This window comes from Allosalinactinospora lopnorensis (assembly GCF_000981225.1).
GTDB lineage: Bacteria > Actinomycetota > Actinomycetes > Streptosporangiales > Streptosporangiaceae > Allosalinactinospora > Allosalinactinospora lopnorensis.
Genome location: NZ_LAJC01000042.1, coordinates 1 through 48,746, shown reverse-complemented (window position 1 = coordinate 48,746; position 48,746 = coordinate 1). Strand labels below are relative to the sequence as shown.

35 protein-coding genes, 1 other RNA gene and 4 pseudogenes are annotated in these 48,746 nt (G+C 69.2%); 27 read left to right on the top strand and 13 right to left on the bottom strand.

Going from position 1 to position 48,746, the window contains the following annotated elements:
- Both VS93_RS16105 and hpf read left to right on the top strand, forming a co-directional pair.
- Positions 1 to 295: ComF family protein (locus VS93_RS16105; protein WP_046470741.1), on the top strand; the 295-nt coding region annotated here is incomplete at its 5' end.
- 731 nt (positions 296 to 1,026) lie between these two features.
- The gene (gene hpf, locus VS93_RS16100; RefSeq protein WP_046470740.1) at positions 1,027 to 1,704 is read left to right on the top strand and encodes a ribosome hibernation-promoting factor, HPF/YfiA family; all 678 of its coding nucleotides are present in this window, start codon (positions 1,027 to 1,029) and stop codon (positions 1,702 to 1,704) included.
- A gap of 87 nt (positions 1,705 to 1,791) precedes the next feature.
- Here the strand turns inward: hpf and VS93_RS16095 are convergent, their stop codons facing one another.
- Complete coding sequence (locus VS93_RS16095) at positions 1,792 to 2,127, bottom strand: hypothetical protein (protein WP_046470739.1); 336 nt, start codon at positions 2,125 to 2,127, stop codon at positions 1,792 to 1,794.
- Between the two features lie 220 nt (positions 2,128 to 2,347).
- On the opposite strand from VS93_RS16095, the pseudogene secA reads away from it, so the two are divergent.
- Positions 2,348 to 5,253 (top strand): annotated as a pseudogene (secA, locus tag VS93_RS16090) (preprotein translocase subunit SecA).
- Positions 5,254 to 5,322: 69 nt separating this feature from the next.
- On the opposite strand, the gene VS93_RS16085 reads toward secA, so the two are convergent.
- Positions 5,323 to 6,744, bottom strand: a complete 1,422-nt coding sequence (locus VS93_RS16085; protein ID WP_046470738.1) for a PTS transporter subunit EIIC — start codon at positions 6,742 to 6,744, stop codon at positions 5,323 to 5,325.
- Between the two features lie 74 nt (positions 6,745 to 6,818).
- Positions 6,819 to 7,553 carry a GntR family transcriptional regulator gene (locus VS93_RS16080; protein ID WP_046470737.1) on the bottom strand — a complete coding sequence of 245 codons (735 nt, stop codon included), beginning with the start codon at positions 7,551 to 7,553 and terminating at the stop codon, positions 6,819 to 6,821.
- Positions 7,554 to 7,727: 174 nt separating this feature from the next.
- Between VS93_RS16080 and VS93_RS16075 the strand changes: the two genes are divergently transcribed.
- The 7 genes from VS93_RS16075 to VS93_RS16045 all read left to right on the top strand — a co-directional run bounded on the left by VS93_RS16075 (position 7,728) and on the right by VS93_RS16045 (position 14,083).
- Positions 7,728 to 8,771: an SIS domain-containing protein gene (locus VS93_RS16075; protein WP_046470736.1), complete on the top strand. Its 1,044-nt coding sequence runs from the start codon at positions 7,728 to 7,730 to the stop codon at positions 8,769 to 8,771.
- A gap of 130 nt (positions 8,772 to 8,901) precedes the next feature.
- Positions 8,902 to 9,138, top strand: coding sequence for a glucose PTS transporter subunit EIIB (locus tag VS93_RS16070; RefSeq protein WP_046470735.1), 237 nt, complete (start codon positions 8,902 to 8,904; stop codon positions 9,136 to 9,138).
- 55 nt (positions 9,139 to 9,193) lie between these two features.
- Positions 9,194 to 9,640, top strand: a complete 447-nt coding sequence (locus VS93_RS16065; protein ID WP_046470734.1) for a PTS sugar transporter subunit IIA — start codon at positions 9,194 to 9,196, stop codon at positions 9,638 to 9,640.
- Entirely contained in the window at positions 9,631 to 10,311 is a 681-nt protein-coding gene (locus VS93_RS16060) for an HAD family hydrolase (protein ID WP_046470733.1), read from the top strand. The genes VS93_RS16065 and VS93_RS16060 overlap by 10 nt, the downstream gene beginning before the upstream one ends.
- 15 nt (positions 10,312 to 10,326) lie before the next feature.
- Positions 10,327 to 10,584: an HPr family phosphocarrier protein gene (locus VS93_RS16055; RefSeq protein WP_046470732.1), complete on the top strand. Its 258-nt coding sequence runs from the start codon at positions 10,327 to 10,329 to the stop codon at positions 10,582 to 10,584.
- Positions 10,585 to 10,603: 19 nt separating this feature from the next.
- Positions 10,604 to 12,277: a phosphoenolpyruvate--protein phosphotransferase gene (gene ptsP / locus VS93_RS16050; protein ID WP_046470748.1), complete on the top strand. Its 1,674-nt coding sequence runs from the start codon at positions 10,604 to 10,606 to the stop codon at positions 12,275 to 12,277.
- 156 nt (positions 12,278 to 12,433) lie between these two features.
- A complete protein-coding gene (locus VS93_RS16045; protein WP_046470747.1) occupies positions 12,434 to 14,083 on the top strand; it encodes a glycoside hydrolase family 3 protein in 1,650 nt (549 codons plus the stop codon).
- Positions 14,084 to 14,225: 142 nt separating this feature from the next.
- On the opposite strand, the gene VS93_RS16040 is transcribed toward VS93_RS16045, so the two are convergent.
- Together VS93_RS16040 and VS93_RS16035 are read right to left on the bottom strand one after the other, a co-directional pair.
- Positions 14,226 to 14,687, bottom strand: a complete 462-nt coding sequence (locus VS93_RS16040) for a PPOX class F420-dependent oxidoreductase (protein WP_046470731.1) — start codon at positions 14,685 to 14,687, stop codon at positions 14,226 to 14,228.
- A gap of 72 nt (positions 14,688 to 14,759) precedes the next feature.
- Positions 14,760 to 15,974 carry an acyl-CoA dehydrogenase family protein gene (locus tag VS93_RS16035; RefSeq protein WP_046470730.1) on the bottom strand — a complete coding sequence of 405 codons (1,215 nt, stop codon included), beginning with the start codon at positions 15,972 to 15,974 and terminating at the stop codon, positions 14,760 to 14,762.
- Between the two features lie 188 nt (positions 15,975 to 16,162).
- On the opposite strand from VS93_RS16035, the gene VS93_RS16030 reads away from it, so the two are divergent.
- From VS93_RS16030 to ssrA, 11 genes and pseudogenes are all read left to right on the top strand, one after another.
- Positions 16,163 to 16,828, top strand: coding sequence for an HAD family hydrolase (locus tag VS93_RS16030; protein ID WP_046470729.1), 666 nt, complete (start codon positions 16,163 to 16,165; stop codon positions 16,826 to 16,828).
- Between the two features lie 88 nt (positions 16,829 to 16,916).
- A complete protein-coding gene (locus VS93_RS16025) occupies positions 16,917 to 17,375 on the top strand; it encodes a DUF6912 family protein (protein WP_046470728.1) in 459 nt (152 codons plus the stop codon).
- Between the two features lie 129 nt (positions 17,376 to 17,504).
- Positions 17,505 to 19,132: pseudogene (pruA, locus tag VS93_RS16020) on the top strand (L-glutamate gamma-semialdehyde dehydrogenase).
- 53 nt (positions 19,133 to 19,185) lie between these two features.
- A complete protein-coding gene (locus VS93_RS16015; protein WP_046470727.1) occupies positions 19,186 to 19,968 on the top strand; it encodes an HAD family hydrolase in 783 nt (260 codons plus the stop codon).
- Positions 19,969 to 20,422: 454 nt separating this feature from the next.
- Complete coding sequence (locus VS93_RS16010; RefSeq protein ID WP_046470726.1) at positions 20,423 to 25,294, top strand: NAD-glutamate dehydrogenase; 4,872 nt, start codon at positions 20,423 to 20,425, stop codon at positions 25,292 to 25,294.
- 83 nt (positions 25,295 to 25,377) lie between these two features.
- Positions 25,378 to 26,489, top strand: a protein-coding gene (gene prfB, locus VS93_RS16005; protein ID WP_156184874.1) for a peptide chain release factor 2 whose coding sequence is annotated in 2 segments (ribosomal slippage) — positions 25,378 to 26,176 and positions 26,176 to 26,489 — 1,113 coding nt in all. Because the reading frame shifts where the segments join, the coding sequence is not laid out codon by codon here.
- Between the two features lie 305 nt (positions 26,490 to 26,794).
- A pseudogene (gene ftsE, locus VS93_RS16000) lies at positions 26,795 to 27,483 on the top strand (cell division ATP-binding protein FtsE).
- 78 nt (positions 27,484 to 27,561) lie between these two features.
- On the top strand, positions 27,562 to 28,470 hold the full coding sequence (gene ftsX, locus VS93_RS15995) for a permease-like cell division protein FtsX (protein WP_173434315.1): 909 nt from the start codon (positions 27,562 to 27,564) through the stop codon (positions 28,468 to 28,470).
- A 55-nt stretch (positions 28,471 to 28,525) separates the two neighbouring features.
- Complete coding sequence (smpB, locus tag VS93_RS15990; protein ID WP_046470724.1) at positions 28,526 to 28,990, top strand: SsrA-binding protein SmpB; 465 nt, start codon at positions 28,526 to 28,528, stop codon at positions 28,988 to 28,990.
- Between the two features lie 18 nt (positions 28,991 to 29,008).
- Positions 29,009 to 31,015 (top strand): penicillin-binding transpeptidase domain-containing protein, encoded by a 2,007-nt coding sequence (locus tag VS93_RS15985; RefSeq protein WP_046470723.1) that lies wholly within the window; start codon positions 29,009 to 29,011, stop codon positions 31,013 to 31,015.
- A 483-nt stretch (positions 31,016 to 31,498) separates the two neighbouring features.
- Positions 31,499 to 31,872: a transfer-messenger RNA gene (gene ssrA / locus VS93_RS28245) on the top strand.
- A 189-nt stretch (positions 31,873 to 32,061) separates the two neighbouring features.
- On the opposite strand, the gene VS93_RS15980 is transcribed toward ssrA, so the two are convergent.
- The 4 genes from VS93_RS15980 to nagA form a co-directional block, all read right to left on the bottom strand.
- A complete protein-coding gene (locus tag VS93_RS15980) occupies positions 32,062 to 32,376 on the bottom strand; it encodes a hypothetical protein (protein ID WP_046470722.1) in 315 nt (104 codons plus the stop codon).
- 101 nt (positions 32,377 to 32,477) lie between these two features.
- On the bottom strand, positions 32,478 to 35,228 hold the full coding sequence (locus tag VS93_RS15975; protein WP_046470721.1) for a glycosyltransferase: 2,751 nt from the start codon (positions 35,226 to 35,228) through the stop codon (positions 32,478 to 32,480).
- 2 nt (positions 35,229 to 35,230) lie between these two features.
- Positions 35,231 to 36,103 carry a hypothetical protein gene (locus VS93_RS15970; RefSeq protein WP_156184873.1) on the bottom strand — a complete coding sequence of 291 codons (873 nt, stop codon included), beginning with the start codon at positions 36,101 to 36,103 and terminating at the stop codon, positions 35,231 to 35,233.
- Between the two features lie 396 nt (positions 36,104 to 36,499).
- Complete coding sequence (gene nagA / locus VS93_RS15965) at positions 36,500 to 37,678, bottom strand: N-acetylglucosamine-6-phosphate deacetylase (protein WP_046470719.1); 1,179 nt, start codon at positions 37,676 to 37,678, stop codon at positions 36,500 to 36,502.
- A gap of 525 nt (positions 37,679 to 38,203) precedes the next feature.
- On the opposite strand from nagA, the gene VS93_RS15955 reads away from it, so the two are divergent.
- The gene (locus tag VS93_RS15955) at positions 38,204 to 38,746 is read left to right on the top strand and encodes an NADPH-dependent FMN reductase (protein ID WP_046470745.1); all 543 of its coding nucleotides are present in this window, start codon (positions 38,204 to 38,206) and stop codon (positions 38,744 to 38,746) included.
- Here VS93_RS15955 and VS93_RS15950 read toward each other — a convergent pair.
- A complete protein-coding gene (locus VS93_RS15950) occupies positions 38,734 to 39,675 on the bottom strand; it encodes a hypothetical protein (RefSeq protein ID WP_046470718.1) in 942 nt (313 codons plus the stop codon). The two genes, VS93_RS15955 and VS93_RS15950, sit on opposite strands and share 13 nt — an antisense overlap.
- Before the next feature lie 233 nt (positions 39,676 to 39,908).
- On the opposite strand from VS93_RS15950, the gene VS93_RS15945 reads away from it, so the two are divergent.
- The 3 genes from VS93_RS15945 to VS93_RS15935 all read left to right on the top strand — a co-directional run bounded on the left by VS93_RS15945 (position 39,909) and on the right by VS93_RS15935 (position 44,827).
- The gene (locus VS93_RS15945) at positions 39,909 to 42,146 is read left to right on the top strand and encodes an acyl-CoA dehydrogenase (RefSeq protein ID WP_046470717.1); all 2,238 of its coding nucleotides are present in this window, start codon (positions 39,909 to 39,911) and stop codon (positions 42,144 to 42,146) included.
- Complete coding sequence (locus VS93_RS15940) at positions 42,143 to 43,744, top strand: SGNH/GDSL hydrolase family protein (RefSeq protein ID WP_236700578.1); 1,602 nt, start codon at positions 42,143 to 42,145, stop codon at positions 43,742 to 43,744. Before VS93_RS15945 ends, VS93_RS15940 begins: the two co-directional genes overlap by 4 nt.
- Positions 43,745 to 43,843: 99 nt before the next feature.
- Positions 43,844 to 44,827, top strand: coding sequence for an FkbM family methyltransferase (locus tag VS93_RS15935; protein ID WP_046470716.1), 984 nt, complete (start codon positions 43,844 to 43,846; stop codon positions 44,825 to 44,827).
- 73 nt (positions 44,828 to 44,900) lie between these two features.
- Here VS93_RS15935 and VS93_RS15930 read toward each other — a convergent pair whose 3' ends face one another.
- Positions 44,901 to 45,170 (bottom strand): DUF397 domain-containing protein, encoded by a 270-nt coding sequence (locus tag VS93_RS15930; protein WP_046470715.1) that lies wholly within the window; start codon positions 45,168 to 45,170, stop codon positions 44,901 to 44,903.
- A 7-nt stretch (positions 45,171 to 45,177) separates the two neighbouring features.
- The gene (locus tag VS93_RS15925) at positions 45,178 to 46,029 is read right to left on the bottom strand and encodes a helix-turn-helix domain-containing protein (protein ID WP_046470743.1); all 852 of its coding nucleotides are present in this window, start codon (positions 46,027 to 46,029) and stop codon (positions 45,178 to 45,180) included.
- A gap of 381 nt (positions 46,030 to 46,410) precedes the next feature.
- On the opposite strand from VS93_RS15925, the gene VS93_RS29785 reads away from it, so the two are divergent.
- A complete protein-coding gene (locus tag VS93_RS29785) occupies positions 46,411 to 46,785 on the top strand; it encodes an ATP-binding protein (RefSeq protein ID WP_046470714.1) in 375 nt (124 codons plus the stop codon).
- Between the two features lie 258 nt (positions 46,786 to 47,043).
- Here the strand turns inward: VS93_RS29785 and VS93_RS15915 are convergent, their stop codons facing one another.
- Complete coding sequence (locus tag VS93_RS15915) at positions 47,044 to 47,757, bottom strand: hypothetical protein (protein WP_156184871.1); 714 nt, start codon at positions 47,755 to 47,757, stop codon at positions 47,044 to 47,046.
- Positions 47,758 to 48,067: 310 nt separating this feature from the next.
- Here VS93_RS15915 and VS93_RS29250 point away from each other — a divergent pair.
- Positions 48,068 to 48,746 (top strand): annotated as a pseudogene (locus tag VS93_RS29250) (hypothetical protein); the annotation flags it as partial.

Below are 48,746 nucleotides of genomic sequence, written 5' to 3'. Positions count from 1 at the left end.
CCCTCGCCGCCGCCCGGAGCACGGCGGCGCCACCCGTCCGGGGCGGGTCCTCCCGGCCCTCTGCCATCGCCGCCATGTCGCCGACCAGGCCGGGCTGGACCGCGAGCGGCGCCGCGCGAATCTGGCGGGGGCGCTGGCGCTACGTTCGCGGGTGGGCCCGGCCCTTCACGGGGAGAGCATCGTCGTCATCGACGACGTGGTGACAACGGGAGCGACACTCGCCGAGGCGACCCGAGTGCTGCGTAATGCCGGGGCAACGGTCGCGGGTGCCGCTGTGCTCACCGAGCGCGGGTGACCCCTGAGTGCGCGGGGCCGGTGTCAAACGGTTCGCGGCGGAGCGCCAAGAACCTTTTACCTCACCGCCATCTCTTTCCGTTTTTCTCCCGGATTCGGTGTTCTCTGGGAGAAGCCGGGCGTTTCGGCTGGAGGTAGTGGACACGTAGTACCTGACATCTGCGGATTCTCGGGTTAGCGTTCAGGGCATGGCACCCGTCCGGGTCCGTGGTTGCGCTGGACATCGCGTCCCCGTGGGGGCGCCTGTCCGGCAAGCCGATGCCAGCCGCAGGCGAAACGGCCCACGTAAGGCGACTTTTCGTCGACCGATCACGGTGCGGCTTAGAGGTAAGACCTGCCTCGCGGGGGGACCCGATGTCCTCCCGAACCGGGAGAAGGGCAGTAGTCGCACTCAAGCGCGGCAAACCCCTCAGCAGGCGGATGTGGGGACGAAGACCAGGTCGGCCGGACGGGTGCACATTCGTTTCCGGCCCCCGCCGTCTCGAGCCGGCCGCCCCCGATGTCCTCCCAGGAGCCGATGGCGGCGACTAACGGCTGATCAGGGTGGCTACTCGGCTTCAGCGGGGTGAATACTACCGGTACTGCGGGTATACGGGATTCCACACCTGAGGAGTGAACCCGCGGTGACAGAGAGGAGGAACGGGAGCGTTCGCCCACCCGCGCAGCGTGTGGGGCAATAGCTAGAGAGCCGGGTCATCGTACGGCGATGGCCCCGCGACAATAGGGGGTCTTGTGGACATCATCGTCAAAGGTCGGCGCACCGGTGTCAGCGACAAGTTCCGGCAGCATGTCGAGAACAAGCTGAGCAAGCTCTCCAAGTGGGAGAAAAAGGGGATGAGCGTCGATGTGGAGGTGTCCAAGGAGCGCAACCCGAAGCTGGCGGAGCACCGCGAGCGGGTTGAGCTGACCATCCACTCGAGCGGCCCGGTGATTCGCAGCGAGGCGTCCGCCGATGACCGCTACACCGCTCTCGACCTGTCAATCGACCGTATCGAGGCCCGACTGCGCAAGACCGCCGACCGGCGGAAGGTGCACAAGGGCAACCGCGCCCCCGTCTCGGTGGCGGCCGCCACCGCGGAGCTCGCCAGTGACGGCCCTGAGGCCGGACTGGGCTCCGTAACCGTTCCCCTACCCTCCCAGCAGGCCGGAGAACCCGAGGACGTCGACGGCATCGCCTTGGACCACCAGTTCTCCGACGAACTCCTGGAACTGGACACCCAGGGCGGCGCCCCCGTCGTCGTCCGGGAGAAGATCCACTACGCGAAACCCATGACCATCGACCAGGCTCTGATGGAGATGGAGCTTGTCGGTCACGATTTCTATCTCTTCCACGACGAGGACCGCGACGCCCCGAGCGTGGTCTACCGCAGAAAAGCGTTCAACTACGGAGTCATCCGGCTGATGGACTGAGCGGGCCGCGTGACGCGGTTTCCTCCCCGAGGACCCCACGGCGCGGTGCGAACGGCCACGCGCCGCGCCGTGCGGTGCGGCCTGTGCTCACCGGTCGTCGCCGGACTCCTGCCGCTTGATCTTGTGCAAGGGCGTGCTGTGTGCCTCCTCGGTCCCGACATGGGGGGCGTCCAGGACCACGTCGGTGAAGATATCGGTGACGAAGCACAGCACCCCGCCCACGAGCATCAGCAGCACACCGATCCCCATAAGCCACCATGCCGGCCCCAACACGAGGGAAAGGCCGCCCAGGGCGAACCCGACGGCGAGGAAGGCGACGGCCACCCACGAACCGAACCGGCCCCGATGACCGCTGGTCGGTGCCCACGCCCCGCCTTCTTGCTGGTAGCCGCGGATGTGAGACTCGGAGCGGTTGTCGGCCATGGGCGGAACTCCCCCTTTTATGCAGTGGGTTTTTCCGAGGGCTTGGTTTCGACCTAACCTCGCCCCTGTGCGGTTAAACCCAGCGGCCTCCGCGACCACGGAGCGTCATGAGGCCGAGCGGGATCGTCAAGGCAATATGGTCGCCTACGATGGGATGCTGGGGGCCAAGGATCCGTCCGCCTCCGCACGCGGGCCACGAGCTGCGAGGAGCGCATAGGAAGTGCCAGGCATACTCGATAAGGTCCTCCGCGCAGGAGAGGGCAAGATCCAGCGCAAGCTGAAAAGGCTGAAGGACCAGATCAACTCGATCGAGGACGACTACGTCGATCTGAGCGACGCGGAGCTGCGCCAACTCACCGACGAGTACCGCGAGCGGTACCAGGACGGTGAGACGCTCGACGACCTCCTGCCCGAGCTTTCGCCACGGTGCGCGAGGCCGCCAAGCGCACCCTCGGCCAGCGGCACTTCGACGTTCAGCTCATGGGCGGCGCCGCTCTGCACTTCGGCAACATCGCCGAGATGAAGACCGGTGAAGGCAAGACACTGACCTCGACGCTCGCCGTCTACCTGAACGCGCTCGCCGGTGAGGGCGTGCACGTCGTCACGGTGAACGACTACCTGGCCCGCCGCGACGCCGAGAACATGGGCCGGATCTACCAGTTCCTCGGCCTCAAGGTCGGTGTGATCGCCCCCGACGTCAGCGCGAAGGCGCGGAAGCAGGCCTACCAGGCCGACGTCACCTACGGCACCAACAACGAGTTCGGCTTCGACTACCTGCGCGACAACATGGCGCTGTCGCTCAACGACACGGTCCAGCGCGGGCACAACTTCGCGATCGTGGACGAGGTCGACTCCATCCTCATCGACGAGGCGCGGACCCCGCTCATCATCAGCGGTCCGGCCGAGCAGAACTCCCGCTGGTACTCCGAGTTCGCCAAGATCGTCCCCCGCCTGCGCCGCGAGGTCGACTACGAGGTCGACGAGAAGAAGCGCACGGTCGGCATCACCGAGGCCGGCGTGGAGAAGGTCGAGGACTGGCTGGGCATCGACAACCTGTACGAGTCCGTCAACACCCCTCTCATCAGCTTCCTGAACAACGCGCTCAAGGCCAAGGAGCTCTACCGGAAGGACAAGGAGTACATCGTCAAGGACGGCGAGGTGCTCATCGTCGACGAGTTCACCGGGCGCGTGCTGCGCGGGCGCCGCTACAGCGAGGGCATGCACCAGGCCATCGAGGCCAAGGAGAAGGTGCGGATCAAGGACGAGAACCAAACGCTCGCCAAGGTCACGCTGCAGAACTACTTCCGCCTCTACGAGAAGCTGGCCGGGATGACCGGTACCGCCCAGACCGAGGCCGCGGAGTTCACCCAGACCTACAAGATCGGCGTGGTCCCCATCCCGACCAACGAGCCGATGATCCGCGGTGACGAGAAGGACGTCATCTACAAGAACGAGGACACCAAGTTCGAGGCCGTCGTCGAGGACATCGCCGAACGGCACGAGGAGGGCCAGCCGGTCCTCGTCGGCACCACCAGCGTGGAGAAGTCCGAGCTGCTGTCCAAGCTGCTCAAGCGCGAGGGCATCCCGCACGAGGTCCTCAACGCCAAGAACCACGCGCGGGAGGCGTCGATCATCGCCCGGGCCGGGAAGCTCGGCAGCGTCACGGTGGCCACCAACATGGCCGGCCGCGGTACCGACATCATGCTGGGCGGCAACCCCGAGTTCATGGCCGATGAGGAACTCCAGGCGCGCGGCCTGCTTCCGCTGGAGAACCCCGAAGAGTACGAAGCCTCCTGGCCCGAGACACTGGAGAAGGCCAAGAAGGAAGTGGAAAGCGAGCACGAGCAGGTGGTCGAGGTCGGCGGCCTCTACGTGCTCGGCACCGAGCGCCATGAGTCCCGCCGGATCGACAACCAGCTGCGCGGGCGGTCCGGACGCCAGGGCGACCCCGGGAAGTCGCGCTTCTACCTCTCGCTTCAGGACGACCTGCTGCGGCTGTTCAACGCCGCCCGGGTGGAGATCATCATGGAGCGGCTGAGCATCCCCGAAGACCAGCCGATCGAGTCGGGGATGGTCAGCAAGGCGATCCAGTCGGCCCAGTCGCAGGTCGAGCAGCAGAACTTCGAGATCCGCAAGAACGTCCTCAAGTACGACGAGGTCCTCAACCGGCAGCGCAAGGTGATCTACGCCGAACGCTGCAAGGTGCTCGAAGGGGCCGACCTGCAGGAGCAGGTCGAGAGCATGATGGACGACGTCCTCGACGGCTACGTCCGCCAGGCCACAAGCGAGGGCGACCCCGAGGACTGGGACCTCGAGAAGCTTTGGAAGGCGTTCAAGCAGATCTACCCGATCAGCTTCACCGTCGACGAGCTCGTCGAGGAGAACGGCGGCGGGATCGAGACGCTGACCCCCGACATCCTCTCGCACCGGGTCCGCGAGGACGCCCAAGCGGCCTACGCGCGCCGTGAGGAGGAGCTCGGCTCCGAGGCCATGCGCGAGGTCGAGCGGCGCGTCATCCTCCAGGTCATGGACCGCAAGTGGCGCGAGCACCTCTACGAGATGGACTACCTCCAGGAGGGTATCGGCCTGCGCGCCATGGCGCAGCGCAACCCGCTGATCGAGTACCAGCGGGAGGGCTACGACATGTTCCAGGAGATGCTGGAGGGCATCAAGGAGGAGTCGGTCGGCTACCTGTTCAACGTCGACGTGCAGGTCAAGGGTAAGAGCACGGAAGAGCGGCAGCCCGAGGTCACCGCGGCGGGAGCGGCGGCCACCGCCGCCGCGGCCGGTGCCGTGGTCACAACCGAGTCCGAAACGGACGCGGCAGGGAGCGCGGCCACCGCCACAGAGGAGAAGGCCGACACGGCGGAGGAGCCCGAAGCCGCCGCCCCGGACACCTCCGAAAACGGCGACGCCGAGCAGGATGTCGTGGTCCAAGGCTTCGGCGCGAGCCGCCCGAGCCAGCTGCAGTACTCCGCTCCCAGCGAGGACGGCGGTGTGGAGCGGCACACCGAGGAGTCGGACGGCGACGAGTACGCCGGCGCCTCGCGCAACGCACCGTGCCCCTGCGGGTCGGGCAAGAAGTACAAGAAGTGCCACGGAGCTCCGAAAAGCAGCCGCGCCTGAGCCCTCCCGCGGCCATGCCGATACGAGACAGAGCCCCGCGAACGCGGGGCCCTGTCTGCTGCGGCCGCCTCAGGAGGAGGCCGGCGGTTCGTCCGAACGCCCGCCGGTGGAGGTGTCCTCCGAGCCCTTCGCCTGCTCCGTCGCGGTGGACGCGGTGTCCGGGTTGGCGGCGACCGACGGGGACTCCTCGACCGGCTCGCGCCCCGGCGTGGGCAGGTTCAGCTTCGTGATCAGGAAGTGGAAGACCAGGAAGTAGAGCACGAAGTACAGCACTCCCATACCCAGGATCAGCGGCATTCCCTGGGTGTTCGCCTTGAAGGCGTTCAGCAGCATGTCGATGCCGCCTGCGGAGAACCCGAAACCGAGTTGGGCGTCGAGCGCGTTCAGCACCGCCATCGAGATACCGGTCAGCACCACGTGCACGACGAACAGCAGCGGCGCGATGAAGATGAACGCGTACTCGATCGGCTCGGTGATACCGGTGACGAATGCTGTCAGCGCCGCCGAGATCATGATTCCGCCGACCGCGGCCCGCTGGCTCGGGTGCGCGGCACGCCAGATCGCCAGGGCGGCCGCCGGCAGGCCGAACATCAGGACCGGGAAGAAGCCGGCCAGGAAGCCGCCCGCTGTCGGGTCGCCCGCCATGTAGCGGTCGATCTCACCGGTGGAGACGACACCGCCTTTGCCGGTGTACTCGCCGAACACGAACCAGACGACCGAGTTGACGATGTGGTGCAGACCGAACGGGAGCAGCAGCCGGTTGACCATGCCGTAGACACCCGCGCCGATCGCACCGGAGCCGACGATCCAGTTGCCCAGATCGTTGATCCAGCCGCCCACGGTGGGCCAGACGAAACCGAACACGACAGCGAGGCCCAGCGCTGCGAGGGCAGTGATGATGGGCACGAAGCGGCGGCCGCCGAAGAAGGCCAGCCACGCGGGGAGTTTGATCCGGTAGAAGCGCTGCCACAGCAAAGCGGTCACGACACCGATCACGATGCCGCCGAGCACGTCGGTGGGGTTCTTCACCCCCCAGTTGATCACCACCTCGCCGTCGATCTCGGCCGTGACGGCGTCGCCGATCTCACCGCCTCGGTCGAAGAAGACATACTTGGTCACCCGATCGAAGACCAGGTAGCCCACGACCGCGGCGAGTGCGGTGGAGCCGTCCGCGCGTCTGGCGAAGCCGATGGCGACGCCTACGGCGAAGAGCAGGGGGAGGGCCTGGAAGAGGGCGTCGCCGGCCGTGCCGACGATACCGGCCACGTCCTGCATCCAGCCCATGCCGGCCACATCGGCCAGACCGCCGGGCTCGCCGCCGTTGCTGCCGAGCATGTCGTCCTGTCCCAGCCGGAGCAGGATCGCGGCCGCGGGTAGCACGGCGATCGGCATCATCAGACTGCGGCCGATGCGCTGCAGGACGGCGAGCGCCTTCGAGGATGGTTTCGGCGTGGTGGGGAGACCGCCATCCGCGGTCGACGAAGAACTCACGGGAAGTCCTCCCAGCTGCGTAAGTGAGGGATAACGCGTGACGAATGGGGATGCGTTGCGGGATGCGGGCGGGGTCAGCCGCCCGGGTGCCGGTCGAGCCGGGAGTGGAGCTGGTAGCGGTCGGCCCGGTAGGTGGAGAGCGCGAGTTCGACACACGCGCCGTTGGTGAAACTGCGCCGCTGCATGGAGAGGACCGGGCTTCCCGGGGACAGCCCGAGGAGCTTGGCATCGGCGGGGTCACAGATTCCGGCCTCGATGGTCTGCTCACCGGAGTCGAGGATGATTCCGAACTCCTCCTCGAGGACCTGGTAGAGCGAGCGCCCCGAGAGCCGGTGGGAACCGAGGCCGGGGGCGAGTGAGGTGGGGATGTTGGTGCGTTCGACGGCCATCGGCTCGCCGTCGGCCGTACGGAGTCGTTCGATGTGGTGCACGTCCGAACCGGGCGGGATGCCCAGTAGGCGTGCGGTGTGGCCACTGGCCGGGGTGATTCGCCGGGCGATGTCACGGGATCCGGGCTCGTAGCCGCGGGCGCGCATGTCCTCGGTGAAGGAGGCGAGGACGAGCGACATCTCGATCTTGGGGCGTGCGACGAAGGTTCCCTTGCCCGGTACCCGGTACAGCTTGCCCTCGGAGACCAGCAGGTCGATGGTCTGGCGCACCGTCATACGCGAAAGTCCGTACTTCGTGCCGAGCTCGCGTTCGGACGGGATGATGTCGTCCACCGCGAGACCGCTGTCCACGATCCAGTCGATGAGCAGCTCACGCAGTTGTGAGTACTTCGGCACGGGACTCGCGGGGTCGATTGTCATGGCGGGCGCCTGTTCGGTCGGCGGACATTCTGGTATTACTGGTATAGGCCGGACTAGACCACAGTTCAGTGTGGCGTGTCAATCAGCCCCCGACCACCGCCTGACCACGACCTCCCTGCCGCCGCCCGGGGCGCACCCTGACACCGGCGTTCGCGACCGATGGGAAGAAGCTCGATGACGACCACAACGAGCATTATGCGTTCGGAGATCACGGAGCAGCCCGAGGCGCTGCGCAGGACGCTGGATGCGGTGCTGCCGATGCGATCCGAGATATCGGCGCTGGCCGGGCAGACCCGCAACGTGCTGTTCATCGCCCGCGGCTCCTCCGACAACGCCGCGGTGTACGGTTCCTACCTGCTCCAGACGCAGAGCGGACGGCTCACATCGCTGGCCTCCCCCTCCGTCGCGACCATCTACGGCGCCAAGGTCGACCTCTCCGGCGTGCTCGCGGTCGCCATCTCCCAGTCCGGCCGTACTCAGGAGATCGTCGACACGATGCGGTGGGCCGCGGACTGCGGCGCGCGTACAGTCGCCGTCACCAACGGCGCCGACTCCCCGCTGACACAGGCCGCGGATGTCTCCCTGGTCACCCGTGCGGGGAACGAGATCGCCGTTCCGGCCACCAAGACCTACACCACCCAGCTCGCAGCGCTCGCGGTCCTCGCTCTGGGGCTCGGGGCCGACCTCGATCCCGGCCGGCTCACCGGTGTTCCCGACGTCATCGAATCGGCCCTGGACCAGTCGGACGAGCGCTGTGAGGAGATCGCCCAACGGCTCGTCGGCGTGCACGGCGCGGTCGTCTCAGGGCGGGGCCTGGCCTTCTCGACCGCGCTGGAGACCGCCCTTAAGCTCAAGGAGGCGTGCTACCTGCACGCCATGGGGCTCTCCTACGCCGATCTGCTGCACGGCCCGATCGCCGTGGTCGACAGGGACACCCCGGCCGTTCTGGTGGCCGCGAACTCCGGCCCCACCCTTCCGGGAATCGCGGCACTGGCCGAACGCGTCGCATCGGTCGGCGCCCCGGCCTACGGCATCGGCGGCGGCTCCGCGTTGGGAGCGGCATGCGACCTGTCGGTCCCCGCACCGGATCTGTCCGAGTGGCTGGCTCCGGTCAGCCTGATCATCCCCGCCCAGCTCATCACCGAGAAACTCGCCCGGCGACTGGGATACAACCCCGACGCCCCGCGTGGCCTGGGCAAAGTCACCCAGACGTCATAGGCTCCGCTCGCGCGTGTGCTTAGGCTCGCTTACCAACCACCGTGCCCGCCGCCCACCGACCGGATCCGCGATCCGCGGATCGCCCGGCCGGAACGGGTCCTCCCGTCGTTCGACCCCCTGAGAGGTACACATGGCCGACAAGGCAGCCGCGATCGTCGCCGGGCTCGGTGGCGCCGGCAACATCGAGGAGATCGAGGCGTGCATCACGCGTCTGCGCACCGAGGTCGCCGACGCCGGCAAGGTCGACGAGCCGGCGTTGCGGGCAGCAGGCGCGCACGGCGTACTCATCTCCGGCAACGTGGTCCAGGTCGTGGTGGGCCCGGAAGCCGATGCGCTGACCGACGACATCAACGAACTGCTCGACTGATCCGCCGGATCGCGGACGCGGCCCACGGCCGCGTCCTGAGGAAAGGAGGTGGTTCGTGCTCTCCGTTCACGCGCCCGTCCCCGGTACAGCGGTAGGACTCTCCGAGGTCAGTGACCCCGTGTTCGGGCAGGGCATGGTCGGACCCGGGGCCGCCATCGAACCCGCGCGCGAACCGCACGAGGCGATCGCGCCGATCAGCGGGACGGTCGTCAAGTTGCACGCGCATGCGTTCGTCATAGCCGACGAGCAGGGGCGGGGAGTGCTGGTCCATCTCGGGATCGACACGGTGCGGCTCGACGGCAAAGGCTTCGAAAAGCTTGCCGAGGAGGGGGAGCAGGTCGCTGCCGGTGCCCCGTTGATCCGCTGGAACCCGGCGGATGTCCAGGAGGAGGGGTACTCGCCGATCGTGCCGGTGGTCGCGCTGGACGCCGATGGCGACGTCATCTCGCGCGCGGTCACCGGGGAGGTGGCCAAGGGGGAGCAGCTGTTCCAATGGGCGTGAACCCGAACGACGGCAGCGGGCTCCGCGCGGCGCTGTTCGACCTCGACGGAACGTTGATCAACAGCGAGCCGCGGTCGCTCACGATCTGGGCGAAACTGCTCGACGCGCATAATGTTCCCTATGATGAGTCGACCCTTCACCGGTTCATGGGACGCCGCGGTCCTGATGTCCTCGCGGAGGATCCGGGACTCTTCCCGAATGTGACCTGGGACGTCCTGCTGGGCGAGCTGAGGATGATCGCGCAGGCCCCGGGACTGCCCCCGGTGCGCCGGCTGCCCGAATCACTGGCCTTCCTGCGCCGGCTCTACGCCGAAGGCGTCCCCTTCGACCTGGTCACATCCGCGGGGCGGCAATGGGCCGAGGGCGCGCTGGCCGACCTAGAGGTGTTCGAAATGTTCAAGGGCCTGGTAACGGCTGGAGATGTCGCCCGTGGCAAGCCCGGCCCGCAGGGCTACCTGATCGGAGCTGAGATCCTCGGCCACGACCCCGAGCACATCGCTGTGTTCGAGGACACCCCGGCGGGGGTCGAAGCCGGGTCGCGTGCCGGAATGCGAGTCGTCGGGATCACCAACACCCACGGCCACGCGGCGCTGGAGCGGGCGGACCTCGTCGTCGACCATCTGACCGAGGTGGACTGGCCTCGGCTCACACTGTCCGAGCGGGGAGACTGAGAGAGAGGTGCAACCGTGGCAGAACGCCGCGTCAAGGTCGGGGGCAAAGTGGGGCTGCACGCCCGTCCGGCCGCGCTGTTCGTCCAAACCGCGGCCGAGGTCGAGGGGGAGGTCACGGTCGCCAAGGGCGACTCTCCACCGGTATCGGCGAAGAGCGTCCTGGCTGTGATGGGGCTGGACGTGCGCCACGGCGACGAGATCGTCATCAACGTCGGCGGTGACGATCCCGAAGCGGTGCTGGACAGACTCGTCGAGATCGCGAACGCGGACTAGGGGAAAGAGCGTGGCTGACATGCTGATCGGCATCGGGGTGAGTGCCGGGGTCGGATACGGCCCGGTGGTCCGGTTGACCCGCTCGGTTCCGGAACCCTCCGAGGGTGAACAGCACGGTGGTGACATCGACACCGAGACCCGGCGAGCCGTCTCCGCCATGGAGGAGACCGCGCGGGATCTCACCGCGCGGGGCGAGCGCGCGGGAGGCCATGCCCAGGAGGTGCTGAACGCCCAGGCCCTCATGGCCCGCGATCCCGCGCTGACCGACGATGTCAGGCGCCGTGTGGGCGAGGGCGCCTCCGCGACGCGCGCGGTGTTCGAAGCCATGGACGTCTACCGCGAGATGCTGGTCAACGCCGGCGACTACCTGGCCGCCCGCGTGGCCGACCTCGATGATGTCCGCGACCGTGTCGTGGCCCGGCTGCTCGGTGTCACGGTGCCGGGAATCCCCGAGTCCAGCACCCCTTTCGTGCTGGTCGCGAACGACCTCGCCCCGGCGGACACGGCACTGCTCGACCCCGAACTTGTCCTCGCGTTCGTCACCGAGGAAGGCGGTCCCACCAGTCACACCGCGATCCTCGCCCGCTCCCTCGGACTGCCGGCCGTGGTCGCCTGCCCCGGCTGCACCGAGGTCAGAGAGGGTACACGGCTGCTGGTCGACGGGATGACCGGCGAGGTGGTGCCCGACCCCGCCCCCGCGTTGGTCGAGGAGGTCGAGGCGAAGGCGGCCGCGCGCGCCGCGGCGGCCGCTGAGAGCACCGGGCCCGGGCGCACGAGCGACGGGCACGAGGTCCCGCTGCTCGCCAACATCGGCGGCCCCAAGGAGCTGCCGGCGGCCCTGGAGAACGGTGCCGAGGGGATCGGCCTGTACCGCACGGAGTTCCTGTTCCTGGACCGCCCTGACGTGCCCGACCACGAGGAGCAGGTCGCCGCCTACCGGGCCGTGCTGGACGCGTTCCCCGGGGGCAAGGTGATCGTGCGGACCCTGGACGCCGGCGCCGACAAGCCGCTGGCCTTCCTGCCGCCCCCGGCTCCCGAGCCCAACCCGGCCCTCGGCGAGCGCGGCCTGCGGATGATGCGCCGGTTCCCCGACACGCTGGCGTCGCAGTTGGCGGCGCTGGCAGAGGCCAGACGCGATACCAAAGCGGACCTGCGGGTCATGGCGCCGATGGTGACCGACCTGGACGACGCCGAATGGTTCGCGGCCGCCTCGGCCGACGCCGGCATCCCCGACGCGGGCATCATGATCGAGGTTCCGGTGGCCGCACTGCGCGCCCGGCACCTGGCCGGGGCCGTGGGCTTCTTCAGTATCGGCACCAACGACCTCACCCAGTACGCGTGCGCGGCCGACCGCGAGATCGGCGGGCTGAGCAGGTTCCAGGATTCCTGGCAGCCGGGGGTGCTGGAACTGGTCGCGGCGGCCGCGACCGCGGCCGCGGAGGCCGGGCGCCCCTGCGGCGTCTGCGGCGAGGCCGCCGCCGACCCGATTCTGGGCTGCGTACTGGTCGGACTCGGGATCACCACGTTGTCGATGGGCGCCACCGCCCTGCCCTTGGTGCGCGCCGCGCTCGCCCGCAGCACTCTCGCGCAGTGTCGGGAGGCGGCGGAGGCGGCGCTGGCCGCGCGGAACGCGGCCGAGGCCAAACAGGCCGCGCGGAACCGCCTTCCGGGGACCGCCGCCCTCGAACTCTGAGCCCCGCCCCGGCGTCCGAGGGTACCGCGCGGGAGGACTTCCGGACGGATATCGAGAACCCGAGCGTGCGAACCCTCCCCCGGTGGCTATCGTGGGGCGGTGCCGGCTATGTCCCAATCGGCCGCGGAACCATCCGTCATCGTCCGGAAGATCCCCATGCCTTATCGCCGCCTGCTCGCGTCGCTCGGCGCCGGGCTTCTCCTGCTGTCGTCCGCGTGCAACTGGGAAAGCGCCGGCGACAGCGGCGCCGCCCCCGACGCGGACGACCCGGCGGGCGCCGCCGAGGAGCTGCTCGCGGATATGGACCTCGAAGAGAAGATCGGCCAGCTGCTCGTGGTCGTCCCGCAGGGGACCACCGCCGAGGAGAACGCCGGCATCATCGAGGAGTACCAGCCGGGCGGGTTCATCTACTTCCCGGAGAACCTCGAGGACGTCGAGCAGATCACCGGGATGTCCAACGGGCTGCAGGAGCAGGCCGCCGGCACTGGGGCCGGCGTTCCGCTGTTCCTCGGCATCGACCAGGAGCAGGGCATGGTCTCCCGGCTGCCGGTGGGCACGCGTTTCCCGGACGCCATGGCGGTCGGGGCCACCCGCGACACCGGGATGGCGGAAAGCCTGGCCGGTGTCACGGCCGCCGAACTCGCCGCCATGGGGATCAACCTCGACTACGCGCCGGTCGCCGATGTCAACGTCAACGCCGACAACCCCGTGATCGGCATCCGGTCCTTCGGCTCCGACCCGGACCTGGTCACGGAGATGGCGATGGCCGAGGTCGAGGCGTTCGAGGAGGGCGGGGTCGTCCCCGTCGTGAAGCACTTCCCGGGGCACGGCGACACCGATGTCGACAGCCACACGGGGCTGCCCAGGATGGAGACACCCCGCAGCGAGTGGGAGCAGGTGGACCTGCCGCCGTTCGAGAGCGCCGTCGAGGCGGACGCGGACGCCATCATGACCGCGCACGTGTTCCTGTCCGAGCTGGACGATTCCGGCGAGCCGTCCACGCTGTCGAAGAACGTCATCGAGGGGGTGCTGCGGGACGAGCTCGGCTACGAGGGAGTGGTCACCACTGACGCACTCAACATGGAGGGGGTCCGGCAGACCCACGACGACGCCGAGATCGCCGTCCGGGCGATCGAGGCCGGGGCGGACCAACTGCTGATGCCGCCGGACGCCGCCGAGACGGTCGGCGCTGTGCGCGAGGCCGTGGACGAGGGGCGGATCAGCGAGGACCGGCTGGACGCGTCGGTGCGCCGGATCCTTGAGCTGAAGGCGAAGCGCGGGGTGCTGGGGGGCGAGCCGGCGGACGCCGCGGCAGCGCAGGAGACCGTGGGCGGCGATGAGCACCTGGCCGCCGCTCAGGAGGTGGCCGACGCGTCGATGACCCTGCTGCGCAACGAAGGCGGCGTGCTCCCCTTGGCGGAGGGCGCCGCGGTGTTCCTCGCCGGCGCCGGCGCCGAGGAGATCGGCGCGGAACTGCGCGAGCTGGGGTACCAGGTGACGGACTCGGCCGCGGCCGCGGATGTCGCGGTGGTCGGCACCGAGGACGCGCGCGCCGACTCCGAGCAGCTCGACCGGGTCGACGCCGCGGGGGCGGCGGGCACGCCCGTGGTGGTGGTCGCACAGGGCACCCCCTACGACATCGGCGAGTTGCCGGATGTCAGCGGCTACCTGGCCACCTACTCGTCGGTGGACGTCTCCCGCACCGCCGCCGCCCGCGCCCTGGCCGGTGAGGTGCAGCCTTCCGGGAGGCTGCCGGTGGACATCCCCGGCACCGACCTGGAGTACGGCGACGGGCTGGAGTACTGACCGGGCGCCCGGCGGCGGTGCGGGCTGTTCGCGGATCCCGTGGTCCCCGGGAACCGAGGAGTCCCGCCGTGCCGTGGGCCCGGAAGGCCCGCTGAACCCGGAGTCCCGGATCCAGCGGAACCGTATGTCCGGCCGGACGCGCTCAGCTCGATCGGGGCGGGAAGCCTCCGGTGGCCACCGGTCCCCAGTGCTCCGGGGTGATGCGCACCAGGGCTTTTCCCTGCTTGCGCATAGCGGAACGGTACTCGTCCCAGTCCGGGTGCTCACCGGAGATCACGCGGAAATACTCGACCAGCGGTTCGACGGCTTCCTCGCCTTCGATGACCTCCGCGGACCCGTCGACCTGCACCCACGGGCCGTCGAATTCATCGGAGAGCATGAGGACGCTCACCCGGGGGTCGCGTGCCGCGTTGCGGGTTTTGGCCCGCTCCGGGTAGGTCGACACGACGATCCTCCCCCGCCCGTCGACACCGCAGGTCACCGGGGAGGCCTGAGGGGAGCCGTCCGAACGGCGCGTCAGCAGGATCGCCCGGTGCCGCGGCCGGAGGAACTCCAGCAGCTCATCGGCTGTCACGCGTGTGTTCGTCGCCATGGACGGACTCATTGCTGGCTCCCAACGTGAGACACTCTGCAACGGCTTCGGAAGAACCTGGAGAAGCCGGGATCCCAGGGTGCCTCACTCCCCGTCCGAAGGAGTGAGGTTCTTTATCTCCCGGCGGGCGATGGAGCGCAGGTGCACCTCGTCCGGGCCGTCGAAGATCCGCATGGTGCGGGCGATCGTGTACATCCGGGCGAGCGGGAAGTCTTCGCTGACCCCGCCTCCGCCGTGCACCTGGATCGCGCGGTCGATGGTCTCCGCCGCCGCGCGCGGCGCGGCCACCTTGATCGCGGCGATCTCGGTTTGCGCGCCCTTTGTACCGTGCTTGTCGATCAGCCACGCGGTCTTCAGCACCAGCAGGCGGGCCTGCTCGATCGCCATCCGCGATTCGGCGATCTGCTCCCGCACCACGCCCTGCCGGGCCAGCGGCTTGCCGAACGCCATCCGCTCGTTGGCCCGGCGGGCCATCAGCTCCAGCGCCCGCTCGGCCATGCCGAGCGCGCGCATGCAGTGGTGGACGCGGCCGGGGCCGAGCCGGGCCTGGGCGATCATGAACCCGTCGCCTTCCTCGGAGATGAGGTTCTCGGCCGGCACGCGCACGTCAGTGAACCGCAGTTCGCAATGGCCCTCCTGGTCCTCGTAGCCGAACACCGGCAGGGAGCGCACGATCTCCAGGCCGGGAGTCCCGTTCGGTACCAGGATCATCGACTGCTGGCGGTGGGCGGGGCCGTCCGGATCGGTCTTGCCCATGACGATGAAGACCTTGCAGCGGGGATCGGCCGCTCCGCTGATCCACCACTTGCGGCCGTTGATGACGTAGTCGTCGCCGTCGCGGACGATCGAGGTGGCGATGTTGGTCGCGTCGGAGGAGGCGACGTCGGGCTCGGTCATGGCGAAGGCGGACCGGATCCGGCCCTCAAGCAGCGGTTCGAGCCACTGCTTTCGCTGTTCGGCCGAGCCGAACATGTGCAGCACCTCCATGTTGCCCGTGTCCGGCGCCGAACAGTTCAGCGCCTGCGGAGCGATGTGGGGGGAGCGGCCGGTGACCTCGGCGAGCGTGGCGTAGTCGGTCACGCTCAGGCCGCCGACGTCGGGCAGGAAGAGGTTCCACAGGCCGCGGCGGCGCGCCTCGGCCTTGAGCTCCTCCATGACCGGCGGCAACGTGTGGTCGTCCCGGCCGGCGTCGGCTCGCTGCTGGTCGTAGACGGGTTCCGCGGGGTAGACGTGGCCGTCCATGAACTCGTTCAGGTTGGCCAGGTACTCGCGTGCTGTGGAGCTGATTTCGAAGTCCATGAGACGATTATGCCATCCGACCGACTGGTCGGTACCCTTGTGGTGATAAGTATTTTCCCTGGATCCGAAGGTTGGAGGCAGTGGCCGCGGGGAAAAAACTCCGCCCCTGCCTGCTGCTCGCCGCGGGCCCGGGAAGAAGCCGGACTTCCACCGGCAGGATTGGGCACGAACCAAGAGGAGGCGATGGGATGTCCACCATGTGCCGCGGCATCATCACCGACTGGGGCGGTGTGCTGACCTCGCCGCTGAAGGAGACGATCAACGCGTGGCTGGCCGCCGACCGCATCGACGACGAGCTCTACCGCACCGTCATGCGCTCCTGGGTGGACCGCGCCTACGGGGGCGGCGGAGCGGCGGGGAATCCGATCCACGCGCTGGAGCGCGGCGAGGTGCCGACGGACGAGTTCGAGCGCCTGCTCGCCGCCGAGCTGAGACTGGTCGACGGCGGTCCGGTACCCGCCGAAGGACTGATCACGCGGATGTTCTCCGGCTTCCACCCGGTCGACGAGATGTACACACTCCTGCGGCAGGCACGCGGCCAGGGGGTCCGCACCTGTCTGCTGTCGAACTCCTGGGGCAACGGCTACCCCCGTGACCGGTTCGCCGCCACGTTCGACGCCGTCGTCATCTCCGGCGAGGTCGGGATGCGCAAGCCCGAAGCCTCGATCTTCCGGCACGCGCTCGAACTCACCGGACTCGCGCCCGAGGAGTGCGTGTTCATCGACGACATCCGGCACAACGTGGACGCCGCGGTCGAGCTGGGCATGACCGGGGTCCTGCACCGCGACCCCGAGCAGACGCGGGCCCAGCTCGCCGAAGCCTTCGAGGTGCGGTTCCACCCGGCGCCGTCGTAGTGCCGGGTCGGCGCACCGTGAGGAGCGGATCCTTGGCACACTCTGGTGTGTCCGCAGATCCTCGCCACCCGAACGATCGAGTCCCACGATGCGCATCTTCCTACCGAGTACCCTCCCCGCTCTCGCAGGCGTCCTCGCGGACGGCTCGGTACGCGGCGCTCCCATCACGGCCTTCGCGGTGACCCGGGAGCTCAGCAACGCCCAGCCGGTCGCCGGGGAGGAGGAGTTGGAGTACGAGGCCATGCTCAGCGCGGCCGACGCCTCGCTGCAACTGCTGGCCGCCGACCCCGATGCTCCTCGGCGGCGTGTCGTGCTCGCGGCCGACGTACCCGACAGGATCGTCGAGCCGGCGGCCGGCGAAGCGGAACCGTCCGCTGTCGCGGTGGCAGGGGAGGTCCCTCTCAAGCGCATCGCCTCCGCCCACGTCGACGACGAGGCGACCGCACCCGCCATCGAGGCCGCCATCGCCGAGCCCGGCACTGGCCACGAGTACGAGCACGAGCTCATGTGGTACGCCACCCAGGAGCTGAAGTACCTGTTCGATTGAGGCCGCGGCGTCCCGCGCCACGGAGGTCGAGTGCCCGCCGAGATCTTCCGGTCGGGAGCCGCAACGACGATTACCGTCCCGGCGGGGCCGGGTATGCCTCCGGAGCAGACCTCATACGGGAGGCGTTCCATGGATGCCGTGACCAATGTCCCGGTTCCCGTCAACGAGCCGAACCTGACCCACGCGCCGGGAACCCCGGAGCGGGACGAACTGGTGGCGGAGATCGAGCGCCAGACGAGCAGGGAGCACGAGCTCACCCAGACCATCGGGGGCGAGCAAAGGCCCGGTGCCGGCGAACCCATACCGGTGGTCCAGCCGCACAACCACGGCAGTGTGCTGGGCAGGATGACCAACGCCACCGATCTGGAGGTACGCGAGGCCATCAGCGCCGCGCGGGCGGCGGCTCCGGCGTGGCGGGCGATGTCCTTCGACGACCGCGCCGCGATCTTCCTCCGCGCCGCCGACCTGCTCTCCGGGCCCTGGCGCGCGCGGATCAACGCCGCGACCATGCTCGGCCAGTCCAAGTCGGTCCAGCAGGCCGAGATCGACGCCGCGTGCGAACTGATCGACTTCCTGCGGTTCAATGTCGCCTACGCCCGGCGCCTCTATGAGGAGCAGCCGCTATCGGTGCGCGGGGTATGGAACCGGATGGAGCTCCGGCCGCTTGAGGGGTTCGTGCTGGCCATCACCCCCTTCAACTTCACCGCGATCGCCGGAAACCTCCCCACCGCCCCGGCCCTGATGGGCAATGTCGTGGTGTGGAAGCCCTCGCCCACGCAGACGCTCGCGGCCTGGTACTTCATGCGGCTGCTGGAGGAGGCGGGGCTCCCGCCCGGTGTGATCAACACGGTCACCGGCGACGGGTCCGCGGTGTCGCGGGTCGCGCTGCTCCAGCCGGATCTCGCGGGCATCCACTTCACCGGCTCCACCGGCACCTTCCAGCACCTGTGGCGCACCGCCGGCGAGAACATCGCGCACTACCACTCCTACCCGCGCATCGTCGGTGAGACCGGCGGCAAGGACTTCGTGGTCGCCCACTCGTCCGCTGATCCCGCGGTACTGGGCACCGCGCTGGTCCGGGGCGCGTTCGAGTACCAGGGCCAGAAGTGCTCGGCGGCCTCGCGGGCCTACGTGCCGCGCAGCGTCTGGTCGGCCATGCGCGACGACTTCCTCTCCGAGGTCGAGTCGCTGACCATGGGCGACGTCGCCCGGGACGTTTCCACGTTCATGGGCGCCGTCATCGACGATCGGGCGTTCGCGAAGAACACCGGCGCGCTGAAACGGGCCAGGGACACCGACTCCATCAGGGTCCTCACCGGCGGGACCTCCGACGACTCCGTCGGCTACTTCATCCAGCCGACCGTGCTGGAATGCGAGGACCCCGAGGACGAGGTGTTCAGCACCGAGTACTTCGGACCGATCCTCGCTGTGCACGTCTACGACGACTCGCGCTACGACCAGGTGCTGGCGCAGATGGCCGATGTGGCGCCCTACGCCCTCACGGGCGCGGTCGTCGCCCGCGACCGGGCCGCGATCGCCAAGGCCGACTCCGCCTGCGGTTCTCCGCGGGAAACTTCTACATCAACGACAAGCCGACGGGGTCCATTGTCGGCCAGCAGCCCTTCGGCGGCGCGCGTGCCAGCGGCACCAACGACAAGGCCGGGTCCGTCTTCAACCTGATGCGCTGGGTCAGCCCCCGTGCCATCAAGGAGACCTTCCTCAGCCCGACCGACTGGCGTTACCCGCATATGGGCTGAGCACCGCCGCGTGTTCCGGGGCCGGCGAGGCCGGCCCCGCGGGGTCCGCGGGGATGGCTCCAGTCGGGGCGTGCGGCAAGATAGGAGAGGCGAGAAACACCGACCCTTCCCTCAAGGAGCCTCCAATTAGCCGGCTGGTGTTGTGGAATATCGACCTCACCCTCGTCGACGTCGCCCAGGTAACGCGCGCCGCCTACGCTGAGGCGTTCGAGCGGGTGACGGGTGAGCCCTTGGTCTACCTGGCATCGATGTCCGGGCGGACCGACTCCGAGATCTTCTTCGAGTTCCTGGCCCGCAACCAGGTGGAACTGGGGGCCGGAGAGGAGCCCCTCCCGGACTTCATCGAGGCGCTCGGCGAGGCGTTCGCGCGGCGCCGCGATCAGCTCTCGGCCAAGGGCAGGGCCATGCCCGGCGCGCAGACGGCGCTCGCCGCGGTCGCCGGCTTGGAGGACACCGTGCAGTCGGTGGTCACCGGGACGATCATGGCCAACGCGGTCGCCAAGCTCTCGGCCTTCGGGCTCGACGGTTACCTGGACCTGAGCATCGGCGGTTTCGGATCCGAGCACTATCCCAAGGCCAGCCTCATCCAGTTCACCCGGATGCGGGCCGCCGAGGCCCACGGGGTCCCGTTTCCGGAATCGGGCACGGTGTACATCACCGACTCCGTGCGGGACGTCGAGGCGGCGGTCATCGGCCACGCCACGCCCATCGCCGTCGTCAGCGGCTCCTCCAGCGAGTCGCAGCTGCGTGCGGCCGGCGCGAAGTACGTCCTCGACGACCTGACGGCGTCCCGGGCTCTCGTCGACGCCGTCCTCCAGGCCACCAGCGCCGCGTAGCCGTGCCGGGGCACGGCCTCCGCGTCTCGGCAGGGAAGGCGGCGGAGGTATACCAGGCGGTGTGCGGGATAGCGGATCCCCATGCCGGCCGCGCGTGGCGGCGTTCAGCAGAACGGGGGCGAGACGTGGTGTCCGTTTACCGCCGCGAGTGGTGCGGTCGCTACCGCAATCCGCTCCTAACAGCTGAAACGCACTGTTTACAGCGTTGATCGCTGTTCCACCGAATGGGAAGCAGTAGCCTGGGCGCAGGCGAGCGCCGAACAACGAAGTCCGGCCCGATACGCCATGGCCTGTGCGCACAGGTGCCACTTCCGGTCCGCAGGGCCCGTGCCGGGAGCGGCGAACCAAAGGGGTCGAGTAACGATCACAACTAGTCACATCATCCGATGTTCTGGGGTCACTCCGGGCTGGATCCGGGTACCCCAACGGGCTCACAAAGGAGTGAGATCGAACCATGTCCGGGCAGATGGACGCCGTGCAGGACCAATTGCTGCGCGATGCGGCTACGCAGTGTTCACGCTTCTCAGACGGGGTGTCCAGCGACCTCGACCATCTGGAGCGGTTCCTGCGGCAGTACTACCGGCACGTCGCTCCCGAGGAGCTCAAGGAGCGCGCCGCCGCCGAGATCCGCGGTCCGGCGATCGCCCACCGCGAGCTGGCCGAGTACCGCCCGCAGGGGCGGTCCAAGGTGCGTGTCCACACCCCGACGCGCGAGAAGGAAGGGTGGGACGTCGGCCACACGGTCGTCGAGATCGTGACCGATGACGCTCCTTTCCTGGTCAGCTCCGTCACTATGGAGCTCAACCGGCGGGGTGTCGGAATCCAGCTGGTCATCCACCCGCAGCTGCGCGTGGCACGCGATATCGCCGGCAATCTGAAGGAGGTCGGCCCGGACGAGGGCGACGGTCCCGAGCCGCTCGCAGAGTCGTGGATGCACATCGAGATCGACCGGCAGACCGACCCGTTCGTGCTGGAGCAGCTCGCGACCTGTATCGAGCGTGTGCTCATCGACGTCCGGCACGTGCACGAGGACGGCGCGAAGATGCGCCGCCGGGCGATCATGCTCGCCGACGAGGTCGCCGCCACCCGTGACTCCCAGGCCGCCGGCGGTGTGGCGGCATACGAGAGCGCCGAGGCCGTCGAATTCCTGCGCTGGAGCGCCGACCGCCACTTCACCTTCATGGGTTACCGCGAGTACGCGCTCGTCACCGACGACGACGGGAACGACGCCCTGGCCCCGCAGACCGGGAGCGGACTCGGCCTGCTCCGGATGGATCACGCCGATTCGGGAAGCTTCACCGTTCTGCCGCCGGAGGTGCGCGCGAAGGCGCGCGAGCCGCACGTGCTGGTGCTCACCAAGGCGAACTCCCGCGCCACTGTGCACCGTCCCCGCTACCTCGACTACATCGGCGTCAAGAAGTTCGACGAGCAGGGCAATATCATCGGCGAACGGCGCTTCCTGGGTCTGTTCACCCATGAGGCCGCCACGACCAGCATCTCGCAGATCCCCATTCTCAGGCGGAAGCTGTCCGAAGTCCTCGACCTGGCCGGGTTCGACGCCGAGAGCTACGACGGCAAGGACCTGATCGAGATCCTGGAGGGCTTCCCTCGGGAGGAGCTGCTCCAGACACCGGTGCCAGAACTCTACGAGATCGTCCGCGGCGTGCTGCGGCTGCGCGAACGCAGAGGCACCAAGCTGTTCACCCGCCGCGACCCCTACGGCCGCTATATCTCCTGCCTGGTCTACATGCCGCGGGACCACTTCAACACGCAGGTTCGGCTGGAGATCCAGAGGGTCCTGGCCGAGGCGTTCGGCGGCGTGACCGTGGACCACAACGTCATGGTGAGCTCGTCGCCGCTGGCGCGACTGTACCTGGTCGTCCGCGCCGAACGAGGCCGGGCGCTGCCCGACGTCGACCACGCGACGCTGGAGGCCGAGATCGTCCAGGCCACGCGCTCCTGGGACGACGACCTCCTCGCCGAGCTGACCGCGCGCTTCGGGGCCGACCGCGCATCGGAGCTGCTGCGCGCCTACGGCGACGCCCTGCCCGAGGGGTACAAGGTCGACACCCCGGCCAAGACCGCTGTGGACGACATCCTCCGCGTCGACGCCCTCAGCGGGGAGCACGATCTCGCGGTCAACCTCTACCGGCCCACCTCCGCCGACCCGGGCGAATGGCGGTTCAAGGTCTACCGCACGGGGGCGCCCATCTCCCTCTCGCGTGTGCTGCCCCTGCTGGAGCACATGGGTGTGGAGGTCACCGACGAACGCCCGTACGGGATCGCGGGCCCCGGCGCCGACCGCGAGGGTTCGGGGCGGGCCTGGATCTACGACTTCGGCCTGGCTCGGATCGACTCCGAGGAGAGAGGCTGGAATCGGCTGAAGTTCCTGTTCGAGGACGCCTTCACCGCGCTCTGGCACGGCCGGGGCGAGTCGGACCGCTTCAACGCCCTCGTGGTGCGCGCCGGCCTCACCTGGCAGCAGCTCACCATCCTGCGCGCCTACGCCAAGTACCTGCGGCAGGCCGGCAGTACCTTCAGCCCGGCCTACATCGCCGATGTGCTCGTCGCCAACGTGCACATCGCCAATCTGATGATCCGGCTGTTCGAGTCGAGGTTCGACCCGCGTTTCGACGCCGGCCGCCAAGAGCGCTCCGAGGCCATCGCCGAGGAGCTCCAGGGAGAGCTCGATCTCGTCGCCAGCCTCGACCACGACCGCATCCTGCGCTCGTTCCTCTCGGCGATCCAGGCCACGGTGCGCACCAACTACTTCCAGACCGACTCCACCGGCGACTCCAAGCCGTACCTGGTCTACAAGTTGGACCCGCAGCGCATCCCGGACCTGCCGGCCCCGCGGCCCAAGTACGAGAAGTACGTCTACTCGCCGCGGGTCGAGGGGGTGCACCTGCGCTTCGGCTCCGTGGCGCGCGGCGGGCTGCGCTGGTCGGACCGTCCGGAGGACTTCCGTACCGAGATCCTGGGCCTGGTCAAGGCGCAGATGGTGAAGAACGCCGTCATCGTGCCCAGCGGCGCGAAGGGCGGGTTCATCTGCAAGCAGCTGCCCTCCGGCGGGGACCGCGACGCACTCCAGGCCGAGGTGATCGCCTGCTACAGGCAGTTCATCAGCGGGCTCCTGGACGTCACGGACAACCTGGTCGACGGCGTGGTGGAGCACCCCGAGGCCGTCGTCCGCTACGACGACGCCGACTCCTACCTGGTGGTCGCCGCGGACAAGGGCACCGCAACGTTCTCCGACATCGCCAACGGGATCTCCCTCGAACGCGGGTTCTGGCTGGGCGACGCCTTCGCCTCCGGCGGCTCGATCGGCTACGACCACAAGGCCATGGGCATCACCGCCCGCGGAGCGTGGGAGTCGGTCAAGTACCACTTCCGCGAGATGGGGGTGGACGTCCAGAACGAGGACTTCACCGTGGTCGGTATCGGCGACATGTCGGGCGACGTGTTCGGCAACGGCATGCTGCTCTCGCGGCACATCCGGCTGGTCGCGGCCTTCGACCACCGGCACATCTTCCTCGACCCCGCCCCCGCCCCCGACCTCGGCTTCGCTGAGCGGCGGCGGCTGTTCGACCTGTCGCGCAGTTCGTGGGCCGACTACGACGAGAACCTGATCTCCGAGGGCGGCGGGGTGTACTCGCGCGCCGCGAAGTCGATACCCGTCACCCCCCAGGTCCGGGAGGCGCTCGGTATCGCCGAGGATGTCACCTCCTTGACCCCCTTCGAGATGATGCAGCACATCCTCACGGCCCCGGTGGACCTGCTGTGGAACGGCGGGATCGGCACCTACGTCAAGGCGTCCGCGGAATCCCACTCCGACGTCGGCGACAAGGCCAACGACGTCATCCGGGTGAACGCCGAGGACCTGCGCTGCAGGGTCATCGGCGAAGGCGGGAACCTGGGGCTGACCCAGCTCGCCCGTATCGATTTCGCTCTCGCGGGCGGCCGGGTGAACACCGACTTCATCGACAACTCGGCCGGTGTGGACACCTCCGACCACGAGGTGAACATCAAGATCATGCTGGACAAGGAGGTCCGCAGGGGACGGGAACCCAAGGAGGAGCGCGACCAGCTCTTCATGAGCATGACCGACGAGGTCGCCGAGTTGGTGCTGCAGAACAACTACGCCCAGAACGTCCTCCTTGCGGCGGCGCGCAAGCAGGCCGGCAGTATGCTGCACGTCCACTCCCGCTACCTGCGCAAGCTGGAACGGTCCGGTCAACTCAAGCGGAAGCTGGAGTTCCTCCCCGACGACAAGGCGATCGCGGCGCGGCGCTCCAGCGGACAGGGGCTCACCGGTCCGGAGTTCGCCGTCCTGATCGCCTACACCAAGATCACCCTCAAGGAGGAGATCCAGGCGTCCACCCTGAGCTCCGACTCCTATCTGCGGACCACGCTCACCGAGTACTTCCCGACCCCGCTGCGTGAGCGCTTCGCCGACGCCATGCCGGAGCACCCGCTGGCCGGCGAGATCATCACCAACCAGGTGGTGAACGACATGGTGAACCGGTCGGGGATGACCTTCGCGTTCCGGCTCAACGAGGAGCTGGGCGCCGACGCCGCCGATATCGCGCGGGCCTACCTCGTAGTACAGGACGTCTTCCAGATGCGCCGGTTCTGGCAGGCGGTGGAGGACCTGGACCACCGGATCGAGGTCGACACCCAGCTCTCGTTGCTGCTGGAGGCGCGCAAGCTGTCGGAGCGCGCCGCGCGCTGGCTGCTGCGCAACCGCACGTCGCCGTTCGATCTCAGCGAGGAGATCACCTTCTTCGCCGAAGGCGTGTCCGCGGTCGTGCCGCAGCTTCCCGAACTGCTTCAGGGGCGCGACCTGGCCGCGTACAGCGACCGCCGCGACCGCTTCGTCATGCAGGGCGTGCCCAAGGAACTCGCGGAGCTCGTGGCCGCGATGGTGCCGGCCTACTCCACCTTCGACCTGGTGGAGATCGCGCACCGCACCGGGCGCTCACTGCGCAAGGTCGCCGAGGTCTACTTCGACCTGGCCGAGCAGCTGCAGATCGCCCGGCTCCGGGAGCGGATCATCGCGCTGCCGCGCGACGACCGCTGGAACACGATGGCCCGTTCGGCCGTACGCGACGATCTGTACGCCGCGCACGCCGACCTCACCGAGAACGTGCTGCTGTCCGGGGGCGCCGACGAACCAGCCGACGACCTGCGGGCCCACTGGACGGAGCAGAACCGGGTCGCCGTGGAGCGCGCGGGCCAGACCATGTCCGAGATCTGGGAGACCGAGCGCTTCGACCTGGCCACTCTCTCGGTGGCGCTTCGCGCGATCCGCTCGCTGCTGAGCTGAGGCGATAGCGCAGCAGTTCAGCGACCGGACGGCCGCTCCGCACCCAGAGCGGAGCGGCCGCCGAAGACCCTAGACTTAGGGCCGTGGCAGACCAAGACCCCGCAGAACAGATCAAAGAACTCTCGTCCACGCTGGCGAGCGTGGAGTCCGTGCTGGACCTCGACGCCAAGCACACGGAGATCGCGCAGTTGCGCGAGCAGTCTGCCGACCCTGAGCTCTGGAACGATCAGGAGAACGCGCAGAAGGTCACTCGCAGGCTCTCCCATCTGGAGTCCGTGGTCACCAAGGTCGGGAACATCCGGCAGCGTCTCGACGACCTCAGCGTGCTCTACGAGCTCGCGGAGACGGAGGACGACCCCGACACCCGGGCCGAGGCCGACACCGAACTGCGCTCCCTGCGCAAGGACATCGGTGAGCTGGAGGTTCGAACCCTGCTCAACGGTCCTTACGACGAACGTGAGGCCCTGGTGACGATCAACGCGCAGGCCGGGGGGATCGACGCCGCCGACTGGGCGCAGATGCTGCAGCGCATGTACCTCCGCTGGGCCGAGCGTCACGGATACCCGACGGAGATCTACGACACCTCCTACGCGGAGGAAGCCGGGATCAAGTCCACGACGTTCGCCGTCAAGGCGCAGTTCGCCTACGGCACGCTCCGCGGCGAGCACGGCACGCACCGGTTGGTGCGGATCTCGCCGTTCGACAACCAGAACCGGCGCCAGACCTCGTTCGCCGGCGTCGACGTCGTGCCGGTCGTGGAGCAGAGCGACCACATCGACATCGAGGAGAACGAGCTGCGGATCGACGTCTTCCGTTCCAGCGGTCCGGGCGGCCAGAGCGTCAACACCACGGACTCGGCCGTGCGCATCACCCATCTGCCACCGGCATCGTCGTCTCGTGCCAGAACGAGAAGAGCCAGATCCAGAACCGCGCGAGCGCGATGTCCGTGTTGCAGGCAAGGCTGCTGGAGCGCAAGCGCAGGGAGGAGCAGGCCGAGATCGACGAGCTCCGGGGTGAATCGGTCAGCAGCTGGGGAACCCAGATGCGCAACTACGTGCTGCACCCCTACCAGAGCGTGAAGGACGTACGCACCAATGCTGAGACCGGCAACACGGGTGCGGTGCTGGACGGTGAGATCGATTCCTTTATCGACGCGGAGATCCGATGGCTTCGGAGCGGTGCGAGCGCCGGCTGAGAACCGGCATCGGACTCCACCAAACGGTCGTATGCATGAACGTTATAGTTGGTTGACACTTCCGATATGCTCAGATCTATTGTCTGACGGTCGGCCGTGGACAACCGCGGCTGAGGTGCAGCGTAGGGGTGTTACCCCCATGTCTTCCCTCGGTGGCGGTGCAAGTGAGGAACCTCCTCGATCTGGACATCCGGGGTTGCGTTCCCCTCTACACTGTCGGTTGGCCCCGTGGCCAGTCCTGCCCTGCGCGGAAACATTACGTCCGCCTGGGTGCCCCCAACCCTCGAGAACCTTGTGATGCTCCTGTGATTCACTTTGAAAACGTCACCAAGGTCTACCTGACCCAGAAGCACCCCGCCCTCGAGAACGTTTCCATCGACGTCGAGAAGGGAGAGTTCGTCTTCCTCGTCGGTCCCTCGGGCTCGGGTAAGTCAACGTTCCTCAGGCTGATCCTCAAGGAGGAGAAGCCCAACAAGGGCAAGGTGCACGTCGCGGGTAAGGATCTCGCGCGCTTGTCCAACTGGAAGGTGCCCCACCTGCGGCGCCGTATCGGCTGCGTGTTCCAGGATTTCCGCCTCCTGCCGAACAAGAACGTCTTCGAGAACGTCGCGTTCGCCCTGGAAGTGATCGGGAAGCCCCGGCGATTCATCAAGAAGGTGGTTCCGGAGGTCGTCGAGCTGGTCGGCCTGGAAGGCAAGTCCGATCGCATGCCCGATGAGCTCTCGGGAGGTGAGCAGCAGCGGGTCGCGATCGCCCGGGCCTTCGTGAACCGGCCACAGATCCTGCTGGCCGATGAGCCACCGGGAACATCGATCCCGCCACGTCGATCGGCATCATGAAGGTGCTCGACCGAATCAATCGCACCGGTACGACCGTCGTCATGGCAACGCACGATGCCGCCATCGTCGACTCGATGCGCAAGCGCGTCATCGAGCTCGAGGAGGGTGTGGTCGTCCGGGACCAGACGCGCGGCGTCTACGGCCAGGCCTACTGACCCCTCGGGCCGGCCGTGCGTCCTCGCGCTGCTCGCAACGGCGCGGCGAAGCCCCTAAGGACGGATCCTTAACACATCATGCGCGCACAATTCGTACTTTCTGAAACCTGGATCGGCCTACGCCGAAATCTCACGATGACCGTCGCGGTCATCACCACGGTGGCCATCTCGCTCGCCCTGTTCGGTGGCGGTCTGCTCATCAACCAGCAGGTGACCGAGATGCGCCGCTACTGGGACGAGCGGATCTCGCTCACCATCTACATGTGCACGGACACGTCGCTGTCCCCGACGTGTGAGGAGAGCGGAGCCGCCACCGATGAGGAGCGGACCGAGATCCAGGACGACTTGGAGGGAATGCCCCAGGTCGCGAACGTCGAGTACGTGACCGCGTCCGAGGCCTGGCAGGACTTCCAGGAGCGCTTCTCCAACCACGATGCGCTGGTCGAGGCCGCCCAAGAGGGCGACATTCCGGACAACTTCCGTGTGCAGTTGCAGGATCCGACCCAGTACCAGGAAGTACAGGACGCGGTACAGGGCCGTCCGGGGGTCGACTCGATCTCCGACGACCAGCAGGTGCTCGAGCAGTTCTTCAGCCTGCTCGACGGCCTGAAATGGGCGGCGCTCGTCGTGTCCTTCATCCAGTTGGCCGCTGCGGCGTTACTCATCGGCAACACCATCCGGTTGTCCGCCTACAGCCGGCGCCGGGAGACGGGCATCATGAGGCTGGTCGGCGCGTCCAACTTCTATATCCAGCTGCCTTTCCTGCTGGAAGCCGCCGTCGCGGGCTTGATCGGCGGTATCTTCGCCTCAGGGTTCATCGTCGCGACGAGGTTCTTCCTGCTGGATCGGATCCAGGACTGGTTCCAGTTCGACATCACCCTCGGCATCGGAGCGGTGATGTACGTCATCGGAGTCTCGCTGATTCTGGGCATACTCCTCTGTACCGTTGCGGCGTTCCTGACACTCCGGCGCTACCTCCGGGTCTGACGCGACGGTCACCTGCTCGTTCTTAGCTTCGGCGGTTGAAGGAAGGAAAGCTCCAGTGCCACGGGAGAAAGGGCGTAAATTCATCGCCCAGAACCGGCGGGCCCGGCACGACTACCACATCGACGACACCTACGAGGCGGGCATCGTGCTCACCGGTACCGAGGTGAAGTCGCTGCGGGCCGGGCGCGCCTCTCTCGTGGACGGATTCGCGCACATCAAGCGGGGAGAGGTGTGGTTGGAGAACGTCCATATCCCCGAGTACGCACACGGGACATGGACCAACCACGCCGCCCGGCGGCCGCGTAAGCTACTCCTGCACCGCGAAGAGATCGCCAAGTTGGTGGCAAAGACCCGCGAAACGGGCCGTACGCTGGTGCCGCTGTCGCTGTATTTCAGCGAGGGCAAGGCCAAGGTGGAGCTGGCCTTGGCCCGCGGTAAACGCCAGTACGACAAACGCCAGGACATCGCCGCACGCGAGGCGCAGCGAGATATGGAGCGCGCACTCCGCCGTCGGCGTTGAGCCGAAAGGATCACCAGGGTGCCCCCCCGCCATCTTCGTCGAGCCGTAGTCGTCGGTACCAGTGTCGCCTTAGCGGCCGCCATCGCAGGGTGCACTCCGCACCCCAGTCCGGAGGTCGCGGTCCGCGCGTTCCTGATCGACTGGCAGGCCGGTGAGTACGAGGCCGCGGCACGGCACACGACGGGTGAGGTCGAGGAGGTGGCGGGCGCCCTCGAACAGGTGCACGACCAGCTTGACCTGGCGGCTCTGCGTTTCGAACTCGGCGGCCTCGACCAGCAGGGCGACACCGGCACGGCGGAGTTCCACGCCCAGGCCGACCTCGGCATCGGCGACCCCGTGTGGCAGTACACCGGGTCCATGGGGCTGGAGCAGAACGCCGAGGGGTGGCAGATCACCTGGGCGCCCGACGTCATCCATCCCAAGCTCGAAGAGGGCGAGCGGCTCGCGGTGAACTACGACGTCCCCGACCGGGGGCAGATCTTCGACCGGAACGGGCGCCCGCTCGTCGCGGAGCAGCAGGTCACCGCGTTCGGTGTGGTCCCCGCCGACATGGAGGACACAGAGAAAGGCGTCAACGACCTCGCCGAACTCCTCGACGAGGACCCCGATCCGCTGCTCAACCGGGTCCGCTCGGCCCCTCCGGAGCAGTTCCAGCCCCTCGTCCTGGTGCGCAAGCGGGACGTCGAGGGTGCGGTAACCCGAAAAGCCAAGCGGATCTCCGGTGTCGAGACCAGCCAGATCACCATGTCGCTGTACCCCGAGCAGGCGCAGGCCACCGTCGGCGAGGTGGCCGGCACCGTCGGGCACAACGTCTCCTCCCGTGTCGCGGGCCCGTACCAGGCCGGCGACACGGTCGGGCTGAGCGGCCTGCAGAGCGCCTTCCAACAGCGGCTCGCCGGCACCGCCAACACCGAGGTCGTGACGCTGGACGGCGACGGCGAGCAGACCGATGTGCTGGAGACCTGGCCGGGGGAGCAGAGCGGGTCGCTCAGCGCCACGATCGACGCCGATGCCCAGGAAGCCGCGGAAGGAGTGCTGGAGGCACTACCGGACAGCGGCTACCTGGTCGCCGTGGACGCGCGCAACGGCCACATCCTCGCCGCCGCCGGCCAGCCGGGCAGCACCGACGACGACGGTGCGTTCACCAAGGAGTACCGGCCGGGCGAGGTGTTCACCATCGTCTCGACCGCGGCCGCGCTGGAGTCCGGCGCCGCCGCACCCGACCAGACCGTCCCGTGCGACCAGCAGCGCCAGGTCGGGGATCGCAGGTTCACCAACCCCAACAACACCGCGTTGTGGGGTAGCCCGGACCTGGCCCGCGACTTCGCCTACACCTGCACCACCGCGTTCGCTGGCCTCGGAGAGGAGGTAGGCGCCGACGCCCTGGCGTCGAGCGCCGCCGACTTCGGTGTGGGAGGCGACTGGCGGCTCTCCGTGCCGACCCACAGCGGAGAGTTCACCGTTCCGCGGTCCGAGGAGGATTTGGCGGCCGCGATGGTCGGCGCCGATAACGTCACGGTGAGTCCGCTCACCATGGCCCTGGCGGCCGGCGGGGTCGCCAGCGGTTCCTGGAACCCTCCGCGACTCGCCGTCTCGGACGAGGAGGAGGGCGAGAACGTACCGGCCCGCGAACTGGACACCGGAACCGTGTCAGCGCTGCAGGACATGCTGCGCGACGCCGTGGTGGAGGGCAGCGCATCGGGCGCGAACGTGGGGGACATCCCCGTGCACGGCCAGGTGGCCACGGCCGTGCAGCAGGTCGACGGCGAGGAGACCGCCGTGCAGTGGTTCGTCGGCTATCAGGGGGACGTGGCCGTCGCCGTCGCGATCGAGGTGGACCCCGCACTGCGGTTCAACCAGTACGCCGAGAACACGGTCGGCGAGTTCCTGCTGCGCCTGCCCAGCGGCTATGTGGAGAACATCCCTGAGACGGCCGAGGACGCGGAGGAAGAGGAAGCCGAACAGGGGGCGGACTCCGAGGACCCTGCGACCGACCTCGGCGCACCCCCCGAAGCCTCGGAGTGAGCGAACCGCCGCGATCATCCACGCTGACGCGGCCCCCTTATTTCGGTCGGGCCCCGCGACAGCGGCACCCAGGGTCGGTCGTCGCGGGCTCGGCGGCCTCAGCTGGAAAATCACCCGGAAAAATCCTGCGATGGGCAACCTGTCCGGAGACAGGTCGCGTCTTCCTTAATGACTGGATGCCGTAAAGGGGGTTGCGGGAACCAGTCATGGCGGCAGGATCTCGTCTCGGGGGAGACCCTGCCTTCGAGGCCGGCCCGACCCTGCCGGCCGCCCTCGCGGGCAGCGTCGATCGTTCTGAGTCCGCGCCCGCGAGGGATTCTCGTTGCCCGGGGGCGACCGAGCGCCCCCGGGCACTTTCACGCGGCGGCACCCCACGCGGGAATCAGCTTGGTCCTTTCGCCGTTATCCCGGTAGCGTTGGAACATCGGGGAACACCACGGTGGTTCCCGCACGCGGGCCACAGAGCCCGTTGACAACTACACAGGGGGTGATCGGTTTCGACTTTGGTGATCGTTCCAGGGGAAGCGGGTCGAGGGTTGTGAGTGTGACCTCGTTAATCCTGCATTCGCGCTAAATATCAAGTGCCAACTCTAAGCGCACTGAGTTCGCTCTCGCTGCCTAAGCGATAGCGTCTCTGTCGGCCTGGGCCCGTCCTCGGCCCAGTGTCCGGCATCGGTTAGAGGACTTACCGTTCAGATCAGGCCACGGGGCCTGAACGGGACATCTACGTGGCTGGGCCCGTCAGTGACATGTCTGTGAGAGCGCTGGGGCCGAGCAGAACGACAGCACAGACTGCACCCGGAGAAGCCCTGTTGCGGCACTGAAGGACGCGGGTTCGATTCCCGCCACCTCCACTCGACTCTGAGACGACCCTGCTCGCGCGTTGGCCGCGCTCGCGGGGTCGTCTCTTCGTGTCTTCGGGGGGCGACCCCCGGCCCTCGCTGGAGAAAGCCTCTGACCTGCGAAATATTCGCCGGTCAGGGGCTTTTTCCGTGCGGTGCGGGACCCGGGGCGCACCGGCGCCGCTGAGGGGACGGGGCCCGGCCTCAAGACGCGGCCACCCCGAGGAGCCGGGCGGTCCTCTCGGCGGCGCGGCCGATGTCGGCGCTGCTTCCAAGGCACACGCCGAAGGAGGTCACGAAGGCGTACTCGTAGGCGCGGCACTCGCATCTGACCTCCTCGACCGCGTAGTCGGACTCGGGGTTGCCCGCCCGCAGGAACGGTGCGCGCCCCTCGACGATCCGGGACCGTACCCCGTACCGCTCCAGAGCGGAGGCCAGCGCGGACAGGTGGCGGCGGTCGGCGGAGGGGGAGATCATGGGCGGTTCTTGGCGTGGGCGGGCGTGTTTCGGCTCGGCCATAGCAGCGTTCCTGTGCTCGGGGACGGCTTCCATACGCCATTGTCACTTTGAGTGTTCGTGTGGGCGTGTAGCGTATGCGTGACACGCCGCCCGGCCTCCGCTCACGGCGGTGGCCGCTCGTAGGGACTGGCGATCGGGAAATAGCTCCGCAGGAACGCGTGGATCATCCGGCGCTGCTCGCCCGGGAGCACTTGCTCCGACGCGGACTCGGTGACGCAGAAGGAGTCCTGGTCGCGGGCATGGAGCAGCCGGTTGAGCTCAGGGTGCTGTTCCGGGACCCCCGCGTCCACCCGGGAGCAGCGGAGTTCGCCCGGGACGGAGCGGCCGGTGAGGTAGCCGTAATGGTGGTGCAGCGAAGCCGAGGCGGAGGCGTCCGCGGTCGCCGCGAGTTCGGAGGGAAACCGCTCCTCGATCTCGGCGAGGACCGAGCGGCGTAGCGGGGAGGGCGCATACCGGAAGCCGTGGGTGGTGCGGCGCTGGAACGCGTCCTCGATCAGCGCGCGGTTCCGCTTCGCGGCGGCGACGTCCGCGGGATCGTCCGGCGCGGGTTTGCCGAGCGGAACCGCGACCGGGGAGCGGAAGAACCTCGCCATCCCGTTGGAATGGAAGAAGTGCCCCGGCGCCAGAGGGCGCCCGATGAAGACGTCGGCGCGGAGATGGAGAAAGTGCTCGCTGAGACCGTCGATGGTGTGCAGCCGGGGCCCGGTGCGGAGCGGAGCGAACAGGGGAAGTGTGCCGCCGGCGCCGGCCAGCTCCCGGTGCGGGAGCACGGTGATGCCCGGGTGGGCGGTTTCCAGCCACTCCGGTGCCCCGTTTTCGGTCACGACGAAGATCCGCCTGATCCACGGCGCGAACATCGCGACCGAGCGAACCGAGTAACGGAGCTTCTCGGCGTCGCCGGGCCGGTGGTCACCGGCGGCGTCCGCCGGCCGTTCCCCCGCGGCCGGATCGGAACCGCCGTCCCAGGTGTAGACGGCGTCGACGGGGAAATCGACGTCGGTCAGCAGGCGGCGGGCGAAAGGCTCGTAGCTCGGGTAGTCCCGGTCCGCCACGCGCAGCGACGCCGGCGTCATCGCCTCCGGTGGAATCCGGTCGCCGATGGCGGACGGGCACGGGGCGACGTAGCAGCCGCCGTCCTCGTCCCAGGACCAGAACTCCAGGTCCGCGCCATAGCCGGCGCCGTAGCGCAGCGTCCTTCCCGAGGTGATGACGGGCCGGAACACTCGGACCCCGGAGATACCGGTCATACCGCCGACCATGCCGGCGAGCACCGGCTGGGGGAGCCGGCCGCGCGGGCGCAGCGGCTTGGCGTAGACCGGTTCGTTGTCGTAGGCGGCGGTCAGCGCCGCCAGTGCCGCCGCGCTCCGCTCCTCGGTGACCATGACCCGGTGCCGCGGCCCGTCGTCCCGCACCAGCGCGTACGGCACCCCGAAGTAGTCCAGAGCCCTCACGATCAGGTCCAGGTTGGCGCGGAGGGCGCCGTGGGGCGGCAGGTCGTCGCGGATCCCGGTGAGTTGCCCGCCGGAGCGGATCAGGTGCGGATGGTGGCGGTGGACGCGTTCCTCCTCGGCCGCCATGTCCGGGACCTGGGACGTCGTCTGCTCCCATGGCAGCTCCTGGAACAGCGCACCGCGCCGCGCGGTCGCGGCGGCGTGCCGCGCGGCCCGGTCGGCGCGGGCACGGGCGCGATCGCGCGGCGCGATCGTGAGAAGGTCGGCGTAGAGCGCCTCCCAGCGGGCGGTGATGAGCTCGGGGGAGAAACGGTCCACTCCGTCGAGGGCGGCCGCGCCCCAAGCGAACCGTGTGGCGTCGTCCGCCATGAGTGTGCCGAGCGCGGAGGCGAGCCCGTCCACGTCGCCGGCCGGGACGAGGAGACCGTCGGTGCCGTGCCGGACCACCTCGGCGGGGCCGTTGGCGCAGTCGTAGCAGACAGCGGGAACCCCGGCCGCGAACGCCTCGGTCAGCGCCGGGCCGAAGGCCTCCGTTCCGGAGAGCAGCAGGCAGATGCTGGCCTTGGCCCATTCCTCGGCGACCGTGCAGTCCCCGTCCAGGAACTCGACCCGGTCGTGCAGCTCGCGGGCGTGGACCAGGGCGCGGAGGCGGGGCAGGTCCGGGCCGCTGCCGCGGATGCGGAGGCTCCAGTCGGGGTGAGCGGCGGCGACCTTCGCGAACGCCAGGATCGCGTGATCGGTCTGTTTCTCGGGCACCAGGGGCTGGGCGACCAGGATCCTGCGGGTCCGCAGGCCGGAGCGCGGCCGAAATCCTGAGGGCGCGGCCAGGGGGATGGTCTCCAACCGGGGCGCGGCCGCGCCCAGCGACGCGGCCAACCACGACCGGGTGGGCTCGCTGACCACCACCAGCGCGTCCAGCCACGGCGCGTATGACAGCAGTGCGGCGGTACCGGCTCCGCGCAGCTCGGAGACGCGGTACTCCTGGCCGACCGTGACGGCACCGGCGGGGGCCAACCGGGCGATCAGCGACGTCAGCGCCGGTGTGGTCCCCACCAGCACGTCGGTTCCGATACGCGCCAGCGCGTGACGCAGCTCGATGTCGGTGAGCCGGCTGAACCCGCTCCGCCGGCTCGCCGGAAGCAGCTCACTGGGCTCGCCACTCAGCGTCCGGCAGGTCTCCTCGTCCAGCGTGCAGTCGCGTGTCGGCCGCTGTACCGGGGCGCGGGCGTCCACCAGGTACCGCACCGGTACCCGGGGATCCGGAGCGCCGTCCTGCACGGTCCGGAAGACGGTGATGATCTCGGCCTCGTGGCGCTCGCCGAGGCGGGCGGTCTGGGAGAGCACGGCGGCCTCCGCGCCGTCCACGGCGTCGCCTCCGGTCAGCAGGTAGGTGATCCTCATGGTCAGGCTCCGGGCGGAAGTGCGGTCAGGACGACGATCAGCGTTGCGGCGTCGGCGTAGTACGGGCGCAGCAGGACCGGGGGGCCGTTCTCGGGCCGTACGGTCTGGGCGGGGAGCGCGGTGCGGAGGACGTGCGGGGCGACGTCCGCCCGGCGGACGGGCAGGATCTTCCCGGTTCCGGTGCGGAACCGCAGTTCCCAGTGGAGGTCGGCACCGATGCAGGGCGAGGAGGCCGCCATCGCGGCGAGGGGGAGTTCCACGGTGAACCCGCTCCCGTGGGGCCCGGGGGCGAGCAACGGCCGTATGGGGTGTACCGTCCGGCCGCCGCGCAGCGCCATCTCGGCGACGATCGTGTCCGGTGCGCCCGCGTTGAGCAGTTCGCCGCGCACCTGCGCCCGGTGGGGGCGAAGGACAATGGAGCCCACGTTCGCCGCCGGCCGAGGCGGAGCCGCCGAGATGGCCGCCGCACCCGAGAGCGTGCGGACCACGGCGAAACGCGCTCCGTCGTACGGGCCCGACCGTGCGGAGTCCGTGGGGGCGGCCAGCGCCAGGCGCCGGGTCCGGCCGTCCCCGCTGAGCAGCAGACGGATGCTCCACCGCCCGGCAGCCAGCACCACCTCCGGCAGCCGCTCCGCGGGTTCAGAGGGGTTCTCCGTCTCGCCGGCGCGCAGCCGGACGGTGGCCTCGATCCGGGCGCGACCGTCCGCTGTGAGGGACATTCGGGCCGCGGCTCTCGTTCTCCGGTCCCCTGACGCGAACTCCACCGCTGCGGGGCCGGCCGGCGGTGCTTCGGACAGCACGGCCGCCACGTTCAGAGTGCGGCCGTCCAGGACGGACAGGTGCTCCGGGCGCAGCCGGAGGCGTGTGGCACGCACGAGTACCGTCCCGGTGGCATGCCGCATGAGACGGGCCGGCGGGGCGGTGCGCCAGGGCGTCCACCGGCCCGCACGCGGCCTGCGGAAGTCGGGCACGGTTCAGACCGCCTTGATCGCCGCGTTTTCCAGCCGGGCGCCGGAGCACGGCCGTACGGCGCGGGTAGCGCAGGTGGTGTCATACGAGTCCAGCATTGCGGTGCGCTCCCCTCGGCTGGGCGGGCAGGTGGGCCCGTGAGAGCCGTGGTGCCGGGTGAGCTGCTCCCCGCGTATGCCGCGTCCGTCGAGTGCGGTCGTTGCGGGCTCCCCACTCACCCCGATGTTTACCCTTTGTCAGTGAATTATTACGGAGGGGTATTTGTCCCGGTCGTCGACACGCCGGAGAGGAGCGGCCCGGGTTCAGGAGCGGTGCACCCACGCGCCGTTGTGCAGTACGGCCTCCACCGCGAGATCCCGGCCCAGGAGGGCCAGATCGGCCCGGTTGCCGACCTTGAGGGATCCCACACCGGCGTCAAGGCCGGCGCTGTCCAGGCCGAGGGCGCGCGCGGGCGTCGCCGCCGCGGAGTGGACGGCGGCCTCGATCCCGACCCCCGGCAGGTCGTGTACCGTTCGCCGTACGGCGTCGGGCAGCACAATGGTGCTGCTGGCGATCGTCCCCGTCTCGGCCACCACGGCTCGGCCGCCCTCGACGACGACGCGCAGCTTGCCCAGGGTGTACTCGCCGTCCTCCAGCCCGGTCGCGGACATCGCGTCGGTGATGAGCGCGACGCGGTCGCTCCCGGCGGAAGCGAAGACCAGGGCCGCCGCACCTGGATGGACATGCACACCGTCGTTGATCAACTCGACGGTCACCCGCTCGTCGTTGAGCGCCGCCGCGATCGGTCCCGGGTCGCGGTGGTGCAGTGGACGCATCTGGTTGTACAGGTGCGTCGCCACCGTGGCGCCGGCGTCGAAGGCGGCGCGCGCCTGGTCGTAGTCGGCTTCGGTGTGGCCGATGGCCGCGACGACCCCCGAGTCGACCGCGAGGCGGATCAGCTCCAGCGCGCCGGGCAGCTCCGGGGCGACGGTGACCATCCTCACGTGTCCGCGTCCGGCCTTCAGTATCCGGTCGAACTCGGCCGGGTCCGGCTCGCGCAGCAGCGCCGGATCGTGTGCGCCGCACTTGGACTTCGCGATGTAGGGACCCTCAAGGTAGATTCCGGCGAGTTCCCCGGCGTCGCAGAGTTCGGTGAGCGCCGCGACCTGCTTCAGGGTGTCCGAAGGGGTGGCGGTGACGAGCCCCCCGAGGAGCGTGGTGACCCCTCGGGCCCGGTTGAACTCGACGATACGCATCGCGCGCTCCGGGTCGGCGTCGGTGAAGGCCGCCCCCGCGCCGCCGTGGATGTGCATGTCGACCGCGCCCGGCACCACCCAGCGGCCGCGGGCGTTCACGACCTCCCCGCCCCCGTGCGGGGGAGCCTCCCCCGCGTCGAGGGAGACGATGCGTCCTCGGTCAGCGCGGAGCCAACCCTCGCATACGCCGCCGGGCACGATCATCCGTGCGTTGGTAAGGGTGATCGCGGTCGCGCTCTGGTCCATCCGGGGTCCTCCTGTGCCCGATGCCACATTGCATTCCGTGCCGCGGGACGGAGCGGTGCGCGCGGCCCTGGAAGCCCCGAGGAGCTGGGAGGTTGCGTTGCCGCCCCCGTGCTTCGGCGTCGCTTCGGGGGTCGGTCGCGGCTCCCGGGGCAGCGACAAATCCGCCCATCACGCATTGACGATAACGTTCCCCCCGCTCATCATGGGGAACATGACCGCCGGTGAGCTGCTCGTCCAGCGCCTGCACGTCGATCTGCGACAGCAGGCGAGCGCACTCTGTCGTAGCTAGCACCCGCAGGGCCCGCTCCCTCGGGGAGCGTGAGAGCCCTCGACCGCCGTCACCCCGGAAGTGTCCAGGCACCCCGTTGCCGGTGCGTGCGCGCCGCCGTCCGGATGCCGAGGCTCCGGCCCAGCGGGGAACCCGCTTCCCGGTTCGGCAGACGCCTGTTTCCGACCGGCCGACGAAACCCGGACGACCCGATTGCGCTCAGCGGCCGCGACGGCCGCACTCACCAGGAGATCATCATGAACCGCTTCACCGTGCTCGTTTCCGCCCCCGAGTCCCATTCCGCCGTCCGTTCCGCCGCCCTTCAGGCCGCGGAGTCCATCGCGGAACTCACCGCCGGCAGCACACGCCCCGCTCCCCACGTCATCGACCTCGCCGAACTCGGTCCCGCGCTGCTGGCCGCACAGCCCGGCAGGGATGTCGCCGACGCCCTTGAGCGGGTCGCCGACAGCGACGTCCTGCTTGTCGCCACACCGCAGGCACACGGCAGCTACACGGGGCTGCTCAAGGTGTTCGTGGACCGCCTTCCCGAACTCGGGCTGGGGCACGCGGTGGCGGTGCCGATGGCGGTCGTGGCGGACCTGCGCAACGGCCGCAACACCGAGGACGACCTGAGGGTCCTGCTGTCGGACCTGGGCGCATGGGTGGCCGAGCCCGGGCTGATGCTCTCCGAGGCCGAGCTCGCCGGACCACGCAACGTGATCGAGGCGTGGGCCGACGTCGCCGCCCAGTCGCTGCGCCAGGCACTGGCCGTCAACCCGCCCGCCTCTCAGGCCCGGTAGGGCCCGTCGGGGCCGGCGTCCGGCCGGACGCCGGCGTTGTGCGAGCGCTGCCGCGAGGTGTCGGCCTCGGCCTGGGCGACACTGCCGCGCACCAGGACGACCACGGTCAGGGTGAGCGTGAACCCGAGGATGCGCAGGGCGAGCATCAGCGGGTCGGAGGGGAGCTGTTCGCTGAAGATCACCGTTCCGAGGACCACCATGAAGACGTTGCCCACGACGTTGGAGACCGGCGCGGTGATCGAGGCCCGGGAACGCTGCAGCGAGGTCTGGAACAGCACGATGCCGACCGCCCAGCCCAGCGCGTAGAGGTAGGGGTAGGGCGAGGTCAGGGCCGGGAGGATCGCGTCCGCCAGGCCGCGGTCGGCCAGCAGCCCGCCGAGCCCTTTGCCCTGGAGGCCGGCCACCCCCTGGGACAGGCCCGCGGCGGCGCCCATGGCCGCGGCCGACACGTAGCGCCCGCCCCTCGCGGCCAGCGCCACGGCACCCACGCAGAGCACTACCGTGCCGATGCTTACGAGCAGCAGAAGGGGGACGTCGGCCACGGTCCCGGTCTCCCCGCCGCCGGGCCCCAGCGATAGGCTGAGCAGCAGCAGCGCGATCGGCATCGCCCCCAGTGCGACGCGTTCCCCGCGCGTGATCGGGTCTCCGAGGATCATCGCCGCGAGCAGCAGCGCCATGGCGATACCGCCGGCGAACGCCGGCTGGACGACCGATACCGGGGCCAGACCGAGCGAGATGATCAGGCCGACGCTGCCGAGAGCGGCCAGCGCGCAGCCCGCCACCCAACGCCCGTTGCCGAGCAGCACTCGCGCCAGGTGTAACGGGCGGTGCACACTGATTCCCGGGGCGCGGTGCAGGGCGCGCTGCTCGATGGTCAGCCCGAGGGCGTACGTCGCAGCGGACAGCAGCGCGGCGATCAGGCCCGTCACGTGAAGCCGCCTTTCCGTGCAGCGGATGTTTTGTAGAACCCGTTTCGCGAAACCGGTCCGTCGTGGGGAACGGCATCGCGGCACCGCCAGGTGTGCGCATAACCGCCCCTGTGAACATGAGGTGCCCAGAGCCGTAGCCGCTCCGGGTGGGCTTACCGCAAGCGTAGTTGACCAGGTGTGTATAACGAGTTCTAGTCTGGTGGCGTCGCGATTACGGGAATGAGAGGTCGACGATGGCCATCGGGATCACCGGCGAACACGAGGAGCTGGCGGCAGCAGTGCGCGGCTGGGCCGAACGCGACGTCCGGCCCGCCCGCGCCGCGGCCGAATCCGCCCGGCCCTCGTTCTGGGACGCGCTCGCCGAGCAGGGAGTGCTCGGCCTGCACCTGCCCGAGGAGTACGGCGGACAGGGAGCCGGGCTGCTGGAGTTGGCCGTCGCCCTTGAGGAGCTCGGATACGCCCTCACACCCGGTCCGCACCTGCCGACGGTCCTGGCCAGCGCGGTCATCGACCACTGCGGTAACGACAAGGCCCGGGCAGGGCTGCTGCCGGGGCTCGCCGACGGCACCAGGACCGCCGCGCTCGCCCTCGGCGCGCCCCTGACCGCGGTCGAGGAGGAGGGCGTCTCCGCCGGCAGGACCCGGATGTCGGTCAGCGGTACAGCGCAGCCCGTTCTCGGTGGTGCGCTGGCCGACGTGGTCGTCGTCCCGGTGGTCGGCCCCGGCGGGGAGGGATGGGTCGTGCTGGAGGCCGCGGAGCTGGACGTCGTCCCGCTTCCCAGCCTCGACGTCGACCGCGGTGTCGCACGGGTCGCCGCCGACGGCGCCACCGTCCCCGAGGAAGCCGTCCTCACCGGCCTGACCCGCGAGGACGTCGCCGGGATCGCCGCCGTCCTCCTCGGTGCCGAAGCCGCGGGAATCGCGGCGTGGAGTACCCGTGCCGCCGCGGAGTACGCCGGGGTGCGCGAACAGTTCGGCCGCCCCATCGGCCAGTTCCAGGGGATCAAGCACAAATGCGCCCGCATGGCGATCGCGGTCGAGCAGGCCCGCGCGGTCGTCTGGGACGCCGCGCGCGCCGCCGACCGGCGGCGCGCCCGCGAGAACGGTGCCGAGCGGTTCCGGTTCGCCGCGGCCGTGGCCGGGCTGGTCGCTCCGGACAGCGCACTCCACTGCACCCGCGACTGCGTCCAGGTGCACGGCGGCATCGGGTTCACCTGGGAGCACGACGCGCACCGCTACCTGCGCCGCGCCTCGACCCTGCGCGCCCTCGCCGGGTTCTCCGCCGACTGGGCCGCCACCGCCGCCGACCTCGCGCTGGCCGGACAACGGCGCCCCGTGGAGGTGGAGCTGGACGACGGCGAGGACCGCGGCCTGCGCGAGCGCATCCGTTCCGAGATCGCCGGGATCGCGGCCATCACGGAGAACGGGGAGCGCTTCGCCGCGATGGCCGACGGCGGCTGGGTGATGCCGCACCTGCCGCGTCCCTGGGGCCGTGCCGCCCCGCCCCTGGAGCAGCTCCTCATCCAGCAGGAGTTGCAGCGCCTCGGCGTGCAGGGACCGGGCCTGGCCATCGGAGCGTGGGTCGTGCCGTCCATCGCCGGATACGGGACCCCCGAGCAGCAAGAGCGGTTCCTGCGCCCCACACTGCGCGGCGCCCTGGTGTGGTGCCAACTGTTCAGCGAACCGGGAGCCGGCTCCGACCTGGCTTCGCTGTCCATGCGCGCCGAACGGGTCCAGGGCGGCCACCGGCTCACCGGCCAGAAGATATGGACCTCGCTCGCGCACGTCGCCCAGTGGGGCATCTGCCTGGCCCGCACCGACCCGGCCGCGGTGGGCAAGCACGACGGCATCACCTACTTCGTCGTGGACATGTCCTCCCCCGGCATCGAGGTGCGCCCGCTGCGGGAACTCACCGGCGAGACCATGTTCAACGAGGTGTTCTTCGACGACGTCTTCGTTCCCGACGACTGCGTCATAGGCGAGCCCGGGCAGGGGTGGCGGGTCGCCCGCGACACCCTGAGCAACGAGCGTGTGGCGCTCTCCAGCGGGAGCGGGATAGGCGCGGGCGTCCCGGAGCTGCTCGCCTTCTTCGGGGAGTCGAGCGAACGCGCCGCCGACCCCGGCGTGCGGACCGAGATCGGTCGGCTCGTCGCCCAAGGACAGGCGATCGAGCTGCTCGGGCTGCGGGTGGCGCTGAAACAGCTCTTCGGCGCCGAGCCCGGCGCCGAGGCGAGCGTGCGCAAACTGCTCGGCGTTGAGTTCAACCAGAGGGTGGCCGACTATATCTGGGAACGCCAGGGCGGCGCCGCCGTGTACGAGGACACCAAGGCCGCCAGCGGAGCCTGGGCGCGGCTTATGCTGTTCAGCCGGTCCATGACGATCTACGGAGGCACGACCGAGGTGCAGCTGAACATCATCGCTGAACGCCTGCTCGGACTGCCGCGCGACCCGGAGGCGCAGACCCGACCGTGACAAGTGAGAATCCCAACGAACGGCGATGGCGGCTGCCCCGGTGGCTGCGGCTTCCCCGGCGGGGCGGAACGGCGGCCCCGGACGAGGGACGGGACGCGGACGGGGAGTCGCAGGCGCGGAGGAAGCCCCGGTTCCAACCCACGCCGCTCGGCCTGTTCGGCGTCATGCTGGCGGCCATGTTCGTCACCCTGCTGCTGATCCAGACGTTCACCGGAACCTTCCGGGCCGGTGACGACCCCGCCCCCGAGGAGCGGGAGCGCTCACCGGATCCCGTCGCGACACCTCCGGAGGGAACCGCCCGGATCATGGTGGCGGGCGACTCCATCGTCCAGGGCAGCAGCGGCGACTATACGTGGCGCTACCGGCTGTGGAAGCACCTGGACGAGCGATCGGGCGCCGACGTCGTCTTCGTCGGCCCCTACGACGACATGCTCGACGTCAACACCAGTGCCGGGGGGAACCACGACTACGCCGACCCCGATTTCGACCGGGAGCACGCCGGCCGGTGGGGCGCCTCCACCGGGGACGTCACGGAGAGGATCGGGGAGCAGGTCGCCGAGTTCGAACCGCACTACCTGCTGCTGATGGCCGGGATCAACGACCTGGCCGCGGGCCGGTCGGCGCAGGAGTCCCTGGACAACCTGGTCGAGGCCGTCGTCACGGCGAGGGTCGCGCACGGCGGACTGCAGATCGTCCTCGGCGAGATCACCCCGGTGTGGGGGACCGGCCGCGACGAGGAGCTGAACGAGCAGGTCGCCGAGTTCAACCGGGGCCTGCCGGCCCTGGGCGAGCAGCTCAGCGGCGACGGCTCTCCGGTCGTCGTGGCCCACTCCGCCGAGGACTACGCCCCGGCCGAGGACAACTGGGACACCACGCATCCCAACCCGCGCGGAGAGCAGAAGATCGCCGCCGCGTTCGCCGACGCGCTCTCCGAACGCCTCAGCCTGGGCGACCTCTACCCGCGCCCACTGCCGGACGTGGAGGTCGGACCGAGGGGACGCACCGGGATCAGCGCCGAGGACGACAACGGCGAGGTCGTGCTGACCTGGGACCCGGTCCCCGGAGCCACCCGCTATCAGGTACTGCAGAAGCGGGTGCGCCCCCTACCGGACGAGCTCGTTCCGCTGCCCGCCGACATCGACGGGACACAGGAGGAGGCCGGCATCGACAACCTCCTCAGCGGCGCCACCTACGAATTCGTCATCCAACCGTACAAGGGGGACGACGGCGGCCTCCGTTCGGAACCGGTCGAGATCACCGTCGACGACGAACCGCCCGACGCGCCGGAATCGGTGCGCATCGAGGACGGCGGCCAGACGCTGGCATGGTCCGAGGTGGACGAGGCCGGCCACTACGAGATCTGGCGTCGTCCGCTGGACTGCGAGGCCCACGGGAACGGCGACCCCGAATGCGAACCGCAGGACGACCTCGGCCCGGACGGCGGCGAGGGCTGGGCGAGCAGCGGAATCGTCGAGGACGACACCGAATGGGCGATCACCGCGGACGGCGGCGGGGGCTACGAGCTCGTCGTCCGCTCGCACCGCGACTTCGTGGAGGGCGAGTACTCCGATCCAGTGGTGCTCGAAGCCGGGGAATAGTACGGTGCATCCACCCGCGCCTGGCGCATATGCGAGAAGGCATGCACTGACCAGGGCGCTTTATTTCAGCGTTATTCACTGGCTGCCAGGTTGGGACCTATGCCTACGCTACGTAGACGACTCCTTGAATTTCTCCCGAAACTCAACGTACACGTAAAGGACCTCGAATCCGGAGCCGCCCTGCTGTCACGCCGGGGCGGTTACCGGGTGACCCCCATGGGATCGAGGTCCTGGCTGGTCAGCCGAGGCAAGAACAAGTTCGCCGACCACGTCGCCTCGATGGTCACCGGTGCGGCCGCCTCCGCGCGGTGGAGGCCGGTGTCCTTCGGCCCCGGCGCCCGGTTGTTCGTGGACGCCAACCAGGACGCCGAGGACGAGTGGGTGATGCAGAAGGCCGCCCACAACTACCTGGCGGCCCGGAACGTGGCCTCCCTGCTCGACCACTACCAGGTCAACTGTGTTTTCGACGTCGGGGCGAACATCGGCCAGTACGGCAGGCAGTTGCGCAAGTACGGCTACAAGGGGCGGATCGTCTCCTTCGAGCCGGTGGCCGCCACCGCGGAGAAGCTGCGGCGCGTGGCCGAGGACGACCCCGAATGGCGGGTGTACCCCTACGCCCTGGGCAGGGAGGAGCGCGTGGACACCATGAACGTCGTGTACGGCTCCATGAGCTCCCTGCTCGACCCGACCACGTTCGGCAACGAGCGCTACAAGCGGTTCCGGAACACCCGGCCCGAGGAGATCCACGTGCGCCGGCTCGACAGCCTGGCGGACGAGGCGCTCAAGGGGATCGACGATCCCCGCCCCTACCTGAAACTCGACACCCAGGGATACGACCTGGAAGCCTTCGCCGGTGCCGGTGAGTGGACCGGCGAGTTCGTCGGCCTGCAGTCCGAGGTCGCGCTGATGCGGATCTACGAGGGGATGCCGCGGATGGGCGAGGCCATCGAGACCTACGAGGCCGAAGGCTTCGAGATCACCGGCATGTTCCCGGTGACGCGTGAGGAGACCACCGGCCGCGTGCTGGAGTTCGACTGCGTGATGGTGCGCGCGGACATGCTGCCACCATCCACATCACAGTGACCTTGACAGAAGCGTTCCTTCGCCGCGCGGCGAAGGAACGCTTCTGTCAAGATCGGCGGGTTCTGTCGTCCGGCTAGAGGTGGCCGTCCCTGGCAGCCTTGAGGAAGGCCGACCACTCCGCGGACGAGACGAAGAGCGCGGCGCCGTCCGGGGCCTTGGAATCCCGCAGCCCATGGCTAGCGGCGCGGTGATCGGAGACCTCGACGCAGTCGGCGCTCCCGCCGCTGTAGCTGCTGGTGCGCCACAGGTCGGCTACTTCAACGCAGTTGGCGCTCCCGCCGCTGTAGGAAGATTTCCGCCAGACTGCAGCGGCCAGCTGAAAGAGTTCATTTCTGGAGATCATCGGCTGATCAGCCTCCTAACTCGGTCAACTTCCGCTGCAGCAGCTCGCGGGTTGGCTCTGTGTCCAACGCCGCGGCCCGTAGCCGGTTGAAGATCGCCTCATACCGGTCAAGATCAGTAGTTTCGTCAAGGAAAATACTATTCCCCGCACCTTCCAAGAAGACGGTCGAGAGTGCATCGTCCGGTAGGTGCAGGATCACGAAGCTGGCGACCTCCAGTGCGGCGTGGGCGCCCGCGTCGAAGGGCAGCACCTGGAGAGTGATGCGCGGATCGTGGGAGATGCTGCGCAGGTGGTCTATTTGAGCCCGCATGATCTCCGCTCCACCCGTGTGCTGAGTGACAGCGGTTTCACCGATGATCACCCAGATCCGGCGGTCAGAGTTCCGCCACCACTTCTCTTGGCGTTCGCAGCGGACCTTGACGAGATCCTCCACGACATTCGCGGGCTCGCCGAGCCGGATGGCTTTGGTCACCGCACGGGAGTAGTCCTCGGTCTGCAGTAGCCCCGGAACAAGGGTGCTCTCGTATGTCGCGATGCTGCTTGCCGCCTCTTCCAGGCTGATGAAAGTGCCGTAGTACTCCCTCAGTTCGTAGCCCTGCCACCAGTTGGCCTTCCTGGCATGGCTCCGCAGTGCGATGAGCTTGTTGAACGTCTCCTGGTCCGCTTCGTAGTGCTCCAGAAGGCGCTCCAGTGCCAACAGTCCAGGAACGCTGCTGTTCGCGCCCGTACTTTCCCAGCGTGCGAGGGACGATGGGGCCACCCGGACAGCCTTTGCCACTGCGTTGAAGCCACGATCTCCTCTGAGCGAGCGGAGTCGCTTCGCCAGTTCCCAGCGCGCCACCGTCAGTCGTTCGCTCATTTCCAGCGTCACCTCGCCGTGGTCGATACAGACGGCTCGTCACTATACGAGAGTTCTCAAATGGGAGCTTGCATATTAGCGCTAGCGTGGCGCATACTACAACTGTGCCCTCCCGGCCCCACCCTGTTAGGGATTTCCCGAAACTGGTCCGGTTGCGCGCACAAAAACGGCCCCTGGTGGGTGCTGGTACCACCCGCCAGGGGCCTCATTCCACTCGTCCTGAACAACCCAGGAGAGCAGAACTGTGACCCAACTTATCCCGCGTCCGACGCTGGCGTCGCCCGGGCCCGCATGGGGGCCGCCGGCCGAGCACCTGGCACTGCCCGGCACGCCCGACGCCCCTTCGGAGCTGCGCGTCTGGGCGGTGCGGCGCCTCCTCGCTTGCCGACGCCCCTATGCCGCCTGCCCGACCTGGCGGCATCACTGAAGCTGACCGCCAGCGAACTCGCCTCGAACGCCATTGCGCACTCCGCCTCTGGGGAGGAGGGGGCGTTCTTCGTCGCCGTGCTCCACTTCCCGCACCACGGTGTCGGCCTGCGGGTCTGCGACATGGGTCCGCGCGGGGACCGGACCAGCGCGCCGCAGGAGCCCCCGGCCGCCCTGGACGCCCTCGACCTTCTCGGCGCCGAGCACGGGCGCGGCCTGGCGCTGGTCGCCCTGCAGTCCTGCCGCTATGGCTGGACTGCGCCCCCGGAGGACAGGCTGACCTCGGTCTGGGCCGAGCTGCCCGCCGCTCTAAGGGGGAATGCGGCATGAGCGGGGCACCCGCGCCCGGTTGCGCGTCCTATGTGCGGGCGGTGTTCGGCGCCTCCCGTGGCCCCGGGTTCCACCGCCCGCGATCGACTCCGCGTCCCCGGCCGTTCGCCGCCGTGCTGCCCGCCAGCGCGCCCCCGATACCGCAAGCGCTGGCGAAGCCCTACAGGCGGCCCAGGCGCCGCGCGTGGCGTGGGCGGGCCGGATAGAACGAGCCTGGCGGGGCCGTGGACGGCGGCCCCGCCGCTCGGGTACCGGCGCTCATCGGGGCGCTGCGTCGGCCTCCGGTTCCGGGACGTCCGTCTCCAGCACTTCGTTGACGACGGGCAGGTCGGCCTGGCGGGCGACGTGCTCCAGCAGGCGGAGCTTCTCCTGGTCCCTCTGCAGGGTCTCCCGCAGGATCTCCGGCATCACGGGGATTCCCGTGATGGAGGGCGCGTCCCTCACTCCGCCGGGAATGGTGATGAAGGCGCCGACCAGGTTCTCCTCCAGCGAGGATCCCGGAGGCCCGGAGTACAGCGTGAGCTGGGAGGCGTGCGACCAGGGCGCCGGGCGCAGGGCTCCGTGCTGCCGGCCGTAGAGGAGACCGCCCTCGAAGAGGTAGACGATCATGTTCTCCGTCCGCTTCCTGAGGAAGCGGAAGACCGAGAGGACCACGAGGACGACGCACGCCGCCAGCGCGATCCAGAAGAAGGCGCGTATCCCGACAAGGGTGGAAGCGGTCGGGTGGCTGATGATGAGGGCGTCGTTGGTCGCCCGGTGCACCGGGACGATCATCAGCAGGGTGGCGATGGCCCCCACGGTGTAGAGCAGCGCTCTCCTGCCGTCCTGCTGGCGCGCGCGGATATCCCAGTTCGCAAGCGGTTGCCCCATTTCCCGCGAGGCGGCGAGGGAGGCGTCCCTCTCGTCGAGCTTAGGGGCCGGGGGGCGGCGGGGCGCGCTGTCGGGCCCGGATCGGGGATTATTGGTGCTCATGATTCCTGTCTCGCTTCCTCCGTTGCCGATGCCGGTGCGGCCGTCCGGTGATGGTGTGCTTCGTTGTAACTACTGCACGGATCCGGCGGCGATACTGTTCGGTCTCCGGTGGAAACCGCCACTCGCCTGAGGCGGTGGGAGTGCGCGGCCACGGGGAATCGGCGGCGTCGCGGCCTGGGCGCCCGGCGTGTGGAACGTGCGGCCGGTGTACCGGGGCCCGCGACGGCTCCGCTAGATTCGCGTGCTCAAGGGGTGGTCGCCGGGGTGGCGGTCATCAGCGGCGGGTAGACGATCGCTGGGGGACTGTCGGATGTTCGGCTGGGCTCGGTCACGAGTTGTGCTTGGCCGGCTGGCGCCCTGGCTTGCCGGCGGCGCAGCGGGGGTCCTCGCGCTGGGGCCGGGACTCGGGCCGGGGCTGGTACTCCGCTACGACATGGTGTTCGTGCCCGATCCGCCGCTATCGGCGGTGACGCTCGGCGCGGGCACCGGTTTCCCGAGGGCGGTGCCCAGCGACGCCGTGGTGGGCGCGCTGGCGCTGCTCCTCCCGGCCGGCGCCGTGCAGGCCCTGCTGCTGCTCGCGGTCTTCGTGCTCGGGACGGCCGGAGCGGCCCGGCTGCTGCCGGGACTCCACCCTGTGCCGGGCACGGTCGCCGGGCTCTGCTACGTCTGGAACCCCTTCGTCGCCGAGCGGCTGCTGCTGGGCCAATGGGCAGTGCTGCTCGGCTACGCGGGGCTGCCGTGGGTGCTGGCCGCGGCCGTCCGGCTGCGCCGCGTGCGCGACCTGCCGCGGGTGATCGTGGCGCTGGTCCCCGCTGCGGTCGGCGGGTTCTCCTCGATGGTGCTGTCGGCTCTGGTGGCGGCGCCCGCAACGCTGCTGCACGCGGAGTCCGGCCCGCGGCTGCGGCGGGCGGTGTACTCCGCGGCGCTGCTCGCCATGGGGCTGGCCGCGCTGAGCCTGCCGTGGCTGGTCCCGGCGCTCGCCAGCCGGG

Excerpts from the sequence above, each read along its gene's own strand:
- VS93_RS16095 (WP_046470739.1), bottom strand. The coding sequence starts at position 2,127 with ATGGCCGACAACCGCTCCGAGTCTCACATCCGCGGCTACCAGCAAGAA.
- VS93_RS16080 (WP_046470737.1), bottom strand. The coding sequence starts at position 7,553 with ATGACAATCGACCCCGCGAGTCCCGTGCCGAAGTACTCACAACTGCGT.
- VS93_RS16075 (WP_046470736.1), top strand. The coding sequence starts at position 7,728 with ATGACGACCACAACGAGCATTATGCGTTCGGAGATCACGGAGCAGCCC.
- VS93_RS16070 (WP_046470735.1), top strand. The coding sequence starts at position 8,902 with ATGGCCGACAAGGCAGCCGCGATCGTCGCCGGGCTCGGTGGCGCCGGC.
- VS93_RS16060 (WP_046470733.1), top strand. The coding sequence starts at position 9,631 with ATGGGCGTGAACCCGAACGACGGCAGCGGGCTCCGCGCGGCGCTGTTC.
- ptsP (WP_046470748.1), top strand. The coding sequence starts at position 10,604 with ATGCTGATCGGCATCGGGGTGAGTGCCGGGGTCGGATACGGCCCGGTG.
- VS93_RS16045 (WP_046470747.1), top strand. The coding sequence starts at position 12,434 with ATGCCTTATCGCCGCCTGCTCGCGTCGCTCGGCGCCGGGCTTCTCCTG.
- VS93_RS16040 (WP_046470731.1), bottom strand. The coding sequence starts at position 14,687 with ATGAGTCCGTCCATGGCGACGAACACACGCGTGACAGCCGATGAGCTG.
- VS93_RS16035 (WP_046470730.1), bottom strand. The coding sequence starts at position 15,974 with ATGGACTTCGAAATCAGCTCCACAGCACGCGAGTACCTGGCCAACCTG.
- VS93_RS16030 (WP_046470729.1), top strand. The coding sequence starts at position 16,163 with ATGTCCACCATGTGCCGCGGCATCATCACCGACTGGGGCGGTGTGCTG.
- VS93_RS16025 (WP_046470728.1), top strand. The coding sequence starts at position 16,917 with ATGCGCATCTTCCTACCGAGTACCCTCCCCGCTCTCGCAGGCGTCCTC.
- VS93_RS16015 (WP_046470727.1), top strand. The coding sequence starts at position 19,186 with ATGGCTCCAGTCGGGGCGTGCGGCAAGATAGGAGAGGCGAGAAACACC.
- VS93_RS16010 (WP_046470726.1), top strand. The coding sequence starts at position 20,423 with ATGTCCGGGCAGATGGACGCCGTGCAGGACCAATTGCTGCGCGATGCG.
- ftsX (WP_173434315.1), top strand. The coding sequence starts at position 27,562 with ATGCGCGCACAATTCGTACTTTCTGAAACCTGGATCGGCCTACGCCGA.
- VS93_RS15980 (WP_046470722.1), bottom strand. The coding sequence starts at position 32,376 with ATGGCCGAGCCGAAACACGCCCGCCCACGCCAAGAACCGCCCATGATC.
- VS93_RS15975 (WP_046470721.1), bottom strand. The coding sequence starts at position 35,228 with ATGAGGATCACCTACCTGCTGACCGGAGGCGACGCCGTGGACGGCGCG.
- nagA (WP_046470719.1), bottom strand. The coding sequence starts at position 37,678 with ATGGACCAGAGCGCGACCGCGATCACCCTTACCAACGCACGGATGATC.
- VS93_RS15955 (WP_046470745.1), top strand. The coding sequence starts at position 38,204 with ATGAACCGCTTCACCGTGCTCGTTTCCGCCCCCGAGTCCCATTCCGCC.
- VS93_RS15945 (WP_046470717.1), top strand. The coding sequence starts at position 39,909 with ATGGCCATCGGGATCACCGGCGAACACGAGGAGCTGGCGGCAGCAGTG.
- VS93_RS15935 (WP_046470716.1), top strand. The coding sequence starts at position 43,844 with ATGCCTACGCTACGTAGACGACTCCTTGAATTTCTCCCGAAACTCAAC.
- VS93_RS15930 (WP_046470715.1), bottom strand. The coding sequence starts at position 45,170 with ATGATCTCCAGAAATGAACTCTTTCAGCTGGCCGCTGCAGTCTGGCGG.
- VS93_RS15925 (WP_046470743.1), bottom strand. The coding sequence starts at position 46,029 with ATGAGCGAACGACTGACGGTGGCGCGCTGGGAACTGGCGAAGCGACTC.
- VS93_RS15915 (WP_156184871.1), bottom strand. The coding sequence starts at position 47,757 with ATGAGCACCAATAATCCCCGATCCGGGCCCGACAGCGCGCCCCGCCGC.